Below are 57,671 nucleotides of genomic sequence, written 5' to 3' on the forward strand. Positions count from 1 at the left end.
TGGCCCCACCACAGCTGACGGGAAATACACCAGTCGTGTACATTTTCAATCCAGTGCAAATAAATTTTCTCAAAACGATCCGGAACGAATGTTACACCATCGCTGGATTTTTGCGCTTTAATCGCCTGTTCAGCCAGCGGCTTCATATCAACGAACCATTGCGTCGACAAATACGGCTCAACTACCGCGCCGCTGCGCTCACTGTGGCCCACCTGATGCACGTGATCCTCGATTTGAACGCACACACCCTGCTCCTGTAAATCCTTCACGAGCTGCTTGCGGCATTCGAAACGATCCAGTCCCGCATAAGGGCCGGCTTCCGCATTCATCTTGCCGGACTCGTCCATAACGATAATTTGCGGCAGATCATGACGAAGGCCTACCTCGAAGTCATTCGGATCATGAGCTGGCGTAATTTTCACAGCCCCGGAGCCAAATTCCTTGTCTACGTATTCGTCTCCAATAATCGGAATTTCGCGTCCAATGACCGGCAATACGATCATTTGACCAATCAGGTGCTGGTAACGCTCATCTTCAGGATGAACAGCAACCGCGCTATCGCCCAGCATCGTTTCCGGACGCGTTGTCGCAACCGTAATATGCCCTGAGCCATCCTTCAGCGGATATTGCAAATGGTATAAGTGACCGTTCAGCTCTTTATGCTCAACCTCAATATCAGACAAAGCGGTTCTCGCAGCCGGGTCCCAGTTGATGATTTTTTTGCCGCGGTAAATGAGGCCCTTCTTGTATAGCTGTACAAATACCTCGCGAACAGCCTTAGACAGCCCCTCGTCAAGCGTGAAGCGTTCGCGCGAATAATCGAGCGACAGCCCCATTTTTGCCCATTGGCCGCGAATCGTCCCCGCGTATTGCTCCTTCCAATCCCATACCTGCTCCAAAAAAGCCTCGCGTCCGAGATCGTAGCGGGATTGTCCTTGCTCGCGCAGCTTCTGCTCCACTTTCGTCTGTGTTGCAATGCCTGCATGGTCCGTTCCCGGCAGCCACAGAGCATCAAAGCCCTGCATCCGCTTAAAGCGAATGAGAATATCCTGCAAGGTGAAATCGAGCGCATGCCCAATGTGCAAAACTCCCGTTACATTCGGCGGGGGAATAACGATCGTATAGGTCTCGGCCTCTGGGCGCTTGCCCGCTTCAAAAAATTTTCCATCCATCCAGAAGTCATACCACTTCAGTTCAGCGGCTTTCGGGTCGTAGGTCGTCGGCATCGCCGGCGTCGTTTGATTTTCAGACATAAGCTCCATCCTCCACATATCGCATAATGGCATCCATACATAATTTTGAATACAAAAAAACCTTCCGCCCTTATAGCAAAGGACGAAAGGTTAGCTTCCGTGGTACCACCTTTGTTCCGTGCGTCTTGCTGCTGCACGGCACTCAAACAGATAACGGCTGTGGCCGGCTTGAATTAACGAATAGCAATTCGTTTGATTCAAGCAACTCCAGGGCGACTTGTACGAGTAAAATCCTGCGGAACTCTCAGCACTAACGGCTCCGCTCTCTGAAGGCTTGGCTGCGTACTCTTCCCCTTCAACGTCGTTCGTTGACTTTAAGACATATTTATCTAATGATACACTCTTTGTGAGAAAAAGTCAAACCACAGGGCTCGTACAAATCATTATATGTCATGCTGTATGCCAAGGTGAAACGGCTCTAGCCGTCCTTTGGCGGCGCGGCGCGTTTCAGTCCGAGAAATATTAGAGAAGGGATGGAGAAATCAGATCCTTTCCTATATTTCAAGCGTAAACGGCTGCCATCGTCCTCTGGCGGCAAAGCTGCCGTTTCGAGGGTGGAATATAAAAAGAGCTTTGACCGCTATTTCGCTGATCAAAGCTCCTTCTGTCAAACTTCCTGCCGCTACGGAATATAAAGCAGCTGTCCTTCCTCCACCGCCGACTCATTCAAGCCGTTGTACAGCAAAATCTCCCGCGGGTTCAAGCTGTAGCGCACCGCAATTGAATCAAGTGTCTCGTCGCGCTGCACGATGCATACCCGGATTTTACGGAATTCCCGCTCATCGGATTGCTTCAAAAACAAATTGCGCCACTCGATTTCATCGCCTGCGGGCTGCTGCGCCTTCGTCTGCTCCAGCGCATACTCCGCCGCCTCCTGCTCCGCAGCTTGCCGCGCCAATTGCTCGCGCTTGCTCGTTTGCAGCAGCGTCACAAGCCCCACGCCTGATGCAGGAGATGCCGCTGCTTCCGGCGCCTTGCTGCCAAATGCTATTCGCATCTCCTGCTTCTCTGGCTCTGCTTGCGGCTCCGCACTTGCTTCCTCCGCCTCCTGCCACTGACTTAAACGCTCCAGCTCGCTATCCTGCCACGGAGATGCATCGTAGCTGCTCTGCTCTGCTTCCGCCGGGATGTAAGGCTCCTCTGATTGTTGCGGTTGTCCCCCCGGGCTCCAGCCAAAGTCCTCCGCTTGCTGATAGGCAGAAGCTCCCTGCTGCCTCTCCTGCGCGATGCCATGACCCAGACCAGTTACGGCTGGCTGCTGCGCATAAGCAGGCGGCGAATTAAAATTTGCGTTAAAGCTCGGCTGCGACCCGGAATGCTCCTGCTCCTGAAACCACTCGGCTGCCGACCAGCCTGCATCACGCGGCGAAGGCGAAATCGTAACCCCAGCCTCCGGCCCTTCTGCTTCCTCGCGTTCGTCAGCCTCTTCATACGCCCGCTCATTATAAGCATTATAAGCTTCAATCTCGGAATCAGACTCGTCGAACGCTTGAGCCCCATTAAACGCCTGAGCTTCTTCCTGCTCACCTCTTAAGGGCAGTTGCCCTTCCTGTCCAGCAAAATAAGGCTCAGCTTGCGCTCCCAAAGCAACCTGGGCAGCCTCAGCAGCCTCGTGAGCCGCAAAGGGTTCGCCACCACTCCGCCGAAGCTCCTCTTCGAACGAAGCCTGACTCGTATCTATACGATCATGGATGACGGTGAATGGCTCCTCGCGCCACGCTTCCTCCGGCTCCTGCTGCGGCTCCACGAGAATGCCGCGAAGCGACAGCACCCCGGTAATGTTAAGCGTTCGCGATGATAGCAAATCGACGTCGAAATTATCAATTTCTACCGTCACATCGTCGAGCCGTGAAATCCGGTTCAACGGCATTGTAATTTCGACGGGGATGAAATGCTCCAGTGCCTGAAGCGGAGCGGCTTCATTCGTACTGCGATATACTCCGCTTAGCAGCAGCTGGCCTTTCAATACTGCGTGCTCCCCCTGCTCAACAACCTGAATGCGAGGCACAAGCTCAATTTCTTCCAGCTCATCGATATCGGCAACTTCATCCGACAGATGCACGCGTTCATACACGTCAAAGCGCAAGCCTTTCGTTTGATCCGTCACGCTCAAGTCCTCCCTCCCTATACTGACCCATTTAGACAATGCTTGGGCTAAAAATGCTACTCTCACTAATTATCTATATGGGCTAAGGGGGGAGAGCATGACTATCTTTTGCAGCAGCTACAATTTAGCTCGCAATTCAGCAAGCCAATCGGGCTCCTGGGCTGCAACTTCCACAGGCAAATCCGTCCACGGATGGGCAAAAAGAAGTCGCTCGCCATGCAGCGCCTGCGTCTTCAGCAGCTGCACAGAGCCCCCATAAAGCGCATCGCCAAGCAGCGGGTGGCCCAAGTGGCTCATATGGACGCGAATTTGATGCGTTCGTCCCGTCTCCAGCTGCAAACGGACAAGCGTAGCCGCTGCATAGTTTTCGGCCGCTTCATAGTGGGTTACTGCGGAATCACCGCCCGGCGCAACACGTCTTCTGGAGCGATGATGGCGATCCTTGCCAATCGGAGCATCAACGGTGCCCGCGGCCGGGCGCAGCCGCCCTTGAACAAACGCAATATAGCGGCGGTCGATCGCCTTGCGGCGCATCGCTTCGTCCAGCTTCCACTGGGCGAAATCATTTTTGGAATAAAGCACGGGACCCGATGTATCATCATCGAGACGGTGGATATGGCGGACAGGCAGCGGATCTCCCTGCAGCAGCATATGGCGCGCCGCCGCTTCATCCAGCGTTCCCGCCTGATTGGCGCCTGTGCCATGCACAGCCACTCCTGCCTCCTTATAAAGCACGAGGCAAAAGTCATCCTCGAAAAGAACAACAGGACGGGCACTGCCTTGCGACAGCTTCGCTTGACGATACAATGGATCGCTAAGCAGATCGGCCGCGGGAAACGCGAGCAACCGAATATGCTGCCCATCAAAACGGATGCCGCCGATGGAGAACAGCCGATTAATCCATTTTTCTGGAAAAAGAGAACGGGCCAGCAGCCACTGCCGCACTTGATGCGGATGACTGCCGGCCTCTAATGTTCCGGTGCGTTCTCCAGGTTGCCCGTCGTTATTTGGTGCAGACCATGAGCCTTCTGACAGCTCCTGCCAATCCAGCTCAAGCCACTCCCCCGCCCGCTTATAGTGAAGCATTGGCATGGAATGAAACCTCCTATTTTCGAATGCAATCGCCTAGATGGCTGCTTGCTAGAACTACAATCTGCTCAAAGCAGCCGCGTTGGCAGCAATCGTTGCATCAATATCTTCATCGGTATGGACAGCCGATACGAACATGCCTTCAAACTGCGAGGGAGCGACACTCACGCCAAGCTCCAGCATAGCGGCAAAATACACCTTGAAGCGCTCTAAATCTGCTGTTTTGGCTGTATCGTAATTGATGACATGCGTTTCGGTGAAAAACGGGCATACCATAGAGCCGACACGATTGATCGTCGAAGCAATGCCAGCCGCCTTCGCATTCGCTTCAAAGCCGCGCTGTAACCGGACCGCTTGGCGCTCCAGCAGCTCATATGTCTCCGGCGTCAGCAGCTTCAGCGTCGTATAACCAGCAGCCATCGCCAGTGGATTGCCTGACAACGTGCCCGCCTGATAAATCGGACCACTCGGCGCCATAAGCTCCATCAGATCGCGTCTGCCGCCATAAGCGCCGACCGGCAATCCGCCCCCGATCACCTTGCCAAAGCATGTGATATCTGGCTTAATGCCATACAAACCTTGCGCACTGCTGTAATGAACGCGGAAACCGGTCATTACTTCATCAAAAATAAGCAGGCTGCCGTATTGCTCCGTTATATCGCGCAGGCCTTGCAGAAATCCCGGAAGCGGCGGGACTACGCCCATGTTGCCGGCAATCGGCTCGACGATGACGCAGGCAATTTCCTCGCCATATTTTTCAAATACGAGCTTCATCGACTCGATATCATTGTAAGGCGCGGTAATCGTCTGCGAGGCAATGCTTTCTGGAACGCCAGGACTATCGGGCAAGCCAAGCGTCGCCACACCGGAACCCGCTTTAATGAGCAAGCTGTCGGCATGACCGTGATAAGAGCCTTCAAATTTGACGATTTTGCTGCGCTTCGTAAACCCGCGTGCGAGACGCAAAGCGCTCATCGTCGCTTCTGTGCCGGAGTTGACCATCCGGACCACATCAACCGAAGGCACGCGCTCGCACACCAGCTCCGCCATAAGCGTCTCCAGTTCTGTTGGCGCCCCAAAGCTGGTGCCTTTTTCTGCGGTACGCTTGATCGCTTCTACGACTTCAGGATGCGCATGGCCCATAATGAGCGGTCCCCATGAAGCGACATAATCGATATAGCTGTTGCCGTCGATATCAAATACGCGGCTGCCTTGGCCCCGCTCCATATAAACCGGGTTCAATCCTACGGATTTAAAAGCGCGAACCGGACTGTTCACACCGCCAGGAATGACTTGCTTAGCCCGTGCGAATGCCTCGCGTGAGCGTGTATCACTTCTGCCTGTAGATGAATGATTCATCGACTATTCAGCCCCTTTCAACCAACGTGCCGCATCCTTCGCATGGTACGTAATCAAAATGTCCGCACCCGCGCGCTTCATTCCGGTCAGCGTCTCCAATACGACGGCGCGCTCGTCAATCCAGCCATTTGCCGCTGCCGCTTTTACCATCGCATATTCGCCGCTCACATTGTACGCCGCCACCGGCAGGTCAAAATGCTCCTTCAGCAGGCGAATAACGTCCATATACGCAAGCGCTGGCTTAACCATCAGCATATCCGCGCCTTCAATGACGTCGGACTCCGCTTCCCGCAGCGCCTCGCGCGCATTGGCAGGGTCCATCTGATACGTCTTGCGGTCGCCGAATTGCGGTGTTGAATGCGCCGCTTCACGGAACGGGCCATAAAAAGCAGAAGCATATTTGACCGAGTAAGACAAAATCGGAATATGTGTAAAGCCCGCTTCGTCTAAACCTTCGCGAATAGCGCCCACGAAGCCGTCCATCATATTGGATGGAGCGATCATATCCGCGCCTGCCTCAGCTTGGGAAACTGCTGTACGAACGAGCTGTGTCAGCGAAGCATCATTATCAACCTCTGCGTTGCCTGTACGCTCATGCACATGGATTAGGCCACAATGACCGTGATCTGTAAATTGGCATAAGCAAGTATCTGCTACAACGAGCAGCTCAGGCGCCCAGCCCTTTACAGCACGGATTGCCTCTTGCACAATACCATCAGGAGCAAATGCGGAAGTGCCTTCGCTATCTTTGTCAGCAGGAACGCCAAACAGCATGACGGATGGAATACCCAGAGCCGCAACTTCCCTGATTTCCTCTTCCAAGCGGTCTAATGAAAAATGATAAACGCCCGGCATCGATGTGATTTCTTCCTTCACGTTCGTGCCCACCGTTACAAATATAGGATAAATAAAATCATTAGCAGAAAGCGCCGTTTCCCTCACCATGCTGCGAAGAGCGGCGGATTGCCGCAATCTCCGATGTCTTACGACAGGAAATGCCATCTTCCATTCCTCCTCCAACTGTTTTGTGAGGCTTGTGTCGCGCCAATTACGGCTAGCATTTGCCTCATTTGTTAGTTACACCAAGTATTTGCCCATCTATATTTTTAAAATAATGCCTTATGCCCGTTCCGCGCTGCGGTACTTAATCATTGCATCGATTAGCGAAGGTATCGTCGCCTGCTCGGCCTCAGCGGCTACACGCAAGCCCGCTTCTTTCATGGTAGCCGATGTCAGCGGTCCAATGCTGATCGCCGGAATGTCCAAAATCGCCTGCACAGGATCGCTAATGCCGCTGCGGCGCAGCTTCTCCAGCAGGTTCGTCACCGTCGAAGAGCTGGTGAACGTAATCATGTGAATCTGCTTCTCGTCGATCCATTCCAGCACCTGATCATCCTGCGTATCGGCAAGCACGGTTTCGTATACGTCAATTTCCGTTGGCAGCAGTCCCATGGCTGCCAATTCGCGCGGCAGCACCTCGCGCGCCAAATCACCTCGCGGCAGCAGTACCCGCTCGCCAGCTTGCAGCTCTCCTGCAAGCTGCTCCAGCAGCCCTTCAGCCTGAAACTTTGCCGGCAGCAGCTCGACAGTCAGCCCGCGATTTTCCAGCGCTTCGGCTGTCCTCGGGCCAACGGCGGCAATTCTCGCCTTATGGAAGCGCCGGATATCGATGCCGAACCGCCTCAGCCAACGATAGAAATAGTCCACGCCATTTACGCTCGTGAACATCAGCCAGCCATATTGCTCCGCTTCCGAAAGCGCAGCACGCAGTGTAGCGACCGCTGTGGCCTCCTGAGGCTCGCGGATATCAATGACAGGATATTCGCACGGTTCGCCTCCCAGCTCATCTACAAGGTCAGCCAGCTCGCTTGCCTGTGCTCTCGCTCTCGTCACCATCACGCGCGTGCCAAACAGTGGCTTGCTTTCGTACCACTGCAATTGCTCGCGCTGCAGCACGACATCGCCAACGACAATGACAGCCGGCGGCTGAAAATGAGCCTCCCGCACAATTTGCTCGATCGTAGCAAGCGTGCCGACAACCGTCTGCTGCTCGACTCTCGTTCCCCAGCGCACCAGCGCAACTGGCGTCGTGCCAGGCTTGCCATGTTTCATGAGCTGATCGGCAATATAGCCAATCTTGGCTACGCCCATCAGGAAAATAAGCGTTCCTGTAGCATTCGTTACCTTGTCCCAATATATCGAGCGATCCAGCTTATCAGGGCTTTCATGTCCCGTTATGATCGAGAGCGAGGACGCAAAATCGCGATGCGTCACCGGAATGCCAGCGTAGGCAGGGACAGCAATCGCAGAAGTAATGCCCGGCACGATTTCAAAGCTTATGCCGTTTTCCTTAAGCAGTCCCGCTTCCTCGCCTACGCGGCCAAAAATCGTCGGATCGCCGCCCTTAAGCCGCGTCACTACCTTGCCTTGCAAAGCAAGGTCCACAAGCAGCTGGTTAATTTCCTCCTGCTTCATCGTGTGGCGATCGGGAAGCTTGCCTACGTATACTTTCTCGGCGCCCGGCTTCATATGCGCAAGTAGCCTTGGGCTTGCCAAGCGGTCGTAGACGACAACATCGCTTTTCTTCAGATATTCCAAGCCGCGAAGCGTAATCAGCTTGGCGTCACCCGGACCCGCGCCAACCAAATAAACGATACCTTTCCCCATCATGGCTATCCCCCGATTTCCGCTAATATGCGGTCCGCTCCTCTTGCTATGAGCGCTGCGGCCACTTCCTTGCCCAGCACCTCTGGATCGCTGCCTGTCTTGATTTCCTTCAGCAGCACTTCCCCATCCGCTGACCCTACAATTCCCGTTAGCGCAAGCTCAGCGCCTTCCAGCGTACCGTCTGCACCTTTACGCACAACCGCATGCGCCCCAATCGGAATTTGGCAGCCGCCATTAAGCGCGCCAAGAAAGCTCCGCTCGGCCCGAACTGCATAAGCGGTTTCGGCGTCATTAAATAAATCAAGCAGCTCGCGAATCTGCCCGTCATTCCCTCGGCATTCAATACCAAGCGCGCCTTGCCCAACAGCTGGCACCGATACATCCTCCTGTAAAAAGGCAGATATGCGGTTTTCCCAGCCCATTCTGCTGAGACCGGCGGCTGCAAGCACGATCGCATCGAACCCTTCCGTTTCCAGCTTGCGAATACGGGAATCAATGTTGCCTCTAATGGATTCTACAACTAGGTCAGGGCGCAGGTTTTTGAGCTGGGATGAGCGGCGCAGGCTGCTTGTTCCAACTTTTGCGCCTTGCGGCAAAGCAGCGAGACTGTCCCCCTGCTTCATAATGAGGCAATCGCGCGGATCAACGCGCTTCGGAATCGCCCCGTTCACTAACCCCTCAGGCAGCTCATATGGCATGTCCTTCATGCTGTGGACCGCCATATCGATTTCGCCATCCAGCAGCGCTTGCTCGATTTCCTTTACGAACAATCCTTTTCCGCCAACCTTCGATAAAGTCACATCGAGAATTTGATCACCTTTTGTGACGATTTTTCGAATTTCAAACGAATAGTCGAAGCCATGCTGCTCACTGATTCGTTTAAGCTCGTCAATCACTTGTCCCGTTTGCGTAAGCGCGAGTGCGCTTTGGCGGGTTCCGACGATAATGGTGCGCTTTTCCTTATTGTTTGCTGCCATTTATGTATTCCTCCTGTCAGTTGCTGCGATGAGCCGCTCAATCCAGGCGTCTATATCGCCGTCTTCCTCTCCATGGTTTGGCGCTTCTTGCGCCGCTAGCTTCAGCAATTCGCGTCGCAGCCTGTGGTCGCCAATTGTGAGCTTCACCCGCTCACGAAGCTCCTTCAGCCTAGCTGTACTGCCTATATATTCCGAACCATACTGCTGCGCCAGCTCCTCCCGAATACGCGAGGATAACGCCGGGCTCGCTCCTGATGCAGACACGGCAACGACCAACTCGCCGCGCCTCACAACCGACGGATTAATAAAAGTTCCTGCCCCGGCCTCATCTGCACGATTAACCCAGATGCCTGCTTGCTCGCCATCCAGCGCAATTTGGCGATTCAGTTCCGCCTGATCCGTAGCGGCAAAAAGAAGCCGCGCCGCCTTCGCATCCTCGCTCGCATAAGCTCTCGCTTTCGCCTCGATATGACCGGCACGCGCAAGCTCCTCTAGCTGCGGGGTAAAAACAAGCGCAATAACCGTCACCTGATCGGCTCCCGCCTCAAGCAGCCCCAGCACCTTGCGCTCGGCAATCGGGCCGCCACCAACAACGATGCAGTGGCTTCCTTGAAGCTTTAGCATTACCGGATAGTAGCCGTTCATAAACATCACCTAACTTCTAATGAAAATTAGATACGTAGCTTGCCAGCAAATTGAGAACTAGAAAGCTGAACGCCACAATATGCAGCTTCGCAAGCTGCGTACTCGTGCGATTAAGCAACGACCGGTTTACTACAAAAATAATATATACAATCAGAGCGAGGAAGGAAGTGATCACTTTCCAATCCAGCAGCAGCATCGAACGTCCTTCAATAAGCAGCAGTGTCACTGCAAGAGACAGCGACAAAGCAAGCAGTGGAACACCGATAATGACAGCGCGATCAGAATATCTTTCAATTTTATCAAGGCTTGGCAGCCTTCTCACATATTTGGACCAGCGTTTCTCCCTCAGCTCCCGATGCAGAAAAATGTACATCCCGGCGAAAATAACGCCTATGGTCAATGACACGTATGAAACGAGCACAAGGCTAATATGCACAATCAGCAGCTCTCTTGCTGTTGTAGAAATCGCAAACATCGCCTCATTGCCTGGCTTGCTGTAAAGATTAAGGGCCAGCACGGAAAAACCAACGACGTTTACAAGAAACACAATAAACTCTATTTTGAAAAAACGGCTGATTACAAGCGATATAGAGACCAAGAGCCAGCAAAACCCCAGCCAATATTCAAAGGTTGATATCGTCGCCACTTCAAAGTGCGACACGATTCGCGAAATCAAAAATAACGTCTGTAAAATCCATACAAAAATAAGTAGCCCTGTACCCATCCGTTTCGCTCTCCGGCTTGCGTCCATAAAATCGGAGAAATAAAACAGAAGGCTCAGGGCGTATACATAAAGTATCGCGTCATACAACCAGTTTAGCGTTGCCATAAATGCCTCCACATCGCCGCCCTATGCGTCTGTCAAGAGCGTGCTTCTACCGAAGGGCAGAAGCCAATGCTGCCGTAGCTGCAGGTGATTGCACATTTTTCATTTTTGCTGCAGCCGCCTCGGCAGCTTCCGCTTTAAGCTCAGCTTGCTGCGACTTGTCCAATTGCTCTTCCAATGCAAAAAGCTTTACAAACATGTCCATCGCCTCGTCAGCACGTCTTTCTCCGGCCATTTCCTTGATCCGCAAAATAGGGTCCTGCATCATTTGATTGACAATGCTCTTCGTCAGCTTTCTAATTACTTTAAGCTCATGCTCGTCCAGATCCGGGAGCTTGTTCGTCAAGCTGTTGAACGTCTCCTCATGAATCTCTGCTGCTTTCGTCTGCAGCGCCCGAATAAGCGGCACGACACCAAGCGTTTTGTACCATTGCTCAAACAGATCCATTTCCTGAGCGATCATCGTTTCGATTTTGGCGGCTTCCTTGCGGCGCTGTTCCAAGTTACTTTCCACAATGCCCTCCAAATCGTCAATGTCATATAAAAAGACGTTGTCCACCGCAGCAATCGTTGGATCAAGATCCCTTGGAACGGCGATATCAATCATAAATAGCGGCTTTGATCTCCGGCGCTGCATGGCGCTTGCGACTACCTGACGCGTAAGCACGAAGTTATCAGCACCCGTCGAGCTAATCACGATATCAGCTTCATGCAGCCTATTCGTCGCTTCATCCATAGAGCAAGCTATTCCGTTAAACTTGTCCGCCAACTGAACGGCACGCTCATACGTCCGGTTCACAACGATAACTCTATCAGCACCATTCGCGTATAGATGCTTCGCGGTTAGCTCGCCCGTCTCGCCAGCCCCAATCAGCATGACCGTCTTCTTGGAAAATTGACCGAATATTCGCTTGCCCAGCTCAACAGCAGCATAGCTGACCGATACGGCAGATTCGCCAATCGTCGTCTCCGAATGCGCCCGCTTCGCCATCGTAATCGCCTGCTTAAACAACGTATTGAAAAGCGTTCCCGTCGCTTTCTGCTGCTGGGCTAGTGCAAAAGCATCCTTCACTTGTCCGAGAATTTGCGTCTCGCCAATAATCATTGAATCCAGACCGCTCGTTACGTGGAAAAGATGCTCGATTGCCTTCTCATCCTCGTACATATATAAATGATTCGTAAATTCTTTCCTCGGCAGGTTAAACCACTGCTCCATAAAGCTGCGAATATGATGCCCGCATAATTGATGCCTGTCCACCACCGCATACAATTCTGTCCGATTGCAGGTCGCCACAATGACACATTCCAAAATGCTGTCTGTATTCATAAGCTGTTTGACAGCTTCCGGCAGCTCTTTTTCCGAAAACGCAAAACGTTCTCTTACTTCTACTGGAGCTGTACGGTAGTTAAGACCTACTGTAATGATGTGCATGTGTGTCACCTGCCTCCCTTATCAAATTGCCGCGTTCTTTCTTTCTACGCCATTATAGCACAGTTCGACATTCATACTTCCTTCATTTATGAATAAAGTTTGAACCACAAATCCATTATTCCCTAATCATACAAAGAAATAACCATGGAAGCTTCCATGGTTATTTCTGTATCATACATGTGAGAGCTTTAAACGAGCTCGATTTGTTTCAATTTCGGTTCTTCAACTTGCAATTCGCCCATACCACGTATCAGCTTTTTCGCATGAGTTGTTGTTGGCTTCAGCACAGCAATCATATAATCGATAGCCACCTGTGGATCCACGGTTTCGCCGCAAGTATAACAATCAAGCGCGGCAAATCCTCTCTCAGGATACGTGTGAATAGAGAGGTGACTCTCTGACAGCAACACGAGTACGGTTGCTCCTTGAGGCTCAAATTGTTTGGATTGCACCGACATTACAGTAGCGCCACAGCTTTCAGCAGCCTCCACCATTTGGGCTTGCAAAAATTCAGCGTTGTTCAGTAGATCGAAATCTACTCCCCAAGTATCAACAGCAACGTGTCTTCCGAAAGTTGAGTATTCCATCTTCCGGTTCCCCCTTCCTAGGAATAAAATGTTTAAAAATTTCATCCGCTAGGACCTACGTCATTCACTTCCCGAGGGAATAATCTCTCGCAACATAACCATGTCCTGAGTGAATCCTGGTTCCTATTATTGTGTTAAACGATGTTTTCAACGAGATTAAAAATAACATCTATCCGAAAGAATTGCAACCTTTTTTTTCAGCCGGCCATATTATTTTTGGCATCCTGCGGACTGAATACGGAAATATGGTCGCGTAGGAACGCATATCGAACACCTTCATGCCCTTGTTGAAGCTGATCGTGACGCCCCGTTTTGTATACGCTGCATAAATTCCTTTTCCGGCAGCCTCGGTACTGTCAGCCTTGCCCCAATCCTGCTCAATCTCGTCAAACAACGCAATATGCGCCGCCTATTTCACCTCGGGAATTTTGCCTTCCTTCGCCAAAGCAACAAGCTGGCCTATGCTGAGCGTTTCACTAGCTTGGCCTGCATGTCCGCTCTGACCTGCTTGTCCATTAGCAGGCGAGCTTACTGGCGCTGTTTCCTGACCGTTAGCGGATGTTTCCTGCTTCTTTTACTTGTAAAAGATTGCTCTTCGTTATTATGGACTATTACTGTAAGCGAAATGTTGCAGTATGCAGATCATTCCAAAAATTACCATATTATAATTTTGCCTCAAAGCAGTTCTTCCTGAAAATAAAAAAAAGAAACCGCGGCTGCGATTCCTATAAGCTTATGTTTACTATCTGCTTGCCATGCATACTTTAATTACGCCTCAAGCATAAACAGCTTGTGCGTATGCATAGCCAAACGCTCATCAATAGCGGCGATTTCGGTCTGATTTTTTGTCTGATTCCGAAGATCAAGCAGCTCATTAATGGCATTATTAACCATCGAAATCTCGCGTTCAATCAAACGGCTGCGGAATACCCGCTCCAGTTGCCCGATCGTATCCTTATACTCGAACACAACACGTGCACCGCTCTTCGTTGTTTCAACGATTTTACGAACGGCTCCCTGTATATAGTGGTAGGTCATTGTATAATGGCTGTAAATGCGATTAACAACGGCGTCCCCATGGAATGCTGAAACAGCTTTGCGCATAGCATTGGTTAGCTTCTGGTGAACAAGGCGGCAGGTGAGCACACAAACGTAACGGTCTTGTTGACGCTCAAAGATCAGTCTGATCTCTTCCCTCCCTGCTACGTCTTCGAGAACCAGCTCCTGATTGCCGTTATCGAGCACCATCACTTGTAGGTGAAGCTGCTGATCATCAAAAAAACGGACAAATTGGGTCATCTCTTCATTCGTTAACTGCAGTTTGGCATTTACATACTCTGTGGCTAGCCGCTGAGCCATAAAAATCTCCTCAATTCTTTAAACTTGCAATTGGATGCTACAATCAATTCTATTCTTCTATACCCGCTTTACGCGAAACTGAAACGAATCCTTCCAATGACCATTCGCCCTTTCACGCTCGCTTACCTATATTATACGTGATTGCATCCAATTATTCCTGCCGCTCAGTGCCGAAATTCTCGCATATTTCAGAAAAAACGGGAAAATTATGCGAGGAGACCCACAAATCTTCCTGTATTCTCTTCTTTATGTGAAAAGTTGCCGTACTTGCTCGCTTATGTGGATATCGTCTCCGTAATAACGCTCCATAATTCATCGCGGCCTTGGCCAGTCTCCGAGGAATAGAGCACCACTTTATCACGAGGATCCGCTTGCAGCGTCGTCTTGATCATTTTAATATGCTTGTCCCATTTGCCTTTAGGAATTTTGTCCGCTTTCGTAGCCACAATGCAGGTCCGAATATTGTAATGCTTGAGCCAGTTGTACATAAGCTGATCATCCTTGGATGGCTCATGGCGAATGTCGATAATAAGCAATTGCAGCTTGAGCTCCTTGCGATCGCGAATGTATCTTTCAATCATTTGGCCAAAAGCTTCGCGCTGGGTTTTGGAAACCTTGGCATAGCCATAACCGGGGAAATCGACAAAATAAATGCTGTCATTGACGCGGTAATAGTTAAGCTGCTGGGTTTTACCAGGCTGCGAGCTTGTTCTTGCCAAGTTTTTACGCATAATCATTTTATTAATTAATGAGGACTTCCCGACATTCGAACGCCCTGCCAGAGCAATCTCTGGCAAGGCATCCTCCGGGTATTGATGCGGCTGAACCGCGCTTATAATAAAATCTGCTTGTGTAATCTTCATAATATAGGTGTTCCTGCTTTCTCTTCTGTCTTGGCCGGAAGCAGCGCATGCAGGAGGACTTCATCAATATGCCCGACCGGGACAAACGTTATTTCACTCCGCACACTGTCTGGAATGTCACGCAGATCGCGTTCATTGTCCTTCGGCAGCAATATTTTCTTAATGCCTGCACGGTGGGCAGCAAGCGATTTCTCCTTGAGTCCTCCGATTGGCAAGACGCGTCCTCGAAGCGTAATTTCCCCTGTCATCGCGACCTCTTTGGACACATAACGTCCAGTCAAAGCCGAAATAAGCGCAGTGGCAATCGTGATGCCCGCGGACGGACCATCCTTCGGAATCGCACCTTCCGGAATATGAATATGAATATCGTTTTTCTCATGGAACTGCGGGTCAATGCCAAGCTCCAGCGCCTTCGAACGCGTATAGCTGAACGCGGCCTGCGCCGATTCCTTCATGACATCACCGAGCTGCCCCGTGAGCGTCAGCTTTCCGCTGCCTGGCATAACGGTCACTTCAATAACGAGTGTATCGCCGCCGACCTCAGTCCAGGCTAAGCCTGTAACTGCACCGATCTGATTTTCGGCCTCAGCCATGCCGTAGCGGAACTTCGCAGGTCCCAGCCATTCCTTAAGCAGCTCCAGATCAACGTGTAGCGTCTTCACCTCGGCTGGCTGCTCTGTCTCTGCAAGTTGCTCAGACTGCAAGGCAGCCTCCTGCTGCTTCTCCAGACGCCCAGATATAGAGGCAGCTTCTCCGCCCTCGCCAAATGCAGCTTCCAGCACATTCAAAGCTGGCTCATCTTGAACAGCTGCTTCCTCTACCTTTATTGGAACCGTACCCGATGCAACAATTTGCTTGGCTGCCTTGCGGCAAATCGCAGCCATTTGCTGCTCCAAATTCCGCACGCCGGATTCGCGCGTGTAATCGCGTATAAGCTGAAGCAGCGTTTCCTCGCTCACCTGCAGCTGCTCATCTGTAAGGCCATGCTCCCGCTTCTGCTTCGGCAGCAAATAGCGCTGAGCGATTTTCAGCTTCTCAAGCTCGGTATAACCGGGAATGTACAGCACTTCCATCCGGTCCAGCAGCGGGCGCGGAATATTATGCATGGCATTCGCCGTCGTTACAAACATGACGCTCGACAGGTCGAATGGAACCTCAACAAAATGATCGCTAAACGTATTGTTTTGCTCCGGGTCCAGCACCTCAAGCAATGCAGAGGCTGGATCACCGCGGAAATCCATTGCCATCTTGTCGATTTCATCGAGCAGAAATACCGGGTTACTAGAACCCGCAGTCTTCATGCCTTGAATAATACGGCCTGGCATAGCACCCACGTATGTACGGCGATGCCCGCGAATTTCTGCTTCGTCCCGAACGCCGCCAAGCGATATGCGAACGAATTTGCGTCCCAGCGACTTCGCAATGGAGCGGGCGAGCGATGTTTTACCAACGCCTGGAGGGCCGACTAGGCAAAGAATCGGTCCTTTAAGCTTTTTCACCAGCTGCTGGACCGCAAGGTACTCAAGTACCCGCTCCTTTGGCTTTTCAAGTCCATAATGATCCTGGTTAAGAATGTCTTCCGCCTTGGACAGACTGAGATCGTCTTCAGTCTCCTTGCTCCATGGCAACGATAAGAGCCAATCAATATAATTGCGTATAACGCCGCCTTCAGCCGAGGTAGTCGGCATTTTTTCCAGACGGTCAATTTCCTTCTCAATCTTTTCTCTCACTTGGTCAGGCACGTCAGCCTGCTCCAGCTGGCTGCGCAGCTCCTCAACCTCGCCGGCGCGTCCTTCCTTCTCGCCAAGCTCCTTCTGGATCGCTTTCATCTGCTCACGCAAATAATATTCCTTCTGCGTTTTCTCCATCTGCTTCTTGACGCGCTGGCTGATTTTGCGCTCGAGCTCCAGCACTTCCCGCTCATTGTTCAAAATATCGAGCAGCCGCTCAAGCCGCTGCCGGACATCAATCGTCTCCAAAATATCTTGCTTGTCTTTAATTTTGAGAGATAGATGGCTCGTGATAACATCGGCCAAGCGGCCTGGTTCGTCAATATCCGAGACAGCCGCATGCGTCTCTGGCGTAATTTTTTTGGACAAGGACGTATAATGCTCAAATTGGCTGAGCACCGAGCGCATGAGCGCATCCACCTCAGGATCGGTCGTTTCCTCTTCCGGAAATTCCTTAACCATAACCTCATAAAATTCTTCAGTCGGCAAATAATCAATAATTTCCGCGCGCAGGACGCCTTCCACCAGCACGCGGATCGTTCCGTTAGGCAGCTTAAGCATTTGCCGTACCTTTGCAATCGTGCCGACTCTGTATATATCTTCCTCGGTCGGCTCCTCTATGTTCACTTCCGATTGCGAGCAAAGCAATATCATATGATCGTCAACCATCGCGCGTTCTAGCGCGCGAACCGATTTGTCCCTACCCACATCAAGGTGTAGCACCATGCTGGGATATACCAGTAGCCCCCTGAGCGGAAGCAAGGGCAGCCGACGGTTTTTCGTTTTTCCGGGTCCCACACCAGCACCTCCAAATGTTTAAGTCTCCCTTATTTTATCATTCTGCGGAATCAGCCTGCAAATAGGGAACAGCCGCCCCCATATACCGCTCGTTTGCAACGTGGTTTTCCACTTCGTTTACGACGGTATTTCCTAAAGGGAACACCAGATTAAATACTTCATCTACACGTTCCACAGGAATGACCTTCAAACCTTTTAAATCCGCAAAGATGGCCTGCCAGTTTTCACGCGGAATAATGACCGTGTCCGCCCCTGCCTGAAAAGCCGCCTCGACCTTCGCCAGCACGCCGCCAACAGGCTTGACGTCGCCATGGATGCCAACTTCTCCTGTCATCGCCAGCTTGTTGTCGATTGTCTCGTTTTTGATCGCTGAAGCGATTGCTGTCGCCATCGCAATTCCCGCAGACGGGCCATCGATCGGCGTTCCACCCGGGAAGTTGATATGCAGGTCATAATCCTGCGGATTGAGACCATATCGGCGCAGCATCGTCAGGACGTTTTCAACAGAGCCCTTCGCCATGCTTTTGCGGCGCAGCGTACGCGAGCCTCCGCCGAGCTCTTCCTCCTCGACTACTCCGGTAATCGTATATTGCCCTTTGCCACTGGCAGCCGGAATAGCACTGACCTCAACTTCGAGCAGCATGCCCATATTCGGGCCATAGACGGCAAGACCGTTGACGATGCCCACTTGCGGCGCTTCTGGCACCTTCCGTTCTGGACGCGGTGGAATTTGGCTGCTGTTCACAACCCATTCAACATCGGCAGCTGAAATGCGATCCCGTTTCTCGGATAAAGCAACACCTGCTGCCAGCTGAATGACATTTACCGCTTCACGGCCATTTGTCGCATATCGCTGCACAACCTCTACAGCTTCAGGGCAGGGGGAAAACCCAATTTTCCGAACCGCATTTTCGGCAATGGAAGCAATCTCACCTGCTAGCAGCGGACGAAAGAAAATTTCCATGCAGCGTGAGCGAATCGCGGGCGGCAGCTCCTGCGGCGAACGTGTCGTCGCACCGACAAGACGAAAATCGGCAGGCAGGCCATTTTGAAAAATATCATGGATGTACGAAGGAATATTAACGTCCTCAGAATTATAATAAGCACTCTCCAAATATACTTTGCGATCCTCGAGTACTTTTAACAGCTTATTCATTTGGACGGGATGCAATTCCCCGATTTCGTCAATGAACAAAATACCGCCATGCGCCTTCGTTACAGCGCCAGCCTTCGGCTGAGGGATACCAGCAACTCCCATCGCCCCCGCGCCTTGATAAATCGGATCGTGAACAGAACCAATCAAAGGATCAGCAATGCCGCGCTCATCAAATCTCGCGGTAGTCGCGTCAATTTCCGTAAACTTCGCTTCTGGCAAAAATGGCGAGGCTGCGTTTTTCTTCGCTTCCTCCAGCACGACGCGAGCGGCTGCTGTTTTGCCAACGCCCGGCGGGCCATAAATAATAACATGCTGCGGATTTGCGCTGCACAACGCAGCTTTAAGCGCACGCAGGCCATCTAGTTGGCCAACGATATCCTGCATCGCCTGTGGCCTTGTCTTCTCGGCCAGCGGCTTCGTCAGCGAGATGGAACGCAGCTTGCGCAGCTTATCCATTTCCTTGCGGGACTCCCGGTCAACCGCAGACCGATTCGTTTTTTGATTGCGCAGCAAATTCCAGAAGTACAAACCGATAACCACTGCAAAAAACACTTGAATCAGCATCAAAATAATACTTAAACTCATACGTTACCCGCTCCTCTCAAAGGCACACTATCCGGCAATAAAGTTCATAACTGGTAGTATTGCCTCATCAGGAGAAAAATAACCGTCGATATAAGCGTAAATGGCGTTGCCTTCCGTTGGCGGCAACGCCCGTTTCGCGGTGTAATTGAAGCTGATTTATAAAAAACTTATAAATGTAGAAATATAGAGAAAGGATGGAAACACCATATATTTTCCTATATTTTCAAAAAAACCGTGCCGTCGTTCACATGAACAACAGCACGGCCATGTTTATAAGGCAGGCGTATGATGCTTGCGGCCAGGAATTTCTCCTGTTTCTTCAAAAGCGTGTACGATAATATCAATTTCCTTCTTCAGCTCGCTGAGCAGCTCAGCTTCAGGAACTTTGCGAACCAGCTCTCCGTAACGGAACAGCATCCCTTCGCCTCTAGCTCCCGCAATACCGATATCTGCTTCACGTGCTTCTCCAGGACCGTTGACGGCACAGCCAAGCACCGACACCTTGATCGGCACCTTGATTTTCGAAATGTATTCCTCGACCTCATTGGCGATAGTGAACAAGTCAATATCAAGCCGGCCGCAAGTTGGACATGAGACGAGCGTTGCCGCATTCGTAATAAGTCCAAATGTTTTCAGCAGCTCCCGAGCTACCTTTACTTCTTCCACTGGATCAGCGCTTAAGCTAATACGCAGTGTATTACCAATGCCAAGCGTCAGCAGCGCACCAATGCCGGCAGCACTTTTGATCGTACCCGTATGCAGCGTGCCTGCTTCCGTAATGCCAAGGTGAAGCGGGTAACGGATCTTCTCCGCCGCCATTTTGTAAGCGGCAATAGCCATAGGAACGTCGGAAGCTTTGAGCGACACAATAATATCATGGAAATCTAGCTCCTCCAAAATACCAATGTGGAACAAAGCGCTCTCCACCATTGCCTCAGGCGTCGGATAGCCGTATTTCTCCAGCAAATGATTTTCCAAGGAGCCGGCATTTACACCGATGCGAATTGGAATACCTTTTTCCTTGCAAGCTTTAACGACCGCTTCGACACGCTCGCGGCGGCCAATATTGCCGGGATTGATTCTAACCTTGTCAATGCCGTTTTCAATTGCAGCAAGCGCGAGCCTATAATCAAAATGGATATCGGCAACAAGAGGAATATGAATCCGCTTCTTTATTTCCTTAATCGCTTCCGCCGCTTCCTTATTGTTGACGGTCACGCGAACGACCTGACAGCCCGCTTCCTCGAGCCGAAGTATTTCCGCAACAGTTGCCTCTACGTCTGCCGTTTTGGTCGTGCACATACTTTGAATGATGACTTCGTCGCTGCCGCCAATCGTCAAGTTACCGACTCTGACAGGCACCGTATCTTTACGTGTGTACATACAGTGATCTCTCCCATGAACGTCAAAGTCCACCCTCTTGATGCGAGCTATGAAGCCGCCCAGCGGGTGGAACAGTGACGGTGATGAATATTATTTAGGCGCTTTCTTCCTTCTTCTTGCCCTTCTTCGCTGTCAGTTCAGGCATAATTTTGTCCCGAACTGCCTGCTCCGTAACGAGGCAAGTGTTGACATCATCGCGCGACGGAATTTCATACATCACATCAAGCATAATGCCCTCAATAATAGCACGAAGGCCGCGGGCACCTGTATTGCGCTTGATTGCTTCCTTAGCAATTGCTTCCAGTGCGCCTTCTTCGAAGTCCAATTTTACATTGTCCATCTCCAGCAGCTTCTGGTATTGCTTAACGAGTGCGTTTTTCGGTTCGGACAAAATCCGTACCAATGCCGGCTCATCAAGCGGCTCCAAAGTCGAAATAACAGGAAGACGGCCGACAAACTCGGGGATAAGACCGAATTTGAGCAAATCCTCCGGCAAAACCATCGACAAGTATTCGCCCGCTTTCAAATCCTTCTGTACTTCGCCAGTAGAATTGAAGCCGATCACTTTTTTGCCGATACGACGTTTGATTAGCTGCTCCAGGCCATCGAAAGCACCACCGCAAATAAACAAAATGTTCGTCGTATCAATCTGGATGAACTCTTGATGTGGATGCTTGCGACCGCCTTGTGGCGGTACAGAGGCAACCGTACCCTCAAGAATTTTCAGCAAGGCTTGCTGCACGCCTTCACCCGATACATCGCGCGTAATTGAAGGGTTTTCGGATTTACGAGCCACCTTATCAATTTCGTCGATATAAATAATTCCGCGCTCTGCTTTCTCAACGTCATAATCTGCCGCCTGAATAAGCTTGAGCAAAATGTTCTCAACGTCCTCGCCCACATAACCCGCTTCAGTAAGCGAAGTTGCGTCAGCAATTGCGAAAGGAACGTTCAAAATTTTAGCCATCGTCTGCGCCAGCAGCGTTTTACCAGAGCCTGTAGGGCCAACAAGCAAAATGTTGCTCTTTTGCAGTTCAACGTCTTCGATTTTGCTTTGTGAATTTACGCGCTTGTAGTGATTGTAAACCGCAACTGCAAGCGACTTCTTAGCAAATTCCTGTCCAATAACATAGGAATCAAGAATACCGCGAATATCTTGCGGCTTCGGAATGTCTTTCAGGTCCAGCTCTTCTTCATGACCTAGCTCTTCCTCTACAATCTCCGTGCAGAGCTCGATACATTCATCGCATATATAGACGCCGGGACCGGCAACCAATTTACGCACTTGCTCCTGCGATTTGCCGCAGAATGAGCATTTCAACTGGCCCTTCTCATCGTTGAATTTAAACATGGAATCACCCCTTCTTCAAAATCTTATATCGGCGTGGTAATAACCTTGTCGATCAAGCCGTATTCAAGCGCTTCTTGTGCACTAAGGAAATAATCGCGATCTGTATCGCGGTCGATTTTATCATAGGGCTGGCCGGTACGCTCCACATAAATATTATTCAGCTTATGCTTGGTTTTAAGAATCCAGTCGGCATGGATTTTAATATCCGTTGCCTGACCTCTTACACCGCCGAGCGGCTGATGAATCATAACTTCACTGTTAGGCAGCGCGAAACGCTTGCCCTTGGCTCCCGCTGTCAGCAGAAGGGAACCCATGCTCGCAGCCATACCTACACAAATCGTAGACACGTCCGGCTTAATATATTGCATCGTATCAAAAATGCCCATGCCAGCCGTAACGGAACCGCCAGGGGAATTGATGTACAGATGGATGTCTTTCTCAGGATCGTCGGCCGTTAGAAAAAGCAGCTGTGCAATGATGGAGTTTGCAACATCGTCATCAATCGCACTTCCGAGAAATATAATTCTGTCCTTGAGCAAACGCGAGTAAATATCGTAAGACCTCTCCCCGCGATTCGTTTGTTCGACTACGATAGGTACCAGATTCATCCGACCAACCTCTTTTCGTTTATGGCTTAATTTCCAACTTTATTGTAACACGCCAAAAGCTCACTGTCATTTTTCACTACTACCTTATGCGAACGGCGATGCTTGATATGTACGGAGAACTGCCCCGCGCTTAAATGTACCATTATGTAGTTTGAAAATAAGGCACGTGGGTAGACGTGCCTTATTCTCAGGTTAATGCTTATATTCAGTTGATTGATTAAGCTTCTTGGACTGCTTCAACGATCTTGCTGTTGTCATTCAAAAGCTTGATTGTTTTACGCAGTTGAACATCTTGCTTCAGGCTGTCGATGTTGCCGTTTTTCGTGAACAGTTCACGAAGCTCTTCAACTGGACGGTTGTAAGAAGTCGACAGTGTTTCAAGCTCAGCTGTCAAATCCTCGTCTGTAATCTCGATGCCCTCTGCTTTAGCAATCGCTTCAAGAACCAGGTTGTTGCGAACGCGTTTAGCTGCATCGCCTGCCATTTGCTCACGAAGCACGGACTCGTCTTGGCCAGAGAACTGGTAGTACAGGTCCAGCGTCATGCCTTGCATGCGAAGACGGTTTTCGAAATCGCGAAGCATGAAATCCACTTCAGTATCAACCATCGGCTGAGGAATTTCCACTTGCGAAGCTTCGCTTGCTTTTTCAACGATTTGAACTTCAAGCGCTTGCTCTGCATCTTTAGCTTTCTTTTCTTTCAGCTTGCCAGCAAGATCTTGCTTGTACTCTTCAAGCGTATCAAATTCGCTGACATCTTTAGCGAACTCATCGTCAAGAGCAGGCAGGCTTTTGCGTTTGATTTCGTGCAGCTTCACTTTGAAAATCGCTTGCTTACCAGCAAGGTTTTCAGCGTGGTAGGTTTCCGGGAACGTTACTTCAACATCTTTGAAGTCACCGATTTGCATACCAACTACTTGATCTTCAAAGCCTGGAATGAAGGAATTCGAGCCCAGCTCCAGCGAATAACCTTCGCTTTTACCGCCTTCGAACTGTTCTCCATCTACATAACCGTCAAAATCAATGACAGTTGTATCGCCGTTCTCAGCTGAACCTTCATCAAGAACAGTCAGCTCAGCATGGCGTTGTTGTAGGCGCTCCAGTTCAGCAGTGATTTCTTCTTCGCTAACTTCTGTGCTTGCAGCTGTAACTTCAAGGCCTTTGTACTCGCCAAGCTCTACTTCTGGCTTAACGATAACTTTAGCTTTGAATTTGAACGTTTGGCCTTTGCCAAATTGCTCAACATCGATTTCAGGACGGTCAACCGGCTGAAGATCGTTTTCTTCGATTGCGTTTGTGTAAGCTTCAGGCAGCAAAATGTCGATTGCATCCTGATACAGGCTCTCTACGCCAAAGCGCGATTCGAACATGCCCCGTGGAACTTTACCTTTACGGAATCCAGGAACGTTAACCTTTTGAACGACTTTCTTAAACGCCTCATCCAGTGCTACTGCTACTTTCTCAGCACCAACCTCAACATCAATAGAGATGAGGTTCTTGTCTATTTTTTCCCAAGTTGCTTTCATTTTATGCTTTCCCCTCCAAAAATACGCATACATCCGTAGATTTCACGTTTCATAAACCATTCTATTATAATAGTATTGAGCTTTTTAATCAAGGCTCTGGATCTTCATCCCCTGGTTGCTGTACAACGGCCACCTGACGAAGCGTCCGGCAGGCCTGTTCGTAACGGAATCTAAGTGCTTCTGTAATGCCGTATGTATCTCGAATATCATCATCATTGACGGTGCCGTATACGGTAATTAACAAAGTCTGGTGCAGCGCTCCTGCGTAGCAATCCACCGTCTCCTCATCATCCCGCAGCATCCATGTGTAAGCGGTCGTGCCGTATAAAAATTGCAGACTGTCTTTCCAAAGCTCTCTCGCAAAATGTGGAAGCGATGGATCATCCGCCTCCGTAATGCTCTCCACACGCTCCAAAATGCGGTTGACGGGCTGTGGAAAATCATCCATTGCAAGCGGCGTCGCGTCAATCTCCAGCTCTGCCTGCTCGCCTAGCCGCTCCATAACGAGCCGTCCGGTCGCTCCTCGCTTGCGCAAGCATTGCAGCGCCTTGAACTGCACGATAGGATGAACGTCTGATGCTGTGGTGAGCCACTGTGAAATGATATCATCCACCTCGGTTGCCCGAATGAATACCGCCCGTTCCAGCGCTAAAATCTGCTGATCAATCATCGGGTGATGCTTCATAATGTAGAGCACCTGTTTCACATAACCTTCATCCTGCTCAGCAGGATTGAGCAGATCTTCACGTATCGCTTGCTCATCGGCTTCCTGCTCTGCTGGATTTAAAGCCTCCTCTTCACCAGGAACGCGATATTCCGGAAAAGCCATATCGAGCCAGGAAAGCAAGCTTTCCCATTCCTCATAGTGGCGCTCGTCCTCGCCTTTGCAGGAAAGCAGGAACTGCAGCAGCCGCTTGGCTTCACCATATTGCTCGGCTTCAAGCATCCGGGTCAATTGAATTTGATACTGATCCAACATTCGCGGGAACAAATACACGTTTTTTCCTGTGCCTTCATTATGCGAGTCATTGGGAGTTGTAATGGTACCACCACCTTGTCGGTCAAACTCCAGCTTCATCTGTCCATTGCTTGCGATAGATTATACCACGGAAGCGAGCAATATAAAAATATACGTTTATCCGACAGCATAATTATAAAAAAAGCTTGCCCTGCACATTGAAAATGTGTATATTAATTCATGTGGCTTTTTTACCCAAGTATTTTCAAGCAGAAACATAAAATTGCCTATTGCGTAAATACAGGCTGCCATGCTATACTCATTCTTACGTGTCCCAGTAGCTCAGCTGGATAGAGCAACGCCCTTCTAAGGCGTCGGTCGGGAGTTCGAATCTCTCCTGGGACGTTCCCTAAACAAATAAGTATTATTTTAATAAATCAGAAAATCCCCGCAAACGCTGGTACACCAGTGTTTGCGGGGATTTTGCATTTCGAATTTTTTCGAAAATACAGATCAATTATAACTGTTATCCTATAGCAATCGCGTTTCTTGCTAACTTTTATAAAATTTGGTGGTATGTATCAATTACCATATATAGAAAAAATAAAAAAGCCCGGGAACAAACTGTTTTTCAACAGTTTATCTTCCCAGGCTTTTATTCCAGTCCATTAAATCTGGATCGTTATAAGATCATCATCCGTATAAGGGTCTAATGTGTAATACATTTCCCGCTCATTGTAATCCACAATAGCAATCATGAAATTATTAAAGACCCGATAGCCCGACCCTTCACGTTCAATAGCTTCAGCCGGGTAAGCACTAGGGTAGGTCTTCGAATAAGTATCAAGATATAATCCAAAAAAGGAATTGGCGACATCTAAGTTATCATACAAATCCTCAGCTATATATTGCACAATGTACGGGAGAGACGTATCATCCTTCTTCTGAAGCTTCATCAGGCTCGAATAGGACGCCGTATCAGTTATGGCCCCGCCAATTAAGATATTTTTCTTATCTGAGGAAAGCGTAGTGAACCATTCAAATTCCAGCTCCAAGCCTTCGTAGGTAAAGTAGCCATACTCCTCATTTAAATATTCCTCTATTTCGTCCGCTTTGGCAGCTAGCGTAGTATTCCCAGACGTTGATTCTCCTGGCGCAGCCGCAGTATAAGATTTAGATTGCTGAGGCTTTTTCAAAAAAGTGCTCACATCTGTAGAAGGAATAGCTAGATTGATGGCTGCAGAGCTTTCTACAAGCGCAGTTGTAATGCCTACCAGCTCGCCTTTCAAGTTAAACAAGGCTCCACCGCTGCTCCCATGATCGATAGGCGTAGAAATTTGGATATAATTTTGGCCGTCAACCGTTCTGTTCTTCGTACTAACAACGCCTGAAGTAAGCGAGTTGGTGAAGCCAAGCGGGGACCCGATTGCCACGACAGATTCGCCCAATTTCAGCTTGGAGGAATCCCCAATCGTAACGGTTGGCAAGTTCAAATTAGACGAATCTATTTTGATCAAAGCCAGATCTCTATCCTTATCGGCATTTAAAACAGTGCTGGATACATATTTCACTTCATCACTTGTATAAATAACCGCTTTATGAGCGCCTTCAATAACATGATAATTGGTTATAATTTCGCCCTTTGATCCGACAATAACGCCGCTTCCGCTTGCGATTGCTTTATTATTTTGATCAACTACCTCAATATACACAACCCGATCGGACAGCTCGCCTATTTGTTCAATCGTCATATCTTGCGTTTTAGCAGGATCAGTTGGAGTTGGAGTAGGTGCCGGCGTAGTTGTCGGAGCAGGAGTTTCCGTCGTTGTACTACCAGCATTCAAATATATTTTTTTGCTTTTCACTTCAATGCCATAGCCTAACGTTTCACTTACAAAACGAAGCGGCACATATGTTACACCCGATATCGCCTTAGGAGCTACATTTAATTTAAAGGATGCCCCATTAGAATAAGCTACTGGATTATTAATCGTTAAAATAATTTCTGTATTATCTTTTTTCGCATTAATCGTTTTCGTCTTGCCATTGTAGCTAATGGTTGCCCCTAATGCTTCAAACAAATTGCGGAAGGGCACAAGTGTAGTGCCTTCACTAACAAATGGAGAATTACTGAATGACAGCTCTGTACCATCCAAATATACTTTCCATTTCCCTTCTGCTGCATAACTTGTTGCAGCACTTGGAATAAATAACGAAATCATAAGGATAAAAAATACTATTTTCTTCAATGCAAACATCCCTTCAGTTTATATGCTTCCTGCTTATTGAAGTATATTACAACAATGCCACGCAAGTAAAAGATTATTTTAAAAAAATAAAGAAATTTTACGAATTATAGCATTCATTATTCACTTACAAAAAGAAAAGACACCACTTCTTCCCCAATTAACGGGAGAAATGGTGTCTTTAATTCCTAAATCATTCGATTATAGCAACGATTTACTACTGTCTTTCAACGGTAAAGCCATCTTTCTCAAGCAGCGTCACGATACCGTCAGGACCCAACATATGCAATGCACCTACTACTACAAAATAAGTCGATTTATCAGTGCCGTTCAAAAATCCTTTTACTTGATCCGTCATGCCAACATTGCGGTCTTTAATCAAAGCATTGTAATATTCAGGCTCTTTTTCAACTTCTGCTGTCAATGCAACGAGTACATCGTCGCTGCCACTTACCCACATATCGGTTAAAGCATCGATGCCTGTAGGCTCCGAAGTTGCTGGCTGGCTTACTGCATCAAGAGTTTGAACCAATTGCTTCTCCTGCAATTCTTTTGAAAAACCCTCAAACATGGACAGTTGACCCTCTGCTGTCTCAAGAGAAATGACAGGAACATTCGCTTTATTCGCTTTTTCTGTGAAATAAAGATCTATGCCATTGCTAGTATTGTAACCAGTACCCTGCATACCCATCGCAGTAATGGTTTGTGTTACGATCCATGGCTTATAAGGATCAAAGGTATTTTCCGGCAATTTATTCGCTTTCAACAGAGCTGTAATTTTTGCATAGGTCTCCGCCGAGATATGATCCTTGAGCGTCGTACCATCCGAGTAAGTACCCAGTTTGTTTGCATAAGCCTGCAAGGCTGCAGGATCAAGCTTTGTCAAGTCAACCTCTACCGCCAGATGCTGTGCTGTTTTGAATGCCTCTTCAATTTCCGGACGAAGCGGATACATGCTGTCTTTCGCCACATGAATCGAGCCAAGCAGGTAAACTGCATTTCCATTTTTTTCTACTTTCCATAGGAAGCCTTTGCTGCCTTCGGCATTAACCTTAACCGTAAAGGTAATCGTGCGAAGCGCTTTGCTCCAGTCTACTTGATAGCCAGTTGCCTCGCCAATGAAGCGAAGCGGAATGTACGTTACGTTTTTGATTGTTTTTGGAGCTACTTCAAGCTGTTTTTTCTCGCCGTTGACCGTAGCCGTTTTGTTGCCAATTTGCAGCGACAGATCTACGCCTTCTTTGGTAGCGGTTACCGTTTGCGTGCTTTTGTTCCACACAACCTTCGCATCAAGCTCTTCCAAAATCGGACGCATTGGCACGAGCGTGCTGCCCTTCTCAATAACAGGCTCAAAATTGTCAAACTTGACTTCGCTGCCATTAATAACGACGCTTATTGGCTTCTCAGCCGCATGTACAGGAGTGAATAGGGAAAAAGCTACAAATAATGACATGAGTAAAGCACTAATTTTTTTCATTTGGACTCCTTATAAATCAGTAGTAGTAGAGAAGAATGCTGCTTGCTCGTTTTAAAAACTCCCCCCTCCATATTCTACAAACGAACTGCAGCAAAGCTGCCACGACCGTGCGCTTTGCTGCATGGATATATGCAATCATTCAATCTCTCTTGGTAAGTTTACCCTCTACACCCACAGGTTTCAATACCTGTCCACTCCTCTTGTTAATCAATTCCATATTTGAGCAAATGATAGTACAAGATCTACTTAATCAAATAAAAAGCGAATGCTTACCGCATTTTAAGCGCCTTATCGGTTCGCGTATTGACGAATCTGTAAGGCGACGCAGTAAAGCATTCGCTATTTAGATTATAAAAAGTAGTCGCATGTAGTCTTTAGCCAGCTAACGTCAAAAATAGCTTATCTTTGATTGCCGCGACGTTTGCCGGTCGGGTTATTTTGCGCATCATGCTTGGGATTTTTATCGACAACCTGCTCGGCAAACTTCGGGTTCACGTCAAATTTTAGGCTTTTATCCTTGGGTGATTGACTCATCTTCTGCTCCCCCTCCCATCGTGGCCTCGTGAAGCGGCAGCCCCATCTGCTCAACATGGTGTTTCGTTGATTCTGTGCCATATTCATGCAGCAGCCGATAAATTTGAACGATTAACGAATCGTACCCGTAGTTCATTTCTTCATCACTGGCTGGGCTGAACGGCGTTTTGGCAAAATGGAACGTCTGCAATTCATCCATGCTCGAAAGCTCCTCAAACAGCTCCTGCAAGCGGATAAACTCCCGTTCGTTTGCCATAATCTCCAGCTCATAGGCTGCAGCGCCTTGATCCTCAAGAATTTGCCCAGCCTGGACGGATACATAATATTTTCGGCGGGTTTGATCCAATTCATCGCCTTGTCTCATTTGCAAGCTGACACTCCCTTCCGAATTTATGCCGTAAACACAGCTGCTTGCCGCGCCGCCATCCCTAGCTTCCCCTGATGGACAGACATTTTATGCCTTTTTTCAGCATATGACTATTATTATCGCGACTGGAGTCCTGCAAAGAGAGGGATGAGGGCAATGTGTGGAATAACCGGCTGGATTGATTGGACGCGCGATCTGACCCAAGACAGCAGCATTTTGGAAAAAATGACAAAAACACTTGAGCTTCGCGGCCCTGACGCCTCTGGCACATGGATATCAGCGCATTGTGCGCTTGGACACCGGCGGCTCAGCGTTATCGATCCGGAAAATGGTGCCCAGCCGATGATTCGGCGCACCGAAGATGATGATTTATTTGTCATCGTCTATAATGGCGAGTTATACAACGCAGGAGAGCTGCGCAAGGAATTGGAGGCCGCTGGAAGTAAATTTACAACGACATGCGATACAGAGGTGCTGCTCCATGCTTTTATGGAATGGGGCAAAGCTTGCGTAGAACGCTTTAATGGCATCTTCGCCTTTGCGATATGGAATGTGGAGGAGCAGGAGCTTTTTTTGGCCCGTGACAGACTTGGCGTCAAACCCTTGTTCATCAGTCAGGCAAACGGACTATTTTTGTTCGGATCAGAACCAAAGGCGATTTTGGCCCATCCTGACGTGCTGCCAGAGGTTGGCGCAGAAGGGCTTGCCGAGCTGTTTATACTTGGCCCTGCGAGAACCCCCGGTCAAGGCGTCTATAAGCATATTACCGAGCTGCTGCCAGCAGAGTGCATGACGGTGTCTCAAGCGGGGATCCGACGAACAAAATATTGGAGCCTCGAAAGCTCGCCCCATACGGAAAATGTACAAGAAACGGCCGAGCATGTCCGCGACCTGCTTCGTGATACGACCGAGCGCCAGCTCGTGTCGGATGTCCCGGTGTGCACCCTGCTGTCTGGCGGACTGGATTCCAGCGCCTTGACGACGCTTGCGGTGCAATATTATGAGCAGACCGGACAAGGAAACGTCCATACGTTTTCCGTTGATTATGCGGATAATGCCAAGCATTTTAAGGCTCATGCCTTTCAGCCGAACAGCGATGCCCCATGGATCGAGCGGATGACCACCTACCTTGATACCATCCATCACCCGGTGCAGTTTGATACGCCGGAGCTGGTAGCCGCTTTGCGCGATGCCACCTTCGCCCGTGACCTGCCAGGCATGGCGGACGTCGATGCTTCGCTGCTATTGTTTTGCCGTGAAATCAAAAAAGAAGCGACCGTCGCCATTTCTGGTGAAGCGGCCGATGAAATTTTTGGCGGCTATCCATGGTTCCACCGCGAGGATGCGCTGAATGCGTCCACCTTTCCATGGTCGCTCGCCTCTGATATGCGCGCGAGTCTGCTCGCTCCGGATGTAGAAAAATGGATTAAGCCGCTTGATTATATCGGCGACCGCTATGCCCAAGCGGTTGCAGAAGTGCCGCATCTGGACGGCGAAAGCGCAGCTGTGCGAAAAATGAGGCAAATGTCATACCTCAACATTACCCGCTTCATGCCAACGCTGCTGGACCGGAAGGACCGTATGAGCATGGCTGCGGGACTTGAAGTGCGCGTCCCATTTTGCGACCACCGGCTCGTGCAGTATGTATGGAATATTCCATGGGATATAAAAACATCCGGTGACCGCGAAAAAGGCATTTTACGCAAGGCGCTCCGCGGCGTATTGCCAGACGACGTGCTGACACGCAAAAAAAGCCCCTATCCGAAGACGCATAATCCGAATTATTTGGCCGCTGTCAAAGGGCTGCTGCTTGACGTATTAAACGATTCCTCTTCCCCGCTGCTGCCGCTCATTGATGTTAAAAAAGTGCGCGAGCTCGCCGAGTCCGCTGACGCCAGCTCCAATATTCCCTGGTTCGGCCAATTAATGTCCGGCCCTCAGCTGTTCGCCTATTTGTATCAAACGAATCTGTGGCTGAAGCAGTATGGCATTACCATTAAGTAATCACAATACGAGGTTGAATCAAAATAACGCCTTATCGCCGTCATTTCCTAAAGGCTTTTAAAGTCTGTCAGGAAAAAGCAAGCCGAATAGTTAAATATAAAAAAAGCCTTCGAATCCAGATTACACCTTGGATACGAAGGCTTTATTGTTACTGCGCTGAAAGCTGATCTACATTTGGATAAACCCTATGCACTCTAAATTATACCAGCTTCGGCAAAAGCTCCTTCAGCGCATTTCCGCGATGGCTGATCTGCTGCTTCTCTTCCTTGGACAGCTCCGCCATGCCGCGAGCAAGCGTTGGCAGCCAGAACAGCGGGTCATAGCCGAAGCCGCCAGCACCGCGCGGCTTATCCATAATAAAACCGTCAACCGTTCCTTCGGCTTCCATAAACTCGCCTGTCGCTGGATCATACAGCGACAGCACACATACAAATTGGGCACGGCTCAGCAGCCTTGTGCCATCCTCCAGCGCCTCAGCTGCTTCTGGCTGCGCCAAACGGTTCAGCTCAGCAAGCAGCTTTGCATTATTGGAGCTGTCCGTAGCCCCTTCGCCAGAATATCTGGCTGAATATACACCAGGAGCACCGGCAAGCGCCGCTACGCTCAAGCCGGAATCATCGGCGAGCACCGGCACCTGAAACGCATCGCCAGCCGCCTTCGCTTTAATTCGCGCATTTGCCGCGAAGGTATCCCCATCCTCCACAATATCCGCAAAATCCGGATATTCATTCAGGCTGACTACACGCTTGCCAAGCTTGGCGAAGGCATGGGCAAATTCCTTGACCTTGCCCTCATTTTTCGTAGCAATCAGAATGATCTCGCTGCTCAGCTCCATCATTTCTCTGCTCCTCCTCCGATCAGCCCCGCTGCTTCCCCAAGCACCTCGCGCTGCTTAGCAATCAGCTCAGCAATGCCGCCTTCTGCCAGCTCTAGAAGCTCACTCAGCTCCTTGCGTGAAAATGGCGCATCCTCCCCTGTACCTTGAAGCTCCACAAATTGGCCGCTTCCCGTCATCACGACGTTCATGTCCACCTTCGCCTTGGAGTCCTCGTCATAAGCAAGGTCAAGCATCGACTGATCCTGAATAACGCCAACGCTCACAGAAGCCAAATAATCCGTTATCGGATATTTTGTAAACGTTATGTTCGTGGATAATTTATTTACTGCCAAACAAAGCGCGAGAAAAGCGCCCGTGATCGAGGTCGTGCGCGTACCTCCATCTGCTTGAATAACGTCGCAATCCAGCGTAATCGTTCGTTCCCCCAGCGCCTGCAAATCCACGACAGATCGCAAAGCTCTGCCAATGAGACGTTGGATTTCCATTGTACGGCCTGTCAGCTTTCCTTTAGCCGATTCCCGATGATTGCGCGAATGGGTTGCTCTGGGCAGCATCGAATATTCCGCCGTAATCCAGCCTTTTCCCTGATTTTTCATAAAAGGAGGCACACGCTCCTCCACACTTGCTGTACAAATAACTTTCGTTTCTCCGACCTCAATCAGGACGGAGCCTTCCGCATATTTATTTACGCCGGCCGTAATTGTAACCGGTCGCAGCTCATTTGTTTGACGTCCATCTGTTCTCATCGTCATGCAGCCCCCTAGCTATGTTTCAACACAATACTACCCATTTTACCAAAGTAAAACTAGAAAAGCATCCGAAACCGCAAAAAGAGGGCGCATATACGCCCTCTCCTTGCCCTGAAGCCATCACATCAGGCTCCATCCCATTGCCTATATTATACTTTTATGACTTCATTGCATTCACATGATGCGGTCTGCCGACTGGCTCGCTGTAAGAAGTATTTTGATCATCCACAACGTTCGCCTCGCCGTTCAACCGGATTTGAACTTTGGCTGCCCCTGTATTCTCCGTCACAGATAGTACAACAGCCTGCAGCATTTCAGCTGGGGCATTTTGGCCGCTCTCATATGCGGTATCTTGAAGATCCACCATTACGGTATCATCCTTTTGCTCTATGCTTGTAACCTGAATGTCATTCGTCATCACACCATTCAACTGTTTGCGGTTAAGCGGACCGGCTATCAGCTCCTCCACCGCTGCTTTCACCGTCGATTCGGGCCTTGCAATCAGCCTTGTAACGGGTACATAATATTGCTCTTCGTTGGACGTTTGTGAGGAGAAATACAGCGTCACTGGTGTTGAATAGGCCGAGCTGACGCCATCCGCTGTTTCCAGATTAATGCCGACTGAGCGAGTAAGCGGACGGTCCAGCGGGAAACCATCAACCGGCATTTCGCTCAGCTTGCTTCCCTCGTACCAGAGCTCCACCTTTTCAATTCCTGTCATCGCCGTCAGCGTCCACGTGATCGCTTCAACGATCTCCCGCTCTTTCGTTGCCGTATAATCTGCAAAAGGAGCGGAAAACTCTACTGTCGCCAGCTTCAACTGCGGATCAACATGGTAGGACTTAATTTGAGTACCCTGTGGAATCACCGCCTGAAAATCTTCCGGCAACTGGCTCGCATAAGCGCCGCCATCGACCATCATTTCCAGCGCCTTCTGCCCGGCTGCTTCTTTGCCGCCAAGCGTCGTAAGCAGCGAGATTGGTGCAAGATACCCGTTTTTGTCCTCCAAGTAGACGGTCAATTGCGTTTCTTCCCCTTGCGGCTTTACGCTGCTTGTCTGTCCTGTATTCGTACCGTCAATAACGTTGGTTGATTCCGTCTGAGGCGGGTCAATCTCCTTGCTTGTCTCTGTTGAAAAAAGCCCGCACCCTGCGGTCAGCAGAGGCACAACCATAACACCGCTTATCGCGGCAAGGCGAATCCATTTCGTTTGAACCATTTTATTTTTTCCTCCTCTAGTGATTTTTGCCGCATGCGGCTTTGTACAACTCTCATTTTGTAGTAATATGTATACGAGCCCTTCCCCGTTTTAGACCAGTTTTGTCCACAAAATTACATCCAATAAGGGGGACACCAAGATGACGACACCACAACCATACAGCTTGAACAGCCGCAAGGTTGCCGAGGCGACGGAGGAGTGGCTTGTTAAGCGCGGCATTACGAAGATCGCCGTGGCCCAGCTCGTGCATTTTTTGCAAAAGGATTATTTTCCTGAGCTAACGATCGATGAATGCATCGTAAATGTTGACGCCGTTCTATCCAAGCGCGAGGTACAAAATGCAGTGCTCACTGGCATCCAGCTCGATATGCTGGCCGAGGAAGGCAAGCTGCTGCCGCCGCTTCAGGAAATGATCAAAAACGATGAAGGACTGTACGGCTGCGATGAAATTCTCGCCCTGTCCATCGTCAATGTATATGGAAGTATCGGCTTCACAAACTTCGGCTATATTGACAAGCTGAAGCCCGGCATTTTGAAAAAGCTTAACGATAAATCGAGCGGTGAAGTCCACACCTTCCTCGATGATATTATCGGTGCCATTGCAGCCTCAGCCGCAAGCCGCATTGCCCATCGTAAGCAAGCGGAGCGTGAAGGAGCAACTAATCCCCCGCTCGATTAAAGTCGGATATTTAACGAACAGGCGCCGCGTCTTACCCAAGACACGGCGCCTATTTTATGACTAGCGACTAGCCCGTTAAAGGGCAGATGTACCCTTTAGAAACACCTCATATCCCCCTTCTGCCTTCAACCACCCAGCATTCTCTTTTCAGCTTTACAAGCTTAGCCATGAAATAATGTCCGCTATATTTTTTACTTTACGCTGTTACCCCCTTAGCTCAGAATCTGGGCTTGCCTATGCATATTAACTTTTCTGAGCTGAGGGGATAACCCCTCAAAGCAAATAAAAGAGCAACCATACAGGATGATTTCAAATCATGATTTTTGAAAATAAGGCAATAATCATTCCTACCGCAAGCTACACCTCGCGCCGCTAAACAGCAATTGATTGTAATCGCTTACACGGTCAAAAGGGAACCTTTCCGCCTCTTTTCAGCTGAAAACGAGATTTTACAAACAGCATGCTGGAGGACTATGATCATGCGGAGAGATTATGCAGCTTTTTTTTCCATGGTGAAATAACTTATAACAGGAGATAGTAGCAATAACGTGCTCTGCAAAAATGCTTTTTACTTTTACGACTAACAGCTGGCGGTGACCTAAAATGATGACTTTTTTAAAACGGCTTTTAATCGGACGGCCGCTCAAATCCAATGAATTGGGCGATCAGAAGCTGAACAAGCTGAAGGCGCTGGCTATCCTTTCATCGGATGCTCTATCCTCCGTTGCCTATGGACCCGAACAAATTTTAATTGTGTTAATAACGGTAAGCGCTGCTGCGTTCTGGTATTCCATCCCCATTGCCGCATTCGTGCTCATTTTGCTGCTGGCGCTCATCCTGTCTTATCGGCAAATTATTTTTGCCTATCCGCAGGGCGGGGGCGCGTATGTCGTTTCCAAAGAAAATCTCGGCATTTTCCCTGGATTAATTTCAGGCGGCTCCTTGCTAGTAGACTACATATTGACGGTAGCCGTCAGCGTCTCCGCTGGAACCGATGCGATCACATCGGCATTTCCCAGCCTCCATGAGCATAATGTGTTGATTGCTGTTATTTTCGTCATTTTAATTACGATATTGAATTTGCGGGGCGTAACCGAGTCGGCATCCATTCTCGCTTATCCGGTGTATTTGTTCGTCCTTGCGCTGTTTATTTTAATTGGGGCAGGTATTTACAACATTGTAACCGGCCACGTGCCGCCTGAGCTGCATACGCCGATTGGCACGCCAGTTGCAGGCATTAGCTTGTTCCTGCTGCTGCGTGCCTTTGCTTCTGGCAGCTCCGCTCTCACAGGAGTAGAGGCCATTTCCAATGCGATACCAAACTTTCGCGACCCGGCTCCCCGCAATGCTGCAAAGACGCTGGCATCGATGGGCATTTTGCTGGCTATTCTCTTCTCTGGCATTGTGTTTCTGGCCTATTTTTATGGCATTAAACCGGCAGCAGAAGTTACGGTTGTTTCGCAAATTGCTGAGCATACTTTTGGTCGGCATTTTATGTATTTTTTCATTCAGGGCACAACGGCGCTGATTTTGATTTTGGCAGCCAACACTGGCTATTCGGCCTTCCCGCTGCTTGCGGTGAATTTGGCTAAAGACAAGTTTATTCCGCGTATGTTTACGGTCAGGGGCGATCGCCTTGGCTATTCCAACGGCATTATCAGCCTTGGCGTGCTGTCCATCCTATTGATTATTGCTTTTGGCGGTCAGACCGAGCATTTGATTCCGCTTTATGCAGTCGGTGTGTTCATTCCATTTACCCTGTCCCAGACGGGAATGATCGTAAAATGGGCACGCCAGAAGCCGAAGGGCTGGGTCGTGAAGCTGCTTATTAATTCGGCAGGAGCGCTCATTAGCCTAATCGTCACGATGATGTTCTTTTTGACCAAGTTCGCTCAGGTATGGCCTGTGCTCGTGTTTCTGCCGATTATTATTTATGTGTTTCATCGTATTAAAAAGCATTACAACGCTGTCGGCGAGCAACTGCGGCTCACAACCTGCGAGCCTGCCATGGCTATTGAAGGCAATGTATTGATATTGCCTGTGGCCGGCATGACGCATGTTGTTGATAATTCCATTGCCTATGCGAAGTCATTGTCAGTGAATCAAATTATCGCGGTGTATGTGCCGTTTGAGCGAGAGGAAGGCGAGGCGTTCGAGGAAAAATGGAAGGAGTGGCAGCCGGACATACGGCTCGTTGTGCTGCATTCGCCTTATCGTTCTGTCATGCAGCCGCTGCTGAAATTTATTGATACGGTGGAGCGCAAGGCAAGCCAGTCGAGCTACCGCGTGACGGTTATTATTCCGCAATTTATCCCGAAACGCGGCTGGCATAATATTTTACACAACCAAACGAGCTTTATGATTCGCGCCCTGCTGCTGCACCGCAAAAACGTCGTTGTAACGACCGTTCCCTATCATTTAAAAAAATAAATAACGCCCGCACGCTCCGTTCGCGATATCTTGCCTGACAGCTCCAGCTCATACAAATGGGCAAGCGTCTCGGCCATTGCAAAACGGTGCTGATGCGGGCTTTGTTGTACCCGTGCACCGAAAGATCGTTCACATACCTCAAAGCCTGTGAGCGGCTCCTGCAGCATCATGCGCATTTGCTCCAGCCGCTGCACATGATGCTGCTTGATTTCGGCGATCCGGCTGGCAAACGTAGTAAATGAATCATAATGACCTGGAAAAGCGCGCTTCACCTCGAATTCGCTTAAGCGATCCAGACTTGCCAGAAAATCGCCAAGCGGATTTATCTCCTCACCTGGCATGATGCTAATATTGGGGGTAATGCGCGGCAGAACCTGATCGCCGCATATCATCCATTGTTTATTTGCTTCATAAAAGCAGAGCTGGCCATAGGCATGTCCTGGCGCATCTAGCAGCTCCCACTGCGAACCGCCAAGCTCAAGCGTCTCTCCAGCCTCAATATAAATGATTTGCTCTTGCTGCGGCTGAGGCGAAACTTTTTCATGAAAGCTGCTAAAGTTGCTGCTAATTTCATCTATATCGTGCTGCGGCATGCCATGCAGCGCAAATAAATCAGCAAACTCCTCTGTCATCGTGCTGCCCTCTCCCCATAACCGTTTGGCATAGTTATGGGCGCGCCTTGACATCAATACTGGCGCGCCGCTTAGCTCGGCAAAATAGCCCGCCAAACCGTAATGATCGGGATGCTGATGCGTGAGGATGATGCGCGAAATTTGCTCTGGCGCAAACGAATGGTCCGCAAACACCTCTCCCCAGGCCGCAAGCGTCTCCTCCGTTCGAAGACCAGGATCGATAAGCGTATAACCCCCCGCAGGCTCAGTAAATACGTAGCTGTTTACCGTTTTTAGTGCAAAGGGCAGCGGAAGCTTTACTTGCAGCAGTCCATGCTCCCATTGCACCGCTTGAGCCGCCATTACGCAAGAGCCCTTCCGAGCATAATGAGGCGCGGCGAATTCAGCTCATCAAAGGCTGAGCCATCGACATTGCCGAATGTTTTCTCCAGCACAAGGCCTGCCTCGGCGAAAGCCCGCTCAAACCACGTGAGCGAATATAAGCGAACCTGCTCATCATAATGGCGATTATCCGCCTCATTGCTGCTTACAGCAATTTCGATATGCTTTTTAACCCAACCATCCTCAATTTTACGCTGCTCGCGAATGACCCAGCCTGTTTCTGCATCTTTGCGCTCCGATGCCGGAACGAGATTACGCTCGACATAAGCCGGATTCAGAAAATCAATTAGAAATGGCGCGTTTGGCTTCAGCATGCGGCGAATTTCCCGCAGTACCTGTACGTTCTCTTTTTCATCTGCAAAATAGCCAAACGACGTAAATAAATTAACTGTCCCCTCAAACGTCCCCGATTCGAAAGGGAGCTGGCGCATGTCGCCCTGCACCCAGGTTACGCGCTGCAACGCATCATGCTTCCTTGCTTCGCTAAGCAGCGGCTCTGACAAATCCATCCCTGTGACCTCGTAGCCGAAATCCGCCAGTGCCAAAGCATGACGACCCATGCCGCAGCCAATATCCAGCACCTTTGCTGTAGCTGGCAACTGGAGCCACTGCGCCATCAGTTGTACTTCCTTGTAGGCATTATCCCAATCCCGATGCTTATAAACAACCATATAATCGTTTCCGAAACTCTGCTCAAACCAGTTGGACATATGTATTCTCCTCTACCCTAGCAATTCACTTCTCATCCCTTCATTGTACTGCACTTTATGCTGCTTAGGCAAAAGGATACCCTGTAATGTTTCACTCCAATGGGTATAATTACTGGTCGCCTGGCGCACCTTAAGCCCGTGAGCGACAAGCTGGAAGGAGGGAAGCCCTGTGATCGAACACATTCGCCTGCTGTTTGCCCAATCGGTTGACTTGAAGGTGCAACAACTCAAAAATGATGAATTGAGTATTGAAATTGCCTATATTTCCTCTCTATGCGACGAGCAAATGATCAGCAATTATGTGATCGTTCCTTTTATGAAGGAAGAGGTGCCTTACGATAAGCAGCTGCGTACAATTAGCGATTATCTAGTCGTTGACGATCCAGCTACATGGACCGATTTGCTGCTTAAGGGCAATATCTTAATCGAAGCGCAAGGTATTGTTTACTCGCTTTACACAGCGAAAATTATTAGTAATGAAAGTACCCAAACCCAAGTAGAAAGCGCGATTCAAGGGCCTCAACTAGCATTGAACGAAGATTTGAAAAAGTCGCTCAACCTCATCCGCAGCATGTACCACTCCCCTGAGCTGTGTGTCGAGGAGCACACCGTAGGCTCGCTGTCGAAGACGGAAATTATTGTGCTGTTTGACCAGCGCCGCGTCGATCCGACTGTATTAAATCAGTTAAGGCAAAGACTGACGAAAGCACAAACCGAAATGCTGCAGGCAGCAGGCGAGCTAGAAACTATTTTAACTGGAAAGCAGTGGCATTTGTTCCCTACCGTCCTGATTACTGAGCGCCCAGACCGCATTACGACCGCCATCTCCAATGGTAAAATCGCCATTCTCATAAAAGGAAATATGTTTGCTTTAGTGCTTCCTGTCACCTTTTTCGATTTTATGCATGCTGTCGAGGATAACTATGAAGCCTTTTGGATGACCCGTACGCTTATTTTACTGCGGTATGTTGCGGTTGTATTGACTATAACGCTGCCAGCTCTCTATGTATCCATTATTTCTTACAATCCAGAGCTGTTCCGGGTACAGCTGGCGCTCTCCATCGCTGGAAGCCGCTCGGCCGTTCCCTATCCGTCCTTCATCGAGGTAATGGTCATGCTATTTATGATCGAAGCGCTAATAGAGGCTAGCATTAGGCTGCCCCGCTATATTGGCTCAACCGCTACGACCGTCGGCGGTCTTATTTTGGGACAAGCTGCCCAGCAAGCCGGTCTCGTCAGCAGCATTATGATTATCGTGACCTCCGTTGTCGCTATTTCCAACTTTGTCGTTCCCGTTAATTCCTTGTCATTTGCGATACGCTTTTTGAAATACCCGCTCATTGTGATGGCCATCTTTTTCGGTATTACCGGTGTTACGGTAGGTGCTTTCATGTATGTGGTGTATTTATGCAATTTGCGCAGCTTTGGCAAGCCTTATTTCCGCATGTTTGCAGGCACAAAACCACAGTCGGGGGATATTGGGCAGGTGAAGGTGGAATGACGCGTTACTTCTTTTACAACTTTTTTCTGACCAGCTTCGTTAACTTGATGCTGTATGTACCGCATATTTTGATCGAACACCGCTACACCGGCGCCGTCTCTTCGATGCTGATTTCCGGAGCCATCGGAACTTTTCTGACCTATGCCTACACGGCTGCGCTATCGCATTTTCCCGGCATGGGGCTGCCTGAAATTTTACGCATCTATTGGCCGCGCTGGCTCGTCTCGCCCATTATGTTTTACGTAGCGATTATTTGCTTCATCTCGTCTACCATTGTCGTGGCCGCCTTTGCGGTCATGATTAACCGCTTCTTCAATCCGGAGCTGAATCCGCTGGCGATTTTATGCTTGCTCGTAATTGCCTGCGGCTATGCGGCTTCGCGTTCGACGTTATCCGTTCAGCATATTATTGAGGTTGGGCTGCTGCTCAATGCCCCGATAATTTTTTTCGTGCTGTTCAAAATGGTGAGAAACCCGCAGCTGAATTGGGATGCCATTCATACCGTTGCCAATTTTGTCATGGTGCGTCCGGAGCTTGGTTCTATAGCAGCCGGAGTATTTGTATTCACCGGATTTTTCAATCTGTCGATTTTCAACCGTCTGCTGCCGCCGAATTTCAGCTATACGTACCGCTGGCTCGTTCCGATTTTGGGCATGATTATTTTGAGCATTTCCTTCTTCGTGCCTATTGGGTTCCATGGTACAGAAGCGGTAGGCGAATACCTCTATGTCTGGAGCATGACTGCGGACTCGATTACACTGCAATACGGCTTCATCGAACGCGTATTGTTTCTGTTTCTGATTGTCTATTTGAATCTATCGCTCATTTATACGATGAGCTGCTGGCATCAAGCGATGGAGTTTATTAAAAGCTGCTTCCCCAAGCTGAAAATGGCAACTGACTTCGAGGAAACGCCGTTTATCAACTATATCATTTGCGGCGTGTTTGCTATAGCTGCCGTATTTTATTTATTTTTCAGCGATGAACGTTTGGAGTTTATATTTACACGCTATTGGCTTACCGCGATGCTGTTTTCTTATATAGCCATCGTTATTTCTGTGTTCATGCTTAGCCGAAAGGAGCGTAAATCCGCATGAAAATGCGCTGGTTAAAGCTCATGCTGCTAGCTTTGTGCTTGCTATTGGTCTGTACAGCATCAAGCGGCTGCGGTTTTAAGGATATTGACAAACGTTATTTTATCGTGGCGATGGGTATCGATTACAGCGGCAAAAAACAAAACCCTTATCTCATTACACTGCGCCTCGCCATCGCCTCACCTAAAATCGAGCCTGGCGCTGGCAAAGCGCAAGTCGAAACCATTGAAGCTGCAAGCATCGCCGAAGGTGTGCGCATGCTGAAAGCCCATGTGGACAAGGAGCTGGACTTTGGCCATTGCAAAATTTTCCTCATTGGCGAGCGCGTGGCCAGGAAAGATTATTCCCCTGTGCTGGATTGGATGAAAAGACGGAGGGATATACAAAGCATTGCGAATTTGGCGATCGGCAAGCCGGATGCGCGGACGATTTTGCAAATAAATCCCCTGGCAGAGCGCTATCCGGGAAATGCGCTTTTTCTAAGCTTCGGAGCAGATGGAACGGATAATCCCTATACCTATGTAGAATCGCTTTCCGATCTGTCCAGACGGGTCATGGAACAAGGTCTCGATCCTGTTATTCCGATTATTCGCAACGAGGGCAACAGCGGCTATATTATTAACCGTACTGCGCTGCTGGATAAAACGAAAATCAAGCTCGTCCTGAAGCCGGAAGAATCACAGCTCTTTAATCAGTTGGCCCAAAACTTCGAGAAATCCTCCATTCAGGGAAGCTTCTCGAGCAATCGGCTTGTGGGGGCTATCAGCAGAATTAAGAGCCGCTATTACTTCAGCGATAATAATGGCAAGCTTCAATTAAACATGGATGTTCGCATTAAAGCGCTTATGGAGGAAGCTCCTTCCAATCTATTTGAGCAAAGCTGGGGGCCCGTGGAGAAAAAACTAAGTGCAGATTACTCTAAATCGACGGAGCAGCTGCTGAAAAAAATACAACAGGCTGGCGTAGATCCCTTTGGCTTTGGCCTGCGCTACCGGGCAACCCATGCTGGCGAAGCAGCCTGGCAGCAATGGCAAAATATTTACCCGACGCTGCAATTCGCCGTCAATGCCCGAATCAAAATCGAAGGGACCGGCCTAGTAAGATAGGCTGCGGTCCCTTCGTTTGCTGTGTGGGCTATTTCATCATTAGTCGGCTTTCGAAGCTAGCCGATCTGTCTGGCGAAGCTGCTCAATCGTGCGGACGCCAATGCCGAACATCGCCGCCTTCAGCTCAAATTCAATTCGCTCAAACTGCTGAGTAAGCTGGCGAATCGACAGGTCGGTTGTCCCATGCACCGCTTGCGGCAGTAAGATACGCCCAAAGCCAGCAAGATTCGCCCCAAGCGCAATCGCCTTAGCTGCATCAACACCATGCCTTAAGCCGCCGCTCGCAATGACGTTCATATGCGGCAATGTACTGCGAATGGCGCTAACGCTTTCCGCAGTCGGAATGCCCCAATCCGCGAACGCCTCCGCAGCTTGCCGGCGCAGTCCATCACCCGCCCGGTATTTCTCGACCTGGCTCCAGGATGTGCCTCCCGCTCCTGCCGCATCTATAAAGGAAATGCCTGCATTCGCAAGCATTGCGGCAGTGCCAGCATCAATGCCCCAGCCTACTTCCTTCACGCCGACTGGCACAGGGAGCGCACGGCATACCTGCTCGATTCGCGCCAGCAAGCCGCGGAAGTCCGTATTGCCTTCCGGCTGAAAAACCTCCTGCATGCTGTTGACGTGAAGCACGAGGGCATTCGCCTCTGCAATGTCAACCGCACGCAGGCAATCATCCGTACCGAAGCCGTAATTTAGCTGTACGGCTCCCAAATTGGCAATGACCGGTACCGAGGGCGCCTCCATTCTGACATGGAAGGAGGACGCCAAGTCCTCGCGCTCAATAGCTGCCCGCATGGAGCCGAGTCCAATCGCCCAGCCTCGTGCCTCGGCTGCCTCCGCCAGCCGGCGGTTAATAGCCCCAGCCTCCGAGGTGCCTCCGGTCATGGAGCTGACGAGCAGCGGCGCTTTCATCGGCGACTTGAACCACTCCGTCTTAAGCTCAATTTCCTCAAATGACAGCTCAGGCAGCGCATTATGACGGAACCGCAACCGATCAAGCCCTGTATCGATATGCTGCCCGTTCACTTCCTCCTGCAAGCAAATGCGGATATGCTCATTTTTGCGCTTAGCGGTTTTCTCCGCTTCCTCCGCCTCCGTACGCTGCGTTATCGTCATTGCCCTTACCTCCTGCGAATATTCTATCCGTCCATCATAACATATGCTGTAAGTCCATGTTAAATTGATTGTAAAATTCATTAATATGAATTTTACAATCAAAATTATTGTTAAAAAGATAGTTTTGGTTTAAAATAAAATCATAACCTGAAGGAGGCGCTTCATGATGCAAATCATTCACTTTAACGACTGGGAGCTGCTTGACGCTTATGCGGCTCAAACCATTATTAATAAAATCCAGGAGAAGCCGGATGCAGTGCTAGGGCTCGCTACAGGCTCGACACCTCTCGGCATCTATGCCAAAATAATAGAAGCATATCGCAGCAAGGAGGTATCCTTCGCCAAGACGACTACCGTCAATTTGGACGAATATGTAGGCCTTCCTCCTGAGCATGAACAAAGCTATGCTTATTATATGAAGCAGCATTTATTTTCCCAGATTGATATTGCAGACGACCATTATCATTTGCCTAATGGGCTGGCTGAAAATTTGGAAGCCGAATGCGGCCGTTACGACCAGCTCCTGGAGCAAAACCCGATCGATATTCAGCTGCTTGGGCTCGGACATAACGGACATATTGGCTTTAATGAGCCTGATGCGTTGCTATCCGCAGGCACCCATGCCGTTCAATTGAAGGCGGAAACGCTGGATGCGAATGCCCGTTTTTTTGAATCAGCCTCAGAAGTCCCGAAGATGGCGCTGACGATGGGTGTTGGCTCCATCCTGAAAGCACACACCATAATACTCGTGGTTCGCGGCGCAGATAAAGCGGAGATCGTGAAGCAAGCATTAACCGGCCCTATTACAACCAATGTACCGGCTTCGCTGCTCCAGACGCATCCCCGGGTTATCGTGCTTCTCGACCGCGAAGCCGGAAGGAAGCTGAAATAATATGTTCAACTCGCCCGCCTCATGGGTGATACATCACGTCCATATTGTCTTGGAAGACCGTATTATTACCGGCAGTGCCGTTATTAAAAATGGCCTCATTCACCGTCTGCTGGAAAATGATGCTGTTCTTAGCGCTGAGGAGCTGGCGCTGCCCACTATAGATGGAGCCGGCGGTTATTTATTGCCGGGCTTTATCGACGTCCATGTGCATGGCGGCTTTGGCGCCGACTTTATGGATGCCAGCCGCAGCAGCTACGACACGATTACCCGTTTCCACGCCTCCCAAGGCACAACTGGCATGTTGGCGACTACCATGACAGCGTCTAAAGAAGCTATCGAAGCTGTTTTGCAAGCAGCAGCGAATTACAGAAGCGGCGACATGCCCTATGCTGCGCTGCTTGGCGTCCATTTGGAAGGGCCTTTTCTGAATGAAAAATGGATCGGTGCGCAAAATCCCGCTTACCTCTCGCCTCCTCGGCTTGACTGGCTGGAAGCATGGACTGCAGCGTTTCCCGATTTAATTCAAATTTTGACGCTTGCCCCTGAACGGGAAGGCTCTCTTCCCCTCATTGCCTGGCTTGCTGAAAATAACATCGTTGCCGCTTGCGGCCACACAGATGCTACCTACGCGGATATGGAAGCCGCAGCAGACGCTGGGCTGTCCCACGCCGTCCATACGTATAATGCGATGCGTCCGCTGCATCACCGGGAACCGGGAACCGTCGGCGCTGTTCTCAGCAATCCACGGATTTATGCCGAGCTGATTGCCGACGGCCATCATGTCCATCCGGGAGCGATCCGGCTGCTTGCAGCTGCCAAACCGGCAGACAAGCTTATACTCATTACCGATGCCATGTCGGCAGCGGGCATGCCCGACGGGAACTACTCGCTCGGCGGCTTGGCCGTCGAGATGAAGGATCAGGTTGCCCGCCTGCAGGGCAGCGGCAGTCTCGCAGGCAGCAGTCTAACGATGCTGCGCGCCTTCCGGTACATGCTGGCGAACACTGAGCTGTCCGCCTTTGAAGTCAGCCGCTGCGCGAGCGGCAATGCGGCTAAGCAGCTTGGCATCTATGAGCAGACGGGCTCCATCGCTTGCGGCAAGCAAGCAGATGTCATCCTGACGGATGCTGATTTCTCCGCTGTGAGCCGCACTTGGGTAGGCGGCAAGCTTGTGTTCCATGCTTCCGGCAAATAAACCCTCTCCTGAATAGATGTAAGCCGCCCTTGCCTAACAGCAGGGGCGGCTTTATTCGTTTGAGATACACGGCATAGGCTTCGATTTAATAATGCTTATTTCTGCTGGTTTTAGTTAAATCCAGCTCGCCGCTAGCCTCATTCCCCCTTTTCGGATAAACTTGGAGAAGTCAGTCCGCTAAAAGAAAGGAGAAGCTATGCGTTTATTCCACTCATTCCAATCGATTCGTTCTTTATCTGCTCAAGCACTCACTTTTATAGGAGGCTTGTTTTTCGTTGTCGTTTTCACTGCTTCCTTTATGAATACAACGCAGCTGCTCCAAAACCCCTTGCTCGCCGCTAGCGGCATTTTACTTACGCTCAGCCTTATACTTGCCGCCTCTTGGCTGCTTGGGCGCAGGCTATCGGCTAAAGGCTATTTGCTTGCACTAATGGCGGTCAGCCTGCTAACCCGGCTTGGCTGGATGATTTGGATCGATACGCCTCCCGATTCCGATTTCCTGTTTATGTATAATGCTGCCCAGCTCGCAGCAGCAGGCGATTTTTCATTTAATCAGGATGAATATTTCCTTAGTTGGGTATACCAGTTTGGCTTTACGATGTATGAAGCGGGCATGATCAAGCTATTTGGCGGAGCAGCGCTGTTCATGCTTAAGCTAGTAAATGTACTATTCAGTACAGCAACCGTGCTGCTCGTTTATTACGCTGCGCTAGAGCTGTTTAACGAGCATACGGCGCGAATTGCAGGACTGCTTTATGCCTTATATATTCCTACTATCATCATGTGCTCGGTGCTGACGAATCAGCATTGGTCGACCTTTTTTTTCACACTCGGCTGCCTGCTTATTATAAATAAATGCTTCGAAACCAACTATGGCTGGCTGCTAATCGGGCTCGCCTTCGGACTAGGAAACATCATGAGGCCGCTCAGCCTCGTTTATATAGCTGGCTTTGTTGCCTTTCTACTGTTATTTCGCTTGTTTAAAGCTAACTCGGACGATTGCAGGCCTGCCGGGCTATCGATTGGCAAAGTCTCTACCGGAATGCTTGCCCGTGCCGCTGGGGTGCTTATTATATTTTATATGGTGCAATCTCTGGCCAGCTTTGCACTCGTGCAAAGCGGAGCCTCACAATACCCACTTTCTAACCGGGAGCCTTACTGGAAATTCGTCGTGGGGCTAAATGCGGAAACCGATGGCAGATGGTCGCTTGAGGATGGCAAATATGTGCTGCAATTTAAGCTTGGCGAGGAGCGCGATGCAGCAGAGCTGGCATTAATTATGGAGCGTCTCGGTGATCCAGTCGCCGTCGCCTCCTTGTTCGCACGCAAGCTCACTGTTTTTTGGGGCGAAGAGGATTCAGCGGTCATGTGGAGCTTGAAGGATATGAACCGGATAGAGCTTGCTGCTACCCTTAAAATAGCGGAGCGTTTCCTCTTCACGGCTATGAGCGCAGCCGGGGTGTATTCGCTGTACAGCTTATGGCGCAGCCGATTTGCGCTGCAGCAGAACGCCAGCTATATGCTGTTTCTGATTTTACTGCTAGGCTATGCGTTCGTGCAGCTTTGGATTGAAATACAGGCAAGATATCGGCTTGATTTGCTCCCTTGCTTTATTTTATTGCAGAGCTACGGTATGTATTTAATGCAATCGAAACTACCTGCGCGGCATAAAATAAAGCTCGGCTCCCTTGAATAAAGGCAGCCGAGCTTTAAATACCGAACAGGAGCAGCGGAAATCGTCTTTGGACGTGGATTTCTCGGTCTAAAAACGCTTTCCACTGCTTCTCATATAATAAGTGAATGATCATTTATATAGCGTCAAAAAAACTTATCTCTTTATAGCGTCCCAGCTCATTTTAATCGCTATATCCAGCTTTTCAGGCGTAAACTCAAAATCACCTTTAAACTGCTCTTTAGCCAGTTCAGCTATCGGAAAAATAGAGTACGTAATAAGCATATCATTATCTACATCCTTGAACAGCTGCTGCTGCTTGCCACTCTCAAAAAACTCATATATAGGTAAATACAGCGCCGCGGTTTCTTCCAGGCACCAATTTTGCAGCAATGGAGAGTTCGAGATTTGTTCCATAAACAAAAAATAGGATTTGTGCTCCTGTATAAACTGGATAAAATTGCGAATGTACAGATCAAAACGCTGCTGAATCGGTGCGGAATGGTCGACCCCATTAAACAGCTTATCGCTCATTATTTTCTTCGCTTTTAAATACGTCTTGCCGAGCATATCCTCCTTATTCTCAAAATAAATGTAAATCGTAGCCGCAGACACATTCGCCCGCTTGGCGATTTTAGAAATCGACGTTTCCGAAATGCCAATTTCATTAATCAACTGAATCGTAGCTTCAAAAATGTATTCGATTTTATTTTCATCTCTTAGTCTCATGCGTCAACAATAAACGATCGTTTATTTATTGTCAATACTAAACGAAAGCTAATCGTTACAATGCCGCCCTTACATGGGATAGGCTAATTCATGCAAAAGGAGGCAGCAGGAGCCACCTTTCCAGCTCCCGCTGCCTCCCCTGCTAACCATTCGTATCTGCTACATAGACGTCAATATTCAGCTGCTGTGCCGCTGACTTAAGCTCGCCTTCAATCGGCTGGTCTGTAATGAAAGCCTGCAGCGCTGCAAGCGGCGAAATCGAGAACAGTGACATTTTGCCAACCTTCGTCTGATCGAATACGGCATACGTCTGGGTGGAGCGTCTGATTAACGCTTTGGCAATTTGTGCTTCCTGTTCCGAATACGTAGTAATGCCCCCGCCTGCCGATACGCCATCGACGCCAATGAACATTTTGCCAATATTCAAATGCTCGACCATGCCTTCTCCCAGCGGCCCGCAAAGCTCAAAGCTGTTATGGCGCATAATGCCGCCCGTTACAACGACCTGGATTGGGCTTCCCGCCAGCTCCATCGCAATATTGACCGCATTCGTCACGACGGTTATACCGCTTCTGAGCTTAAGCTGCTTAGCGATCAAATAATTGGTCGTGCCGCCGGACAGGCCGATGACATCGCCCTCCTGAATAAGCGATACCGCCTTCGCGGCAATTCTTTCTTTTTCGAGGTACGAAATATCCTGCTTTTCCGAAAAACCCATATCACGAACGACGCTGAGCCCGTCATACATCGCCCCGCCAATCGTACGAATAATCGGATAGCTGGCCTCCATTTGCTCTAAGTCTCTTCTTGCAGTCGCTTCCGAACAATCGAATTGCTCCACAATCTCGGAAATCGTAACGCGCCCCTGCTGCTTAAGCAGCTGCAAAATCGCCTCGCGGCGGCGCTGTCCTTTAGACGACGGAACATTCGGTTCTGCCATAATTAACGCTCCACCCACGCTTTATCGCTCATTCGCTGCTCGACAACGCTCCATTCTGGAAGCGCCTCCCAATCTCCACGCATTTGAACGACGAGTGAGCCATTGATGCTGGCAAGCTTTACAGCTTCAACAGGCGTCATTCCCTTCATAATGCCAGCCAAAAAGCCAGCGCAAAAACCATCGCCCGCTCCGACCGTATCGATTACCTTCTCCGCCTTATAGAAAGGAACAGCCGTCTCCTCGCTGCCCTCCAGCACAATTGTCGCATCATCTTTGCCTTTAATGATCGTCACCGCGTCCAGCTCAAGCAGCTTTTGCTTCACCGCTTCATAGCTATCTGTGCTGTACAGCAGCATCAGCTCATCCCAGCCCGGCAAAAAATAATCCGCATCCGCAGCGAATGGCAGCAGCACTTCCCGCGCTTCCTCGATCGACCAAAGCTTCAGCCGCAAATTGGGATCAAAGCTTACTTTGACACCCGCATCCTTGGCAATATCGATGGCTCTGCGTACGGTCCGGCGGCAGCTATCGCTAAGCGCCGCTGTAATTCCTGTTACATGCAGCAGCTTCGCTCCCTGAATATACGCCTCATCAAGATGCTCCGGCTCCATTCGGCTGGCAGCGGAATGCTTGCGGTAATAATGCACCGCCATACGGCCTGCTACCGTCTCGCGGAACATCATACCTGTAGGTGCTTCATCACTCAGCCTAACGCGGGTTACATCTACTCCTTCACCGCGAAGCGTTTTCAATATAATCCGGCCGAAAGGATCATTACCAAGTGCGCCGAACCAGCCTACCGAGCTGCCTAAGCGTGAAAGACCAATGGCGACATTGCTTTCTGCACCGCCGAAGCCCTGCTCTAGTGTAGTCGCCCTTTCAATCGCCTTATGCTCCTGCGGCATAAATAGCGCCATCGATTCTCCGAATGTAATGATGTCTGGTGATGCTTGTCCCACATTCTCCGCCCCCTGCAACGTTGATTTGAGCTTACTTTCCTTCCATAATCAAACAAACATTGTATTCACTTGCCGACTTTCTACACGGTAGCCATAATTGGATAACGCATAAAATAAATCACAACCACATACAGCACAAGCACGATAAGACTCATGATGCGAGCTTTGCCGATATGTGCGGAAGCGCTTTGACCTTCACGAATAGAGGACACAATTCGCTTCAGCGGCTTTGTAATAATACCTCCGAGTGCGGCAATCCCCAAAAACAAAAGCGTTACAATAATCATCCAAATAACCGCATAATCGCCTTTCGACATCATGTATCCGCCTGTCAGCAGCTGGACAATGAGAAAATATTGCGCGATCCGATTTGCCGAAAGCAGGCCCTCAGCGAGCCCTTCCTGTCCTACTCCAGCAAGCTTCGATGCGCGGCCAATCATAATCGGAAGCACGATATAAAAACCCATCCCCCCTGCACCCAATAAATGCAGCAAAACCATTACGTCATACATTCAGCGTTCCTCCTAAAAAATATTGCGGGGCAGCATGCGCTTGGCAAGCATCGACCCAATTCTCGCATGGCAAAGCTTACGCAAGTCGCGTAAGCTTCATGGTTGCATTGCGAAGAGTGCCCGCCAGCGCTGCACTTGCACCGTTTTTCTACTAAACACAGTATACTAAATGAACCTATCAAATACAAAGAACTTCCATTAAGCGATTCGCTTCATTCGTTAAAAAGTGATCTTCGGCTCAATCCTCTGCCTTCAGACCATATTTAAAAATAACGGCATGGATCGCAAAATAATCGACATCTTCCGGCAGTGCATCTTTAATCGGACGCAGCTTCTCGGGACTCAGCTCCATAATAGCTGCCACAATCTCCTCTTCGCGATGGGCAGGAATAATACGGCTAAAGTCCAGCTCATAGCCCTCCTCCGCACAGCGGATAATATGCCCTTCCACCGTTACCCGGCTGAGGCCGCGCTCTGCGGAAATGTCCTGCGGCGATTTGCCTTCATTAAACAGCTCTAGAGTCAGCACATGGCTAGGCGTTTCATCGCTCGCCGCCCTGCCAGGCGACTCTGAGGATGTTGTCCTAGATGGACCGCCAACAGACGCTTGTCCGGAGCCAAAGGAAGCGGATCCGCCTGCTGCACGACCAGCTGCTTCATTAGGCTTGCCTGCATGCTCGCCGATAATAGCCAGCACCTCCGCGCCATACTTCCGCGCCTTGGCTGCACCAATCCCTTTCGTTTGCAGCAGCTCATCTTCCGTGAGCGGCCTTGCATCGGCCAGTTCCTTGAGTGTTGCATCAAAAAACAGCATAAACGGCGGCACATTTTCGCGGGCTGCCGTCTCCTTGCGCCACTGCTTCAGCGCATCGAACAGCGGCGAAGCCATTCCGCCCTGCCCCGAATCCTGACGCTTCACCGTTGTCCGCAGACGCTGCATGACCGTCTCCTTGCCTTCGAGAACAGGCAGAGCATTCGTCGTAAGCGAGACGGTCGGATATTGTCCATCGCTCATCCGCAAATAGCCCTCGGCTACAAGCCAATACAGCCAATCGGTAATTTCCTTCTCCGGCCAGCTGCTGAGCAGCCCATATGTCGTGAGCTCATCCAGCCTGAACTCCAGCAGCCGTTTGTCGCGTGAGCCTTTAAGCACTTTGGCTGCCATCGTCACACCGAACCGCCCGCGCATTCTGCCAACGCAGGAAAGGGCCTTCTGCGCTTCCGACGTACGATCAACGAGCTCGCTTTTGTCGAGGCAGTTGCCGCATTTTCCGCACGGCTCCACATTCTTCTCGCCAAAATAATCGACGATAAACTGCTGCAGGCAGCGATGCGTCCGGCTGTAGTTCATCATCGTATTCAGCTTGGAAAGCTGAATCGACTTCCGTTCTGTATCGCCGACACCCTGCTCGATCAAAAACCGCTGCACCTGCACATCCTGAGGCTCGAACAGCAAAATGCATTCACTTTCCTCGCCGTCGCGTCCAGCCCGGCCCGCCTCCTGATAATACGACTCAACGTCGCCGGGCATTTGCCAGTGAAGCACATAACGCACGTTAGGCTTGTCGATGCCCATGCCAAACGCATTCGTTGCGACCATGACGCGCAGCTCATCAAAACGGAAGCGCTCCTGCGTCGTAGCCCGCTCCTCGTCGGGTAGCCCGCCGTGGTACTTGCCTGCGGCAATGCCTTTGCGTACGAGCTGGTCATGTACGGACTCAGCTTCTTTGCGCGTAGCCGTATAAATAATGCCCGACTGCTCCTCGCGCTCGGAAATAAACTTTTGCAAAAACTTCTTCTTGTCCGCACCGCTAATGACCGACAGCGATAAATTCGGCCTTGCAAAGCCGCTGACAAAAATATTTGGATCATGCATCCCAAGCATAACCGATACATCCCGCGCCACCTCATCCGTTGCCGTTGCGGTAAAGCCTGCAACTAACGGACGATTAGCAAGCTGTCCGATCCAGCCTGCGAGCTGGCGATAGCTTGGGCGGAAATCATGACCCCACTGTGAAACACAGTGCGCCTCGTCAATGGCGATCATTGGAATTTCCATCTGCTCGCTAAGCGAGCTGAACATCGGCGCATCAAGCCGCTCTGGTGCCACATACAGCAGCTTGTAATCGCCTCTGAACGCGCTCCGCAGCACTTCGCGATATTCAACAGCCCCAAGCGAGCTGTTCAGAAAAGCCGCTGGAATGCCGAGTCTGTTCAGCGCATCGACCTGATCCTTCATAAGCGATATGAGCGGAGAAACAACAAGCGTCGTTCCATTCAGCAGCAAGGACGGTATTTGGTAACAGACGGACTTGCCTCCGCCAGTCGGGAGAATGGCAAGCGTATCCCGGCCTTCCAGTATTCCTTGAATAATGGCTTCCTGTCCAGGTCGAAACGAGTCATAGCCGTACACCCGTTTCAGCTCGGCTCTAGCTTGCTCCAGCATGCTTCTTTCCCTCCCTTTTTACGATAAGCATCCTATACAATAGACCATTTACCAATAAAAGCCGATTAATAAGTGTGAAGCTTATAAATGGTTATATTTCAAACGGAAAAACCCTGCCAGCAAAGTGTCAGGGTCCTCCCGTACCAAATCTTTTATAAAAGCCAGCTTGCTTTGGCTAAATCAATTAAGCAGACACGATTTGGATGACCGTTCGAACCGATTGCGCCGATTGATCAAGCGCAGCCTTTTCGTCTGCCGTCAAATCAAGCTCCAGCACTTTCTCAATGCCATCGCCGCCAATCACAGCGGGTACGCCCATGAACAGATCGTCATAGCCATATTCGCCTTCAAGGTAAGCGATAACTGGAATAATGCGTTTTTTGTCCTTCAAAATCGCTTCTGTCATTTGCACAAGCGCTGCAGCAGGCGCATAATAAGCGCTGCCGTTGCCAAGCAAATTAACGATTTCGCCGCCGCCAACGCGAGCGCGCTGTACGATAGCTTCAATTCGCTCAGCCGAGATCAGCTTTTCGATTGGAATGCCGCCAGCGTTGGAATAACGAACAAGTGGAACCATATCGTCGCCATGACCGCCAAGCACGAAGCCGCGAACATCCTCCACGGAAACGTTAAGCTCTTGCGCAATAAATGTGCAGTAACGAGCAGTGTCAAGAACGCCGGATTGGCCGATAACGCGATTTTTAGGGAAACCAAGCGCTTGATAAGCAACGTAAGTCATAGCGTCAACCGGGTTGCTAAGAATAATGACATAAGCGTTAGGGCTTGTTGCCTTTACGTTCTCACAAACGGATTTCACAATACCCGCGTTTGTGTTAACAAGATCGTCACGGCTCATGCCGGGTTTACGGGCAATGCCCGCTGTAATAATAACGACATCGGAATCCTTCGTATCTGCATAGTCAGAAGTTCCGATAATGTTAACATCAAGGCCTTGTACTGGTGTCGATTCAAGCATGTCAAGCGCTTTGCCCTTAGTCGGGTTTTCCAATTGCGGAATATCGACGAGCACAACGTCGCCAAGCTCTTTTTGTGCTGCCATCAGGGCAGTTGTAGCGCCTGTGAAGCCTGCTCCGACAACAGTAATTTTTCTGCGTTTGATTGCCATTGTCTCATTACCTCCAGCCATTGTTGGTTCTAGAAGTTGTTAATAACCTCGTCAGCGAACTCGGAGCATTTCACTTCTTTAGCGCCATCCATCAAGCGGGCAAAGTCATAAGTAACGGTTTTGTTGTTGATCGATGCTTCCAGACCTTTGTAGATCAGGTCAGCCGCTTCCTGCCAGCCAAGGTGCTCAAGCAGCATTACGCCGGAGAGAATAACCGAGCCTGGGTTAACAACGTCTTTATCTGCATATTTAGGAGCTGTACCATGCGTAGCTTCGAAGATAGCATGTCCAGTCAAGTAGTTGATGTTAGCTCCTGGAGCGATACCGATACCGCCAACTTGCGCTGCAAGTGCATCGGATAGGTAGTCACCGTTCAGGTTCAGCGTTGCGATTACGTCAAAGTCAGTCGGACGAGTCAGAACTTGCTGCAAAGCGATGTCCGCAATAGCGTCCTTCACGATCAGCTTGCCAGCCGCTTCAGCAGCTGCTTGTGCTGCATTTGCAGCGTCAGTGCCTTCTGCTTCTTTAATGCGGTCGTATTGACCCCAAGTGAAGGTTTGCTCCGCAAACTCAGTTTCAGCTACTTCGTAGCCCCAGTTTTTGAAAGCTCCTTCTGTGAATTTCATGATGTTGCCTTTGTGTACAAGTGTAAGCGACTTGCGGCCATGCTTAAGCGCATATTCAATTGCTGCGCGGGCAAGACGCTGGGAACCTTCTTTGGAAACCGGCTTGATACCGATACCGGAAGTTTCAGGGAAACGGATTTTGTTAACGCCCATTTCAGTTTGCAGGAAGTTAATCACTTTTTTCACTTCTGCGGAACCTTCTTGGTACTCGATACCCGCATAAATATCCTCTGTGTTTTCACGGAAAATAACCATGTCTACCAGCTCAGGACGTTTTACAGGGGAAGGAACGCCGTCGAAGTAACGAACAGGACGCAGGCATACATACAGGTCAAGCTCTTGACGAAGCGCTACGTTCAGGGAACGAATACCGCCGCCGATTGGCGTAGTCAAAGGACCTTTAATGGCTACGATATATTCACGAATCGCTGTCAGCGTATCTGCTGGCAACCACTCGCCGTATTCATTGAATGCTTTCTCACCGGCAAAAACTTCGTACCAAGCGATCTTTTTGTCGCCGCCGTAAGCTTTCGCAACAGCTGCGTCAAGCACGCGTTTCGAAGCGCGCCAGATATCGCGGCCTGTGCCGTCGCCTTCGATGAAAGGAATGATTGGATTGCTAGGTACGTTAAGTACACCGTTGTCGATTGTAATTTTGTCGCCTTCAGTAGGTAATGCAAATTTTTCGAATTGAGCCATTGTTTATAATTCCTCCTTTAATTTGTGTAACCGTAAAAACAGCAGCGCTTAGCGCTCGTCGATTGGAATATATTTCGCGTTGACTGGACCGATATAGTCGGCGCGAGGACGAATCAAGCGATTGTTCTCGTATTGCTCAAGAATATGAGCGCTCCAGCCGGAAACGCGGCTAATCGCAAAAATTGGCGTGAATAGATCACGTGCAATGCCTAGTGTCGTATAGACGGAAGCTGAGTAAAAATCAACGTTCGGCTTGAGGCCTTTTTGACCCGTAACGAGCTCCTCGATCTTGATCGACATTTCATAAAGCTCCAAATTTCCAGTCAGCTTGCCGAGCTCTTGCGACATTTTTTGCAAATGCTTGGCGCGCGGATCGCCGTTTTTGTAAACGCGGTGACCGAAGCCCATAATCTTCTGCTTGTTCGCAAGCGCGTTGTTGATATAAGACTCAACATTAGCAAATGTACCGATTTCCTCCAGCATAACCATTACCGCCTCATTAGCACCGCCATGCAGTGGCCCTTTAAGCGCTCCGATTGCCGAAGTCACACCAGAATAAATGTCGGACAAAGTCGCAACCGTTACTCGAGCAGCAAAGGTAGAGGCGTTAAGCTCATGATCAGCATGAAGCACAAGCGCCTGATCAAGCGCTTTCACGGCAATCTCTTCAGGATCTTTGCCTGTAAGCATGTAAAGGAAATTATGAGCGATGGATACGCCCTTCTTCGGAGCAACAGGATCCTTGCCTTCACGAATGCGAGCGAACGCTGCTACAACGGCTGGCAATTGCGCCTGCAACTTAATCGCTTTCAACTGATTAGCTTCAGCAGTCATTTCATTAGCCGACCCATCATATAGAGCAAGGCTTGAAATGGCTGTACGAAGTGCCGCCATCGAATTCGTATCCTTCGGATACAGCTTGATTTGCTCGATAACGCCTTCAGGAATTGCTGTGTATGCATCTAACTGCTCCTGCAGTTTTGCTAGCTCGGAACGATTAGGCAGTTTGCCATACCATAACAAATAGGCAACCTCTTCAAATGTCGCATTTTCTGCCAAATCATCAATATCTATACCGCGGTATGTCAACACTCCGTCAATAATCGAGCTGATTGACGAAGAAGCGGCGACAATTCCTTCCAGACCTTTAGTTGCTGTCATCGTTCTCTCTCCTTTAGCTTGGAAATTTCACATCGCAAAATATCATTCGAATCCATGTCGTCCGTATAATCATAAATGATTTTGACAACAAAGTGAACAAAAGCACATATAAAAATGCTTTATCAGTAAGAAAGAAAATTGTGATGGGTCAGCTGTCATGTGAAATAACCTCACCTTTCGACATCCTGACAGATCTGGTTCCTGCTTATGTAGTTAGATGTAAACACCTGTCTTCTATCTTAACAGAAAAACAGGCAGAGTACTAACCGATCATGATACAAGCTATAATAAACGTTTGTAAATAGACGAAACGACCGCTCCCCGGCAAAATACCGGGAAACAGCCGCAGCTTCATTTTAAAAAAAGAAAT

At 49.6% G+C, this 57,671-nt stretch carries 48 protein-coding genes, 1 tRNA gene and 1 other annotated feature (1 of these 50 cut by a window edge); of the genes, 10 read left to right on the top strand and 39 right to left on the bottom strand.

The annotated features are described in order from the left end of the window. The 21 genes from ACSR9A_RS29020 to ACSR9A_RS29120 form a co-directional block, all read right to left on the bottom strand. Positions 1-1,253 carry the beginning of a valine--tRNA ligase gene (locus tag ACSR9A_RS29020; protein WP_473761804.1) on the bottom strand. 1,408 nt of this gene lie to the left of the window's left edge, so the window shows 1,253 of its 2,661 coding nt (coding positions 1-1,253); it begins with the start codon at positions 1,251-1,253; the stop codon falls past the left edge of the window. Between the two features lie 75 nt (positions 1,254-1,328). After that, positions 1,329-1,561, bottom strand: a binding site (T-box leader). Positions 1,562-1,875: 314 nt separating this feature from the next. Continuing rightward, entirely contained in the window at positions 1,876-3,360 is a 1,485-nt protein-coding gene (locus ACSR9A_RS29025) for a LysM peptidoglycan-binding domain-containing protein (protein ID WP_473761805.1), read from the bottom strand. Between the two features lie 117 nt (positions 3,361-3,477). Continuing rightward, positions 3,478-4,446 carry an RluA family pseudouridine synthase gene (locus ACSR9A_RS29030; RefSeq protein WP_473762372.1) on the bottom strand — a complete coding sequence of 323 codons (969 nt, stop codon included), beginning with the start codon at positions 4,444-4,446 and terminating at the stop codon, positions 3,478-3,480. Positions 4,447-4,506: 60 nt separating this feature from the next. Next, a complete protein-coding gene (gene hemL, locus ACSR9A_RS29035) occupies positions 4,507-5,808 on the bottom strand; it encodes a glutamate-1-semialdehyde 2,1-aminomutase (RefSeq protein WP_473761808.1) in 1,302 nt (433 codons plus the stop codon). Positions 5,809-5,811: 3 nt separating this feature from the next. Next, entirely contained in the window at positions 5,812-6,810 is a 999-nt protein-coding gene (gene hemB, locus ACSR9A_RS29040) for a porphobilinogen synthase (RefSeq protein ID WP_473761811.1), read from the bottom strand. A 117-nt stretch (positions 6,811-6,927) separates the two neighbouring features. Continuing rightward, positions 6,928-8,478: a uroporphyrinogen-III C-methyltransferase gene (gene cobA / locus ACSR9A_RS29045; protein WP_473761812.1), complete on the bottom strand. Its 1,551-nt coding sequence runs from the start codon at positions 8,476-8,478 to the stop codon at positions 6,928-6,930. Between the two features lie 2 nt (positions 8,479-8,480). Next, entirely contained in the window at positions 8,481-9,452 is a 972-nt protein-coding gene (hemC, locus tag ACSR9A_RS29050; RefSeq protein ID WP_473761814.1) for a hydroxymethylbilane synthase, read from the bottom strand. Next, the gene (locus ACSR9A_RS29055; RefSeq protein WP_473761816.1) at positions 9,453-10,097 is read right to left on the bottom strand and encodes a precorrin-2 dehydrogenase/sirohydrochlorin ferrochelatase family protein; all 645 of its coding nucleotides are present in this window, start codon (positions 10,095-10,097) and stop codon (positions 9,453-9,455) included. A 16-nt stretch (positions 10,098-10,113) separates the two neighbouring features. After that, positions 10,114-10,926 (bottom strand): cytochrome c biogenesis protein CcsA, encoded by an 813-nt coding sequence (gene ccsA, locus ACSR9A_RS29060; RefSeq protein ID WP_473761818.1) that lies wholly within the window; start codon positions 10,924-10,926, stop codon positions 10,114-10,116. Between the two features lie 46 nt (positions 10,927-10,972). Continuing rightward, a complete protein-coding gene (gene hemA / locus ACSR9A_RS29065) occupies positions 10,973-12,355 on the bottom strand; it encodes a glutamyl-tRNA reductase (protein WP_473761820.1) in 1,383 nt (460 codons plus the stop codon). Positions 12,356-12,543: 188 nt separating this feature from the next. After that, positions 12,544-12,942 carry an adenosylmethionine decarboxylase gene (gene speD / locus ACSR9A_RS29070; protein ID WP_341281729.1) on the bottom strand — a complete coding sequence of 133 codons (399 nt, stop codon included), beginning with the start codon at positions 12,940-12,942 and terminating at the stop codon, positions 12,544-12,546. Positions 12,943-13,111: 169 nt separating this feature from the next. Then, positions 13,112-13,336 carry a DUF4309 domain-containing protein gene (locus tag ACSR9A_RS29075; protein ID WP_473761822.1) on the bottom strand — a complete coding sequence of 75 codons (225 nt, stop codon included), beginning with the start codon at positions 13,334-13,336 and terminating at the stop codon, positions 13,112-13,114. A 374-nt stretch (positions 13,337-13,710) separates the two neighbouring features. Next, positions 13,711-14,301, bottom strand: coding sequence for a non-ribosomal peptide synthetase module (locus tag ACSR9A_RS29080; RefSeq protein ID WP_341281727.1), 591 nt, complete (start codon positions 14,299-14,301; stop codon positions 13,711-13,713). A gap of 275 nt (positions 14,302-14,576) precedes the next feature. Further along, the gene (gene yihA / locus ACSR9A_RS29085; RefSeq protein ID WP_341281726.1) at positions 14,577-15,164 is read right to left on the bottom strand and encodes a ribosome biogenesis GTP-binding protein YihA/YsxC; all 588 of its coding nucleotides are present in this window, start codon (positions 15,162-15,164) and stop codon (positions 14,577-14,579) included. Then, positions 15,161-17,692, bottom strand: coding sequence for an endopeptidase La (gene lon / locus ACSR9A_RS29090; RefSeq protein ID WP_341281725.1), 2,532 nt, complete (start codon positions 17,690-17,692; stop codon positions 15,161-15,163). The genes yihA and lon overlap by 4 nt, the downstream gene beginning before the upstream one ends. A 37-nt stretch (positions 17,693-17,729) precedes the next feature. After that, entirely contained in the window at positions 17,730-19,433 is a 1,704-nt protein-coding gene (lonB, locus tag ACSR9A_RS29095; protein ID WP_473761825.1) for an ATP-dependent protease LonB, read from the bottom strand. A gap of 270 nt (positions 19,434-19,703) precedes the next feature. Then, a complete protein-coding gene (gene ispG / locus ACSR9A_RS29100) occupies positions 19,704-20,816 on the bottom strand; it encodes a flavodoxin-dependent (E)-4-hydroxy-3-methylbut-2-enyl-diphosphate synthase (protein ID WP_473761827.1) in 1,113 nt (370 codons plus the stop codon). Between the two features lie 94 nt (positions 20,817-20,910). After that, positions 20,911-22,167 carry an ATP-dependent protease ATP-binding subunit ClpX gene (gene clpX, locus ACSR9A_RS29105; RefSeq protein WP_046229405.1) on the bottom strand — a complete coding sequence of 419 codons (1,257 nt, stop codon included), beginning with the start codon at positions 22,165-22,167 and terminating at the stop codon, positions 20,911-20,913. 23 nt (positions 22,168-22,190) lie between these two features. Next, positions 22,191-22,775 (bottom strand): ATP-dependent Clp endopeptidase proteolytic subunit ClpP, encoded by a 585-nt coding sequence (gene clpP, locus ACSR9A_RS29110; RefSeq protein ID WP_056039867.1) that lies wholly within the window; start codon positions 22,773-22,775, stop codon positions 22,191-22,193. Positions 22,776-22,992: 217 nt separating this feature from the next. Beyond that, positions 22,993-24,300: a trigger factor gene (tig, locus tag ACSR9A_RS29115; protein ID WP_473761830.1), complete on the bottom strand. Its 1,308-nt coding sequence runs from the start codon at positions 24,298-24,300 to the stop codon at positions 22,993-22,995. Positions 24,301-24,388: 88 nt separating this feature from the next. Further along, positions 24,389-25,378 (bottom strand): hypothetical protein, encoded by a 990-nt coding sequence (locus tag ACSR9A_RS29120; protein WP_473761832.1) that lies wholly within the window; start codon positions 25,376-25,378, stop codon positions 24,389-24,391. A 211-nt stretch (positions 25,379-25,589) separates the two neighbouring features. Here ACSR9A_RS29120 and ACSR9A_RS29125 point away from each other — a divergent pair. Then, positions 25,590-25,663 (top strand) — tRNA-Arg (locus tag ACSR9A_RS29125). A 263-nt stretch (positions 25,664-25,926) separates the two neighbouring features. Here the strand turns inward: ACSR9A_RS29125 and ACSR9A_RS29130 are convergent. The 4 genes from ACSR9A_RS29130 to ACSR9A_RS29145 form a co-directional block, all read right to left on the bottom strand. Beyond that, complete coding sequence (locus ACSR9A_RS29130; RefSeq protein ID WP_473761835.1) at positions 25,927-27,507, bottom strand: trypsin-like peptidase domain-containing protein; 1,581 nt, start codon at positions 27,505-27,507, stop codon at positions 25,927-25,929. Positions 27,508-27,721: 214 nt separating this feature from the next. Then, positions 27,722-28,981, bottom strand: a complete 1,260-nt coding sequence (locus ACSR9A_RS29135; protein WP_473761837.1) for a TraB/GumN family protein — start codon at positions 28,979-28,981, stop codon at positions 27,722-27,724. Positions 28,982-29,380: 399 nt separating this feature from the next. Next, the gene (locus tag ACSR9A_RS29140; protein ID WP_257790761.1) at positions 29,381-29,515 is read right to left on the bottom strand and encodes a hypothetical protein; all 135 of its coding nucleotides are present in this window, start codon (positions 29,513-29,515) and stop codon (positions 29,381-29,383) included. Continuing rightward, positions 29,493-29,879, bottom strand: a complete 387-nt coding sequence (locus ACSR9A_RS29145) for a hypothetical protein (protein WP_473762373.1) — start codon at positions 29,877-29,879, stop codon at positions 29,493-29,495. Before ACSR9A_RS29145 ends, ACSR9A_RS29140 begins: the two co-directional genes overlap by 23 nt. A gap of 159 nt (positions 29,880-30,038) precedes the next feature. Between ACSR9A_RS29145 and asnB the strand changes: the two genes are divergently transcribed. After that, positions 30,039-31,886 carry an asparagine synthase (glutamine-hydrolyzing) gene (asnB, locus tag ACSR9A_RS29150; protein WP_473761840.1) on the top strand — a complete coding sequence of 616 codons (1,848 nt, stop codon included), beginning with the start codon at positions 30,039-30,041 and terminating at the stop codon, positions 31,884-31,886. A gap of 199 nt (positions 31,887-32,085) precedes the next feature. Here the strand turns inward: asnB and rdgB are convergent, their stop codons facing one another. From rdgB to ACSR9A_RS29165, 3 genes are all read right to left on the bottom strand, one after another. Further along, entirely contained in the window at positions 32,086-32,721 is a 636-nt protein-coding gene (rdgB, locus tag ACSR9A_RS29155; RefSeq protein ID WP_473762374.1) for an RdgB/HAM1 family non-canonical purine NTP pyrophosphatase, read from the bottom strand. Further along, entirely contained in the window at positions 32,721-33,470 is a 750-nt protein-coding gene (gene rph / locus ACSR9A_RS29160) for a ribonuclease PH (RefSeq protein WP_473761842.1), read from the bottom strand. The genes rdgB and rph overlap by 1 nt, the downstream gene beginning before the upstream one ends. Before the next feature lie 160 nt (positions 33,471-33,630). Then, the gene (locus tag ACSR9A_RS29165; RefSeq protein WP_473761845.1) at positions 33,631-34,692 is read right to left on the bottom strand and encodes a GerMN domain-containing protein; all 1,062 of its coding nucleotides are present in this window, start codon (positions 34,690-34,692) and stop codon (positions 33,631-33,633) included. A 139-nt stretch (positions 34,693-34,831) separates the two neighbouring features. Here ACSR9A_RS29165 and ACSR9A_RS29170 point away from each other — a divergent pair, with 139 nt between their 5' ends. Both ACSR9A_RS29170 and ACSR9A_RS29175 read left to right on the top strand, forming a co-directional pair. Beyond that, positions 34,832-35,371: a phosphatidylglycerophosphatase A family protein gene (locus ACSR9A_RS29170; RefSeq protein ID WP_473761847.1), complete on the top strand. Its 540-nt coding sequence runs from the start codon at positions 34,832-34,834 to the stop codon at positions 35,369-35,371. 603 nt (positions 35,372-35,974) lie between these two features. Further along, the gene (locus tag ACSR9A_RS29175; RefSeq protein WP_473761849.1) at positions 35,975-37,801 is read left to right on the top strand and encodes an APC family permease; all 1,827 of its coding nucleotides are present in this window, start codon (positions 35,975-35,977) and stop codon (positions 37,799-37,801) included. Here the strand turns inward: ACSR9A_RS29175 and ACSR9A_RS29180 are convergent. Together ACSR9A_RS29180 and ACSR9A_RS29185 are read right to left on the bottom strand one after the other, a co-directional pair. Then, on the bottom strand, positions 37,786-38,775 hold the full coding sequence (locus tag ACSR9A_RS29180) for an MBL fold metallo-hydrolase (RefSeq protein WP_473761851.1): 990 nt from the start codon (positions 38,773-38,775) through the stop codon (positions 37,786-37,788). The two genes, ACSR9A_RS29175 and ACSR9A_RS29180, sit on opposite strands and share 16 nt — an antisense overlap. Next, on the bottom strand, positions 38,775-39,524 hold the full coding sequence (locus ACSR9A_RS29185) for a class I SAM-dependent methyltransferase (protein ID WP_473761854.1): 750 nt from the start codon (positions 39,522-39,524) through the stop codon (positions 38,775-38,777). Before ACSR9A_RS29185 ends, ACSR9A_RS29180 begins: the two co-directional genes overlap by 1 nt. Before the next feature lie 169 nt (positions 39,525-39,693). On the opposite strand from ACSR9A_RS29185, the gene ACSR9A_RS29190 reads away from it, so the two are divergent. The 3 genes from ACSR9A_RS29190 to ACSR9A_RS29200 are packed head-to-tail and all read left to right on the top strand — an operon-like array spanning position 39,694 to position 43,225. Continuing rightward, positions 39,694-41,025 (top strand): spore germination protein, encoded by a 1,332-nt coding sequence (locus tag ACSR9A_RS29190; RefSeq protein ID WP_473761856.1) that lies wholly within the window; start codon positions 39,694-39,696, stop codon positions 41,023-41,025. Continuing rightward, positions 41,022-42,122, top strand: a complete 1,101-nt coding sequence (locus ACSR9A_RS29195; RefSeq protein WP_473761858.1) for a GerAB/ArcD/ProY family transporter — start codon at positions 41,022-41,024, stop codon at positions 42,120-42,122. Before ACSR9A_RS29190 ends, ACSR9A_RS29195 begins: the two co-directional genes overlap by 4 nt. Then, entirely contained in the window at positions 42,119-43,225 is a 1,107-nt protein-coding gene (locus ACSR9A_RS29200; RefSeq protein WP_473761860.1) for a Ger(x)C family spore germination protein, read from the top strand. The genes ACSR9A_RS29195 and ACSR9A_RS29200 overlap by 4 nt, the downstream gene beginning before the upstream one ends. A gap of 39 nt (positions 43,226-43,264) precedes the next feature. Here ACSR9A_RS29200 and fni read toward each other — a convergent pair whose 3' ends face one another. Beyond that, positions 43,265-44,344, bottom strand: a complete 1,080-nt coding sequence (gene fni, locus ACSR9A_RS29205) for a type 2 isopentenyl-diphosphate Delta-isomerase (protein ID WP_473761862.1) — start codon at positions 44,342-44,344, stop codon at positions 43,265-43,267. Positions 44,345-44,510: 166 nt separating this feature from the next. Between fni and nagB the strand changes: the two genes are divergently transcribed. The 3 genes from nagB (at position 44,511) to ACSR9A_RS29220 (ending at position 48,127) form a co-directional block, all read left to right on the top strand. After that, positions 44,511-45,236 carry a glucosamine-6-phosphate deaminase gene (gene nagB, locus ACSR9A_RS29210; protein WP_473762375.1) on the top strand — a complete coding sequence of 242 codons (726 nt, stop codon included), beginning with the start codon at positions 44,511-44,513 and terminating at the stop codon, positions 45,234-45,236. Position 45,237: 1 nt separating this feature from the next. Further along, positions 45,238-46,431 (top strand): N-acetylglucosamine-6-phosphate deacetylase, encoded by a 1,194-nt coding sequence (nagA, locus tag ACSR9A_RS29215; protein ID WP_473761864.1) that lies wholly within the window; start codon positions 45,238-45,240, stop codon positions 46,429-46,431. A 196-nt stretch (positions 46,432-46,627) separates the two neighbouring features. Continuing rightward, complete coding sequence (locus tag ACSR9A_RS29220; RefSeq protein ID WP_473761865.1) at positions 46,628-48,127, top strand: glycosyltransferase family 39 protein; 1,500 nt, start codon at positions 46,628-46,630, stop codon at positions 48,125-48,127. 132 nt (positions 48,128-48,259) lie between these two features. Here the strand turns inward: ACSR9A_RS29220 and ACSR9A_RS29225 are convergent, their stop codons facing one another. From ACSR9A_RS29225 to citZ, 8 genes are all read right to left on the bottom strand, one after another. After that, a complete protein-coding gene (locus ACSR9A_RS29225; RefSeq protein ID WP_473761867.1) occupies positions 48,260-48,832 on the bottom strand; it encodes a TetR/AcrR family transcriptional regulator in 573 nt (190 codons plus the stop codon). Between the two features lie 142 nt (positions 48,833-48,974). Continuing rightward, the gene (locus tag ACSR9A_RS29230; protein WP_341281702.1) at positions 48,975-49,772 is read right to left on the bottom strand and encodes a DeoR/GlpR family DNA-binding transcription regulator; all 798 of its coding nucleotides are present in this window, start codon (positions 49,770-49,772) and stop codon (positions 48,975-48,977) included. A gap of 2 nt (positions 49,773-49,774) precedes the next feature. After that, positions 49,775-50,731, bottom strand: coding sequence for a sugar kinase (locus ACSR9A_RS29235; protein ID WP_341281701.1), 957 nt, complete (start codon positions 50,729-50,731; stop codon positions 49,775-49,777). Between the two features lie 80 nt (positions 50,732-50,811). Continuing rightward, positions 50,812-51,243 (bottom strand): hypothetical protein, encoded by a 432-nt coding sequence (locus tag ACSR9A_RS29240; protein ID WP_473761869.1) that lies wholly within the window; start codon positions 51,241-51,243, stop codon positions 50,812-50,814. A 238-nt stretch (positions 51,244-51,481) separates the two neighbouring features. Then, a complete protein-coding gene (recQ, locus tag ACSR9A_RS29245) occupies positions 51,482-53,689 on the bottom strand; it encodes a DNA helicase RecQ (protein ID WP_473761871.1) in 2,208 nt (735 codons plus the stop codon). 184 nt (positions 53,690-53,873) lie between these two features. Beyond that, a complete protein-coding gene (gene mdh, locus ACSR9A_RS29250; RefSeq protein ID WP_338555211.1) occupies positions 53,874-54,815 on the bottom strand; it encodes a malate dehydrogenase in 942 nt (313 codons plus the stop codon). Between the two features lie 29 nt (positions 54,816-54,844). Beyond that, entirely contained in the window at positions 54,845-56,140 is a 1,296-nt protein-coding gene (gene icd / locus ACSR9A_RS29255) for an NADP-dependent isocitrate dehydrogenase (RefSeq protein WP_473761874.1), read from the bottom strand. Positions 56,141-56,188: 48 nt separating this feature from the next. Next, on the bottom strand, positions 56,189-57,301 hold the full coding sequence (gene citZ / locus ACSR9A_RS29260) for a citrate synthase (protein ID WP_341281697.1): 1,113 nt from the start codon (positions 57,299-57,301) through the stop codon (positions 56,189-56,191). Between the last annotated feature and the right edge of the window lie 370 nt (positions 57,302-57,671).

Source organism: Paenibacillus sp. R-74696, assembly GCF_055814915.1.

Bases quoted from the DNA above. Each gene is read 5' to 3' on its own strand.
- ACSR9A_RS29030 (WP_473762372.1), bottom strand. From the start codon at position 4,446: ATGCTTCACTATAAGCGGGCGGGGGAGTGGCTTGAGCTGGATTGGCAG.
- hemL (WP_473761808.1), bottom strand. From the start codon at position 5,808: ATGAATCATTCATCTACAGGCAGAAGTGATACACGCTCACGCGAGGCA.
- hemB (WP_473761811.1), bottom strand. From the start codon at position 6,810: ATGGCATTTCCTGTCGTAAGACATCGGAGATTGCGGCAATCCGCCGCT.
- cobA (WP_473761812.1), bottom strand. From the start codon at position 8,478: ATGATGGGGAAAGGTATCGTTTATTTGGTTGGCGCGGGTCCGGGTGAC.
- hemC (WP_473761814.1), bottom strand. From the start codon at position 9,452: ATGGCAGCAAACAATAAGGAAAAGCGCACCATTATCGTCGGAACCCGC.
- ACSR9A_RS29055 (WP_473761816.1), bottom strand. From the start codon at position 10,097: ATGAACGGCTACTATCCGGTAATGCTAAAGCTTCAAGGAAGCCACTGC.
- ccsA (WP_473761818.1), bottom strand. From the start codon at position 10,926: ATGGCAACGCTAAACTGGTTGTATGACGCGATACTTTATGTATACGCC.
- hemA (WP_473761820.1), bottom strand. From the start codon at position 12,355: ATGCACATCATTACAGTAGGTCTTAACTACCGTACAGCTCCAGTAGAA.
- speD (WP_341281729.1), bottom strand. From the start codon at position 12,942: ATGGAATACTCAACTTTCGGAAGACACGTTGCTGTTGATACTTGGGGA.
- ACSR9A_RS29080 (WP_341281727.1), bottom strand. From the start codon at position 14,301: ATGGCTCAGCGGCTAGCCACAGAGTATGTAAATGCCAAACTGCAGTTA.
- yihA (WP_341281726.1), bottom strand. From the start codon at position 15,164: ATGAAGATTACACAAGCAGATTTTATTATAAGCGCGGTTCAGCCGCAT.
- lonB (WP_473761825.1), bottom strand. From the start codon at position 19,433: ATGAGTTTAAGTATTATTTTGATGCTGATTCAAGTGTTTTTTGCAGTG.
- ispG (WP_473761827.1), bottom strand. From the start codon at position 20,816: ATGTACACACGTAAAGATACGGTGCCTGTCAGAGTCGGTAACTTGACG.
- clpX (WP_046229405.1), bottom strand. From the start codon at position 22,167: ATGTTTAAATTCAACGATGAGAAGGGCCAGTTGAAATGCTCATTCTGC.
- clpP (WP_056039867.1), bottom strand. From the start codon at position 22,775: ATGAATCTGGTACCTATCGTAGTCGAACAAACGAATCGCGGGGAGAGG.
- tig (WP_473761830.1), bottom strand. From the start codon at position 24,300: ATGAAAGCAACTTGGGAAAAAATAGACAAGAACCTCATCTCTATTGAT.
- ACSR9A_RS29120 (WP_473761832.1), bottom strand. From the start codon at position 25,378: ATGAAGCTGGAGTTTGACCGACAAGGTGGTGGTACCATTACAACTCCC.
- ACSR9A_RS29135 (WP_473761837.1), bottom strand. From the start codon at position 28,981: ATGAAAAAAATTAGTGCTTTACTCATGTCATTATTTGTAGCTTTTTCC.
- ACSR9A_RS29140 (WP_257790761.1), bottom strand. From the start codon at position 29,515: ATGAGTCAATCACCCAAGGATAAAAGCCTAAAATTTGACGTGAACCCG.
- ACSR9A_RS29145 (WP_473762373.1), bottom strand. From the start codon at position 29,879: ATGAGACAAGGCGATGAATTGGATCAAACCCGCCGAAAATATTATGTA.
- asnB (WP_473761840.1), top strand. From the start codon at position 30,039: ATGTGTGGAATAACCGGCTGGATTGATTGGACGCGCGATCTGACCCAA.
- rdgB (WP_473762374.1), bottom strand. From the start codon at position 32,721: ATGGAGCTGAGCAGCGAGATCATTCTGATTGCTACGAAAAATGAGGGC.
- rph (WP_473761842.1), bottom strand. From the start codon at position 33,470: ATGAGAACAGATGGACGTCAAACAAATGAGCTGCGACCGGTTACAATT.
- ACSR9A_RS29165 (WP_473761845.1), bottom strand. From the start codon at position 34,692: ATGGTTCAAACGAAATGGATTCGCCTTGCCGCGATAAGCGGTGTTATG.
- ACSR9A_RS29170 (WP_473761847.1), top strand. From the start codon at position 34,832: ATGACGACACCACAACCATACAGCTTGAACAGCCGCAAGGTTGCCGAG.
- ACSR9A_RS29175 (WP_473761849.1), top strand. From the start codon at position 35,975: ATGATGACTTTTTTAAAACGGCTTTTAATCGGACGGCCGCTCAAATCC.
- ACSR9A_RS29180 (WP_473761851.1), bottom strand. From the start codon at position 38,775: ATGGCGGCTCAAGCGGTGCAATGGGAGCATGGACTGCTGCAAGTAAAG.
- ACSR9A_RS29185 (WP_473761854.1), bottom strand. From the start codon at position 39,524: ATGTCCAACTGGTTTGAGCAGAGTTTCGGAAACGATTATATGGTTGTT.
- ACSR9A_RS29195 (WP_473761858.1), top strand. From the start codon at position 41,022: ATGACGCGTTACTTCTTTTACAACTTTTTTCTGACCAGCTTCGTTAAC.
- ACSR9A_RS29200 (WP_473761860.1), top strand. From the start codon at position 42,119: ATGAAAATGCGCTGGTTAAAGCTCATGCTGCTAGCTTTGTGCTTGCTA.
- fni (WP_473761862.1), bottom strand. From the start codon at position 44,344: ATGACGATAACGCAGCGTACGGAGGCGGAGGAAGCGGAGAAAACCGCT.
- nagB (WP_473762375.1), top strand. From the start codon at position 44,511: ATGCAAATCATTCACTTTAACGACTGGGAGCTGCTTGACGCTTATGCG.
- nagA (WP_473761864.1), top strand. From the start codon at position 45,238: ATGTTCAACTCGCCCGCCTCATGGGTGATACATCACGTCCATATTGTC.
- ACSR9A_RS29220 (WP_473761865.1), top strand. From the start codon at position 46,628: ATGCGTTTATTCCACTCATTCCAATCGATTCGTTCTTTATCTGCTCAA.
- ACSR9A_RS29225 (WP_473761867.1), bottom strand. From the start codon at position 48,832: ATGAGACTAAGAGATGAAAATAAAATCGAATACATTTTTGAAGCTACG.
- ACSR9A_RS29230 (WP_341281702.1), bottom strand. From the start codon at position 49,772: ATGGCAGAACCGAATGTTCCGTCGTCTAAAGGACAGCGCCGCCGCGAG.
- ACSR9A_RS29240 (WP_473761869.1), bottom strand. From the start codon at position 51,243: ATGTATGACGTAATGGTTTTGCTGCATTTATTGGGTGCAGGGGGGATG.
- recQ (WP_473761871.1), bottom strand. From the start codon at position 53,689: ATGCTGGAGCAAGCTAGAGCCGAGCTGAAACGGGTGTACGGCTATGAC.
- mdh (WP_338555211.1), bottom strand. From the start codon at position 54,815: ATGGCAATCAAACGCAGAAAAATTACTGTTGTCGGAGCAGGCTTCACA.
- icd (WP_473761874.1), bottom strand. From the start codon at position 56,140: ATGGCTCAATTCGAAAAATTTGCATTACCTACTGAAGGCGACAAAATT.
- citZ (WP_341281697.1), bottom strand. From the start codon at position 57,301: ATGACAGCAACTAAAGGTCTGGAAGGAATTGTCGCCGCTTCTTCGTCA.